At 72.6% G+C, this 55,671-nt stretch carries 51 protein-coding genes and 1 pseudogene (2 of these 52 only partly in view); 28 read left to right on the forward strand and 24 right to left on the reverse strand.

Going from position 1 to position 55,671, the window contains the following annotated elements; genetic code table 11:
- Nucleotides 1-699 carry the 3' portion of a Dyp-type peroxidase gene (locus tag ASC77_RS14820; protein WP_056154456.1) on the forward strand. Its footprint begins 228 nt before the window's first position, so the window shows 699 of its 927 coding nt (coding positions 229-927); the start codon falls outside the window, past its left edge; its stop codon occupies nt 697-699.
- Between the two features lie 84 nt (nt 700-783).
- On the opposite strand, the gene ASC77_RS14825 is transcribed toward ASC77_RS14820, so the two are convergent.
- Both ASC77_RS14825 and ASC77_RS14830 read right to left on the reverse strand, forming a co-directional pair.
- The gene (locus ASC77_RS14825; RefSeq protein ID WP_056154458.1) at nt 784-1,329 is read right to left on the reverse strand and encodes a cysteine dioxygenase; all 546 of its coding nucleotides are present in this window, start codon (nt 1,327-1,329) and stop codon (nt 784-786) included.
- The gene (locus ASC77_RS14830; RefSeq protein ID WP_156391113.1) at nt 1,326-2,261 is read right to left on the reverse strand and encodes an amidohydrolase family protein; all 936 of its coding nucleotides are present in this window, start codon (nt 2,259-2,261) and stop codon (nt 1,326-1,328) included. The genes ASC77_RS14825 and ASC77_RS14830 overlap by 4 nt, the downstream gene beginning before the upstream one ends.
- Before the next feature lie 106 nt (nt 2,262-2,367).
- On the opposite strand from ASC77_RS14830, the gene ASC77_RS14835 reads away from it, so the two are divergent.
- On the forward strand, nt 2,368-3,738 hold the full coding sequence (locus ASC77_RS14835) for an NAD(P)-binding protein (RefSeq protein ID WP_056156481.1): 1,371 nt from the start codon (nt 2,368-2,370) through the stop codon (nt 3,736-3,738).
- Nucleotides 3,739-3,741: 3 nt separating this feature from the next.
- Here ASC77_RS14835 and ASC77_RS14840 read toward each other — a convergent pair whose 3' ends face one another.
- Nucleotides 3,742-5,115, reverse strand: coding sequence for an FAD-binding oxidoreductase (locus ASC77_RS14840; protein WP_056154463.1), 1,374 nt, complete (start codon nt 5,113-5,115; stop codon nt 3,742-3,744).
- Between the two features lie 208 nt (nt 5,116-5,323).
- Here ASC77_RS14840 and ASC77_RS14845 point away from each other — a divergent pair, with 208 nt between their 5' ends.
- Nucleotides 5,324-6,001, forward strand: a complete 678-nt coding sequence (locus ASC77_RS14845) for a hypothetical protein (RefSeq protein WP_156391114.1) — start codon at nt 5,324-5,326, stop codon at nt 5,999-6,001.
- On the opposite strand, the gene lhgO is transcribed toward ASC77_RS14845, so the two are convergent.
- Entirely contained in the window at nt 5,933-7,132 is a 1,200-nt protein-coding gene (gene lhgO / locus ASC77_RS14850; RefSeq protein WP_056154470.1) for an L-2-hydroxyglutarate oxidase, read from the reverse strand. The two genes, ASC77_RS14845 and lhgO, sit on opposite strands and share 69 nt — an antisense overlap.
- 52 nt (nt 7,133-7,184) lie before the next feature.
- A complete protein-coding gene (locus ASC77_RS14855) occupies nt 7,185-8,822 on the reverse strand; it encodes an MFS transporter (RefSeq protein WP_056154471.1) in 1,638 nt (545 codons plus the stop codon).
- A gap of 205 nt (nt 8,823-9,027) precedes the next feature.
- Here ASC77_RS14855 and ASC77_RS14860 point away from each other — a divergent pair, with 205 nt between their 5' ends.
- The 4 genes from ASC77_RS14860 to ASC77_RS14875 are packed head-to-tail and all read left to right on the forward strand — an operon-like array spanning nt 9,028 to nt 12,325.
- Nucleotides 9,028-10,203 carry a cytochrome P450 gene (locus tag ASC77_RS14860; RefSeq protein ID WP_056154474.1) on the forward strand — a complete coding sequence of 392 codons (1,176 nt, stop codon included), beginning with the start codon at nt 9,028-9,030 and terminating at the stop codon, nt 10,201-10,203.
- Nucleotides 10,200-10,388 carry a ferredoxin gene (locus ASC77_RS14865; protein WP_056154477.1) on the forward strand — a complete coding sequence of 63 codons (189 nt, stop codon included), beginning with the start codon at nt 10,200-10,202 and terminating at the stop codon, nt 10,386-10,388. The genes ASC77_RS14860 and ASC77_RS14865 overlap by 4 nt, the downstream gene beginning before the upstream one ends.
- Nucleotides 10,385-11,407, forward strand: a complete 1,023-nt coding sequence (locus ASC77_RS14870) for an NAD(P)/FAD-dependent oxidoreductase (protein ID WP_056154480.1) — start codon at nt 10,385-10,387, stop codon at nt 11,405-11,407. Before ASC77_RS14865 ends, ASC77_RS14870 begins: the two co-directional genes overlap by 4 nt.
- 9 nt (nt 11,408-11,416) lie before the next feature.
- The gene (locus ASC77_RS14875; RefSeq protein ID WP_056154484.1) at nt 11,417-12,325 is read left to right on the forward strand and encodes a LysR family transcriptional regulator; all 909 of its coding nucleotides are present in this window, start codon (nt 11,417-11,419) and stop codon (nt 12,323-12,325) included.
- Between the two features lie 34 nt (nt 12,326-12,359).
- Here the strand turns inward: ASC77_RS14875 and ASC77_RS14880 are convergent, their stop codons facing one another.
- Nucleotides 12,360-13,472 carry a hypothetical protein gene (locus tag ASC77_RS14880; RefSeq protein WP_056154486.1) on the reverse strand — a complete coding sequence of 371 codons (1,113 nt, stop codon included), beginning with the start codon at nt 13,470-13,472 and terminating at the stop codon, nt 12,360-12,362.
- Between the two features lie 71 nt (nt 13,473-13,543).
- Here ASC77_RS14880 and ASC77_RS14885 point away from each other — a divergent pair, with 71 nt between their 5' ends.
- From ASC77_RS14885 to ASC77_RS14900, 4 genes are all read left to right on the forward strand, one after another.
- Nucleotides 13,544-15,034 carry an amino acid permease gene (locus ASC77_RS14885; protein WP_056154489.1) on the forward strand — a complete coding sequence of 497 codons (1,491 nt, stop codon included), beginning with the start codon at nt 13,544-13,546 and terminating at the stop codon, nt 15,032-15,034.
- 68 nt (nt 15,035-15,102) lie between these two features.
- Nucleotides 15,103-15,567 (forward strand): hypothetical protein, encoded by a 465-nt coding sequence (locus tag ASC77_RS14890; protein ID WP_056154491.1) that lies wholly within the window; start codon nt 15,103-15,105, stop codon nt 15,565-15,567.
- On the forward strand, nt 15,564-15,887 hold the full coding sequence (locus ASC77_RS14895) for a transcriptional regulator (RefSeq protein ID WP_056156482.1): 324 nt from the start codon (nt 15,564-15,566) through the stop codon (nt 15,885-15,887). Before ASC77_RS14890 ends, ASC77_RS14895 begins: the two co-directional genes overlap by 4 nt.
- Before the next feature lie 84 nt (nt 15,888-15,971).
- A complete protein-coding gene (locus tag ASC77_RS14900; RefSeq protein ID WP_056154493.1) occupies nt 15,972-18,101 on the forward strand; it encodes an MMPL family transporter in 2,130 nt (709 codons plus the stop codon).
- An 88-nt stretch (nt 18,102-18,189) separates the two neighbouring features.
- On the opposite strand, the gene ASC77_RS14905 is transcribed toward ASC77_RS14900, so the two are convergent.
- Nucleotides 18,190-18,783, reverse strand: a complete 594-nt coding sequence (locus tag ASC77_RS14905) for a TetR/AcrR family transcriptional regulator (RefSeq protein ID WP_056154496.1) — start codon at nt 18,781-18,783, stop codon at nt 18,190-18,192.
- A gap of 283 nt (nt 18,784-19,066) precedes the next feature.
- Here ASC77_RS14905 and ASC77_RS14910 point away from each other — a divergent pair, with 283 nt between their 5' ends.
- The 6 genes from ASC77_RS14910 to ASC77_RS14935 are packed head-to-tail and all read left to right on the forward strand — an operon-like array spanning nt 19,067 to nt 25,427.
- On the forward strand, nt 19,067-19,921 hold the full coding sequence (locus ASC77_RS14910; protein WP_056154499.1) for an aryldialkylphosphatase: 855 nt from the start codon (nt 19,067-19,069) through the stop codon (nt 19,919-19,921).
- Nucleotides 19,922-19,923: 2 nt separating this feature from the next.
- Nucleotides 19,924-20,889, forward strand: a complete 966-nt coding sequence (locus tag ASC77_RS14915; protein WP_056154502.1) for an aryldialkylphosphatase — start codon at nt 19,924-19,926, stop codon at nt 20,887-20,889.
- A gap of 10 nt (nt 20,890-20,899) precedes the next feature.
- A complete protein-coding gene (locus ASC77_RS14920) occupies nt 20,900-21,988 on the forward strand; it encodes an FAD-dependent monooxygenase (RefSeq protein ID WP_056154506.1) in 1,089 nt (362 codons plus the stop codon).
- A gap of 4 nt (nt 21,989-21,992) precedes the next feature.
- Nucleotides 21,993-22,811 carry an alpha/beta hydrolase gene (locus ASC77_RS14925; protein WP_235547699.1) on the forward strand — a complete coding sequence of 273 codons (819 nt, stop codon included), beginning with the start codon at nt 21,993-21,995 and terminating at the stop codon, nt 22,809-22,811.
- Nucleotides 22,808-23,716 carry an MBL fold metallo-hydrolase gene (locus ASC77_RS14930; protein ID WP_056154508.1) on the forward strand — a complete coding sequence of 303 codons (909 nt, stop codon included), beginning with the start codon at nt 22,808-22,810 and terminating at the stop codon, nt 23,714-23,716. The genes ASC77_RS14925 and ASC77_RS14930 overlap by 4 nt, the downstream gene beginning before the upstream one ends.
- Complete coding sequence (locus tag ASC77_RS14935) at nt 23,709-25,427, forward strand: CocE/NonD family hydrolase (protein ID WP_056154512.1); 1,719 nt, start codon at nt 23,709-23,711, stop codon at nt 25,425-25,427. The genes ASC77_RS14930 and ASC77_RS14935 overlap by 8 nt, the downstream gene beginning before the upstream one ends.
- On the opposite strand, the gene ASC77_RS14940 is transcribed toward ASC77_RS14935, so the two are convergent.
- Nucleotides 25,414-26,118, reverse strand: coding sequence for an IclR family transcriptional regulator (locus tag ASC77_RS14940; RefSeq protein WP_056154515.1), 705 nt, complete (start codon nt 26,116-26,118; stop codon nt 25,414-25,416). The two genes, ASC77_RS14935 and ASC77_RS14940, sit on opposite strands and share 14 nt — an antisense overlap.
- 55 nt (nt 26,119-26,173) lie before the next feature.
- Here ASC77_RS14940 and ASC77_RS14945 point away from each other — a divergent pair, with 55 nt between their 5' ends.
- Entirely contained in the window at nt 26,174-27,877 is a 1,704-nt protein-coding gene (locus tag ASC77_RS14945; protein ID WP_082574777.1) for an FAD-dependent monooxygenase, read from the forward strand.
- On the opposite strand, the gene ASC77_RS14950 is transcribed toward ASC77_RS14945, so the two are convergent.
- Entirely contained in the window at nt 27,814-30,555 is a 2,742-nt protein-coding gene (locus ASC77_RS14950) for an ATP-binding protein (protein WP_056154518.1), read from the reverse strand. The two genes, ASC77_RS14945 and ASC77_RS14950, sit on opposite strands and share 64 nt — an antisense overlap.
- 125 nt (nt 30,556-30,680) lie before the next feature.
- On the opposite strand from ASC77_RS14950, the gene ASC77_RS14955 reads away from it, so the two are divergent.
- Together ASC77_RS14955 and ASC77_RS14960 are read left to right on the forward strand one after the other, a co-directional pair.
- Nucleotides 30,681-31,766: a class I SAM-dependent methyltransferase gene (locus ASC77_RS14955; protein ID WP_056154521.1), complete on the forward strand. Its 1,086-nt coding sequence runs from the start codon at nt 30,681-30,683 to the stop codon at nt 31,764-31,766.
- The gene (locus ASC77_RS14960; RefSeq protein WP_082574779.1) at nt 31,763-33,937 is read left to right on the forward strand and encodes an alpha/beta hydrolase; all 2,175 of its coding nucleotides are present in this window, start codon (nt 31,763-31,765) and stop codon (nt 33,935-33,937) included. The genes ASC77_RS14955 and ASC77_RS14960 overlap by 4 nt, the downstream gene beginning before the upstream one ends.
- A 7-nt stretch (nt 33,938-33,944) precedes the next feature.
- Here ASC77_RS14960 and ASC77_RS27470 read toward each other — a convergent pair whose 3' ends face one another.
- From ASC77_RS27470 to ASC77_RS14975, 3 genes are all read right to left on the reverse strand, one after another.
- Nucleotides 33,945-36,686, reverse strand: a complete 2,742-nt coding sequence (locus ASC77_RS27470; RefSeq protein WP_056154523.1) for a LuxR C-terminal-related transcriptional regulator — start codon at nt 36,684-36,686, stop codon at nt 33,945-33,947.
- Between the two features lie 41 nt (nt 36,687-36,727).
- Nucleotides 36,728-37,012 (reverse strand): DUF4242 domain-containing protein, encoded by a 285-nt coding sequence (locus tag ASC77_RS14970; RefSeq protein WP_056154526.1) that lies wholly within the window; start codon nt 37,010-37,012, stop codon nt 36,728-36,730.
- 137 nt (nt 37,013-37,149) lie between these two features.
- A complete protein-coding gene (locus ASC77_RS14975; RefSeq protein WP_056154529.1) occupies nt 37,150-38,070 on the reverse strand; it encodes an NADP-dependent oxidoreductase in 921 nt (306 codons plus the stop codon).
- A 134-nt stretch (nt 38,071-38,204) separates the two neighbouring features.
- On the opposite strand from ASC77_RS14975, the gene ASC77_RS14980 reads away from it, so the two are divergent.
- Nucleotides 38,205-38,822, forward strand: coding sequence for a TetR/AcrR family transcriptional regulator (locus ASC77_RS14980; protein WP_056154532.1), 618 nt, complete (start codon nt 38,205-38,207; stop codon nt 38,820-38,822).
- Nucleotides 38,823-38,859: 37 nt separating this feature from the next.
- Here the strand turns inward: ASC77_RS14980 and ASC77_RS14985 are convergent, their stop codons facing one another.
- Genes ASC77_RS14985 through ASC77_RS14995 form a run of 3 tightly spaced genes read right to left on the reverse strand, consistent with a single transcriptional unit; the run spans nt 38,860 to nt 41,308 of the window.
- Nucleotides 38,860-39,492 carry a 3-oxoacid CoA-transferase subunit B gene (locus ASC77_RS14985; protein ID WP_056154536.1) on the reverse strand — a complete coding sequence of 211 codons (633 nt, stop codon included), beginning with the start codon at nt 39,490-39,492 and terminating at the stop codon, nt 38,860-38,862.
- A complete protein-coding gene (locus tag ASC77_RS14990) occupies nt 39,489-40,142 on the reverse strand; it encodes a 3-oxoacid CoA-transferase subunit A (RefSeq protein WP_056154540.1) in 654 nt (217 codons plus the stop codon). The genes ASC77_RS14985 and ASC77_RS14990 overlap by 4 nt, the downstream gene beginning before the upstream one ends.
- A complete protein-coding gene (locus ASC77_RS14995) occupies nt 40,139-41,308 on the reverse strand; it encodes a thiolase family protein (RefSeq protein ID WP_056156487.1) in 1,170 nt (389 codons plus the stop codon). Before ASC77_RS14995 ends, ASC77_RS14990 begins: the two co-directional genes overlap by 4 nt.
- A gap of 70 nt (nt 41,309-41,378) precedes the next feature.
- On the opposite strand from ASC77_RS14995, the gene ASC77_RS15000 reads away from it, so the two are divergent.
- The gene (locus tag ASC77_RS15000; protein ID WP_056154543.1) at nt 41,379-42,260 is read left to right on the forward strand and encodes a LysR substrate-binding domain-containing protein; all 882 of its coding nucleotides are present in this window, start codon (nt 41,379-41,381) and stop codon (nt 42,258-42,260) included.
- Here the strand turns inward: ASC77_RS15000 and pcaC are convergent, their stop codons facing one another.
- The 5 genes and pseudogenes from pcaC to pcaH form a co-directional block, all read right to left on the reverse strand.
- Complete coding sequence (gene pcaC, locus ASC77_RS27860) at nt 42,261-42,614, reverse strand: 4-carboxymuconolactone decarboxylase (protein ID WP_414813194.1); 354 nt, start codon at nt 42,612-42,614, stop codon at nt 42,261-42,263.
- A 99-nt stretch (nt 42,615-42,713) separates the two neighbouring features.
- Nucleotides 42,714-43,415, reverse strand: a pseudogene (locus ASC77_RS27865) (alpha/beta fold hydrolase); the annotation flags it as partial.
- 23 nt (nt 43,416-43,438) lie between these two features.
- Nucleotides 43,439-44,533: a lyase family protein gene (locus ASC77_RS15010; protein ID WP_056154547.1), complete on the reverse strand. Its 1,095-nt coding sequence runs from the start codon at nt 44,531-44,533 to the stop codon at nt 43,439-43,441.
- A 4-nt stretch (nt 44,534-44,537) separates the two neighbouring features.
- Nucleotides 44,538-45,041 carry a protocatechuate 3,4-dioxygenase subunit alpha gene (locus ASC77_RS15015; protein ID WP_056154550.1) on the reverse strand — a complete coding sequence of 168 codons (504 nt, stop codon included), beginning with the start codon at nt 45,039-45,041 and terminating at the stop codon, nt 44,538-44,540.
- Nucleotides 45,038-45,811, reverse strand: a complete 774-nt coding sequence (gene pcaH, locus ASC77_RS15020; protein ID WP_056154554.1) for a protocatechuate 3,4-dioxygenase subunit beta — start codon at nt 45,809-45,811, stop codon at nt 45,038-45,040. Before pcaH ends, ASC77_RS15015 begins: the two co-directional genes overlap by 4 nt.
- Before the next feature lie 71 nt (nt 45,812-45,882).
- Between pcaH and ASC77_RS15025 the strand changes: the two genes are divergently transcribed.
- The 5 genes from ASC77_RS15025 (at nt 45,883) to ASC77_RS15045 (ending at nt 50,934) form a co-directional block, all read left to right on the forward strand.
- The gene (locus tag ASC77_RS15025; RefSeq protein ID WP_056154557.1) at nt 45,883-46,626 is read left to right on the forward strand and encodes an IclR family transcriptional regulator; all 744 of its coding nucleotides are present in this window, start codon (nt 45,883-45,885) and stop codon (nt 46,624-46,626) included.
- Nucleotides 46,627-46,735: 109 nt separating this feature from the next.
- Nucleotides 46,736-47,908, forward strand: a complete 1,173-nt coding sequence (locus ASC77_RS15030; protein WP_056154561.1) for a 4-hydroxybenzoate 3-monooxygenase — start codon at nt 46,736-46,738, stop codon at nt 47,906-47,908.
- 74 nt (nt 47,909-47,982) lie between these two features.
- Nucleotides 47,983-49,326 (forward strand): S1C family serine protease, encoded by a 1,344-nt coding sequence (locus tag ASC77_RS15035; protein ID WP_156391116.1) that lies wholly within the window; start codon nt 47,983-47,985, stop codon nt 49,324-49,326.
- Nucleotides 49,327-49,451: 125 nt separating this feature from the next.
- A complete protein-coding gene (locus ASC77_RS26705) occupies nt 49,452-50,183 on the forward strand; it encodes a hypothetical protein (protein ID WP_056154566.1) in 732 nt (243 codons plus the stop codon).
- A 31-nt stretch (nt 50,184-50,214) separates the two neighbouring features.
- A complete protein-coding gene (locus ASC77_RS15045; RefSeq protein ID WP_056154569.1) occupies nt 50,215-50,934 on the forward strand; it encodes a CPBP family intramembrane glutamic endopeptidase in 720 nt (239 codons plus the stop codon).
- Here ASC77_RS15045 and ASC77_RS15050 read toward each other — a convergent pair.
- From ASC77_RS15050 to npdG, 4 genes are all read right to left on the reverse strand, one after another.
- A complete protein-coding gene (locus ASC77_RS15050) occupies nt 50,900-51,361 on the reverse strand; it encodes a PGPGW domain-containing protein (RefSeq protein WP_056154572.1) in 462 nt (153 codons plus the stop codon). The two genes, ASC77_RS15045 and ASC77_RS15050, sit on opposite strands and share 35 nt — an antisense overlap.
- Before the next feature lie 40 nt (nt 51,362-51,401).
- Nucleotides 51,402-52,064, reverse strand: a complete 663-nt coding sequence (locus ASC77_RS15055; RefSeq protein ID WP_056154575.1) for a PQ-loop repeat-containing protein — start codon at nt 52,062-52,064, stop codon at nt 51,402-51,404.
- 232 nt (nt 52,065-52,296) lie between these two features.
- Nucleotides 52,297-53,061, reverse strand: a complete 765-nt coding sequence (locus ASC77_RS15060; RefSeq protein ID WP_056154577.1) for a crotonase/enoyl-CoA hydratase family protein — start codon at nt 53,059-53,061, stop codon at nt 52,297-52,299.
- 101 nt (nt 53,062-53,162) lie between these two features.
- A complete protein-coding gene (gene npdG / locus ASC77_RS15065) occupies nt 53,163-53,840 on the reverse strand; it encodes an NADPH-dependent F420 reductase (RefSeq protein ID WP_056154579.1) in 678 nt (225 codons plus the stop codon).
- A 76-nt stretch (nt 53,841-53,916) separates the two neighbouring features.
- Between npdG and ASC77_RS15070 the strand changes: the two genes are divergently transcribed.
- Nucleotides 53,917-55,671 carry the 5' portion of an MDR family MFS transporter gene (locus ASC77_RS15070; protein WP_056154583.1) on the forward strand. It continues 294 nt past the right edge of the window, so only the first 1,755 of its 2,049 coding nucleotides appear in the window; its start codon is at nt 53,917-53,919; its stop codon lies off the right edge, out of view.

Below are 55,671 nucleotides of genomic sequence, written 5' to 3' on the forward strand. Positions count from 1 at the left end.
GAGCTGCGGCCCTTCAAGGAGCTCCGCGGGCCGCGGCACTCCGCGCCGGCGACACCCGGCGACCTGTTCTTCCACATCAAGGCCGAGCAGCTCGACCTGTGCTTCGAGCTGGCGTCACGGCTTACCCAGCGGCTGCGCGGCGCCGCGACCGTGGTCGACGAGGTGCACGGCTTCCGCTACTTCGACCGCCGCGACCTGCTCGGCTTCGTCGACGGCACGGAGAACCCGGTCGGCCGGGCCGTCGACGACGCGCTCCTGGTCGGCGACGAGGACCCGGCGTTCGCGGGCGGCAGCTACGTCGTGATCCAGAAGTACCTGCACGACCTCACCGCCTGGAACGCGATGAGCGTCGAGCAGCAGGAGGCCGCGGTCGGCCGGGAGAAGCTCTCCGACATCGAGCTGCCCGATGACCAGAAGGCCGCCGGCGCGCACACCGCGCTGACCAGCATCGAGGACGAGGACGGCACCGAGCTGCAGATCCTCCGCGACAACATGCCCTTCGGCAGCGTCGTGGGCGAGGGCGAGTACGGCACCTACTTCATCGGCTACACCCGCGACCCGGCCGTGATCGAGCGGATGCTGCGCAACATGTTCATCGGCGACCCGCCGGGCACCACCGACCGGCTGCTCGAGGTGTCGACGGCCGTGACCGGGTCGCTCTTCTACGTGCCCACCGTCGACCAGCTCGAGGGCGACTGAGCGCACCGTGCCGCACCGCGCTCGCCAGCGCCGTCGAATGACACACCAGGCACCGGTCCGAGCCGGATTCGGGTGCCGGGTGTGTCACTCGATCGGGCGCAGCTCCTCGGCGTACGACACCGACTGACGGCGCACCCGGCCGTCGGTGCCGACGGCGTACTGGCCCATCCGCCACAGCGGCGGGCTGTAGACGTGCACCGACACGGCGCCCTGGACGGCACCGGTCAGCCGGTGGATGTGGTCGGGGCCGAAGCTGAAGACCTGGCCGCCCTCGACGTAGGTCTCGATGGTGTCGTTGCCGACCGCGAGGTTGTGCTCGACGAGCGTCCCCTCGACGACCGCCACGGCGCCGGAGGAGACGTCGTGGTCGTGGAAGCCCGTGTCGTTCTCGGGGGTCCAGCAGAGGAGCCAGACATCGACGTGGGCGTCGCGGTGCAGGGACACGTAGACGCGGTTGTCGGAGTCGAAGGCCAGGTGGTGGCGCCACAGCTCCGGGTGGAGGGCGAGGTACGACGCAAGCGAGCACAGCTCGTCCTGCTCGAGGTCGCGACCCGGGAGGGTGCCGAGGGTGAGGTCGCCCTCGAGCGGCATCGCCGCGCGGGCCGGGACGTCGATGGCGGTGATGGTCATGCTGCCTGCTCCTTCACGGTGGTGCCGATGTGCTGCTCGCCGAGCACCCGTCGGGGGTTGTCGACCCGGATCGCCCGGGTCGCGGCCTCCCCGAAGAGGGCCGGCAGGGGGTCGGCGTACGGACGGTCGCTGCCGAGCACGACCGTGTCGATGCCGAGGACGCGGATCAGGGCGTCGACGCCCTGGGCGCCGTACGACGAGGTGTCGACGAAGACGTCCGGGTCGACGGTCCCGGGCTCGCCGCCGCGTGCGGAGAGCCGCTCGTGGTGCAGGGGCGCCAGCCCGGCGCCGGCGGCGAAGACGACGCGCAGCGACGGGAACTGCCCGCGTCCGCCCACCGCGTGCCAGGCCCACCAGGCGGCGTGCAGCTGGCCGACGTACCCGACGACGGGCGCCCACCAGCCGGGCCCGGACGCCCCCGCGTCGTCCGGACCCGGATGGACGAAGACCGGCTTGCCGAGCTGCTCGGCAACCCGGAGGACCTGCCCCAGCGCCTCCCACCCCAAGGGAGTGGCGACCTGGGTCGCCGCGACCTGGACGCCCACGAACCGGCCGGACAGCAGCCGGGTGAGCTCGTCGAGGTCGGGCTCGACGAGCGGCACCGAGGCCCACGCGGCGAAGTGGTCGGGGAGCGCGGCGGCGCCCGCGTGCCAGGCGTCGAGGGCGACGCCGGCCTCGTCGCGGGGCAGCGCCTCCAGGCCGAGCGGGGCCGAGAGGCTGACGCAGGCCAGGGTGGTCCCCGCCTCCCGGTCCTGGGAGACCCGGCGCTCGACGTCGTGGTCGACGGGGGCGACTGCGTACGCCGGCTCACCGGCGGTGTGCAGCGTCCAGCCCCGGAGGTACGGCGCCCGGGTGCGTCGCCGCAGCACCTCGAGCAGCGGCTCGGGCCACAGGTGCTGGTGCAGGTCGATGGCGCCCACGGTCTCCCTCATGTCCATAAGAGTACTAAGTCAGGAGACTTTATCCGATTAATCCGAGCCCGGGCGATTCGTCTCGAATCTCGTGGACGCGGCCGCCGGCTCGTGCTTCTCTGCACGGGTGACGACGACGGTCGACGTGGACTACCTGGTGGTGGGCGCCGGTGCCATGGGCATGGCGTTCGCGGACGCCCTCGTCGACCACGGCGACGCGCGCGTGGCGCTCGTGGACCGACGGCACGGGGTCGGCGGGCACTGGCTCGAGGCCTACCCGTTCGTCCGGCTGCACCAGTCCTCGACGTTCTACGGCGTCGCGTCGACGGTGCTCGGCGGCGGCCGCATCCAGAGCCACGGCCCCGAGGCCGGGCTGCACGAGCGCGCCGACAAGGCGAAGGTCGGCTCCTACTTCGCCGACGCCGCCGACCGGATGGTCGGGACCGGCCGGGTCGAGCTGTTCACCGGGTGCGAGCACGAGGGCGGGCGCTCGTTCGTCTCCCGCGTCTCGGGCCGCCGCTACGAGGTCCCCGAGCGCTGCCGCGTCGTCGACGCGCGCTACCTCTCCCCCGACATCCCCGCCGAGTCGCCGCCGCCCTTCGACGTCGCCGACGGCGCCCACGTCGTACCCGTCAACGAGCTGCCGAAGGTCGAGCACCCCCCGAGCCGGTACGTCGTGGTCGGGTCCGGCAAGACCGCGACCGACGCCTGCGTGTGGCTGCTCGGCCAGGGCGTCGACCCGGGCGCGATCACCTGGGTGCGTCCCCGCGACCCGTGGATGCTCGACCGGGCCAAGATCCAGCCGGACCCCGAGATCTATCTCGGCATGGTCGCCGACCTGCTCGAGGCGTGCGCGGAGGCGTCGTCGCTGCCCGGCCTCTTCCTGGACCTGGAGGAGCGCGGGATCATGCACCGCGTCGACCGCACCGTCGAGCCGACGATGGCGCGCGCCCCCACGCTCGGTGCCTGGGAGCTGGAGCTGCTGCGCAGCATCGAGGACGTCGTGCGGCTCGGCCACGTGACGGCCGTGCGCCCGGGCCGGCTCGAGCTCGAGCACGGCTCGGTGGAGCTGCCCCGCGACGCCCTGGTCGTCCACTGCGCGGCGTACGGGCTCAAGGTGCCACCGCGCCTCCCGATCTGGCAGCCCGACGTCATCACGCTGCAGCCGGTGCGGGCGGGCTTCCCCTGCTTCGGCGCGGCCCTGACCGGGTACGTCGAGGCGACCCGCGCCGACGACGACACCAAGAACGCGATCTGTCGGCCGTCCTCGCTCGGCAACACCCGGCGGGACTGGGCGGTCATGAACCTGCTCGGCTTCGAGAACGCCGCGGCGTTCAACGCCGAGCCGGACATCCGCGACTGGGCGCACACGGTGGCCCTCAACCCCGCGCGCGTCCCGCCCGGCCACCCGGGCTCCCCGGAACTCGACGACGCCACCGGCCGCATCCAGCAGCACGCCGGTCCCGGACTGGCCAGGCTGGCCGAGCTCAGCGGATGACCCTCAGGCCGGCACGATGTTCTGGTTGTGCCGGAAGAGGTTGTCCGGGTCGTACGTCGTCTTGATCGACTGCAGCCGGTCATAGCTGCCCTTGTAGTTGGCGCGGATCCGGTCCTGGTCGTCCTCGGCCATGAAGTTGATGTAGCCACCCTCCTCCGAGTGCGGTGCCGTCGCGTCGTAGTAGTCGCGGACCCACGCCGTGCCGTCCGCGTCGTCCAGCTCGTCCGGCGGCCACATGCCCGCGATCACGGTCGCGAAGGTGGCGTCGCGGTGGGCGAACGCCGTCGCGTCGGGCGCGACCCGGTGGCAGGCGCCGTTGATCGGGTAGATGTGCATCGTCGAGTTCACGACCGGAACCTTCGGCCCGTGCTCGAGGTGGGCGGCGATCGCGTCGTCGGTGAGCTCCTTGACGAAGCTGGCCTTCCAGTAGTGGTGCAGCCCGGGCGGGATCAGCGCGTCGAAGGCGCTGTTGAGCGCGGGATAGGGCATCGGCCCGACCATCTCGGCCACCCTCGGGGCCACGTCGCGGATCGGCTGCAGCGCCTTCTCCCCCGCGTCGAGGTCACCTGCCCAGCAGGCCACCATCGCGATGAACGGCTCGCCGTGGCGGTCCTCCGGGATGAACGGCAGCGGCGGCGCGATCTGGTACGCCGGGAAGCAGCCGAGCTCCTCGGGCGCGTCGACGATGAAGTCGCGGTAGAACCGGAGCACGTCGCCGGCGCGGTCGAGCTCGAAGAACATCGGCCCGCCGTAGATGTCCTTCACCGGGCTCAGCCGGAACTCGAAGGACGTGACGACGCCGAAGTTGCCGCCACCTCCCCGGATCGCCCAGAAGAGGTCCGCGTCCTCCTTCTCGCTCGCGACGTGGAAGGTGCCGTCGGCGGTGACCACGTCGGCCGCGAGCAGGTTGTCCACGGACAGGCCGAGGCCGCGCGACAGGTAGCCGATGCCGCCGCCGAGGGTGAGGCCACCGACCCCGGTGGTGGAGATGATGCCGCCGGTCGTGGCGAGGCCGAAGGGGTACGTCATGGCGTTCAGGTCGCCCCAGGTCGCACCGCCACCCACGCGGACCGTCTGCGTCAGCGGATCCACCCGCCCGCCTCGCATCGCCGAGAGGTCCACGACCACGGCACCATCGGCGGTCCCGAAGCCCGGCACGCTGTGCGCGCCGCCCCGCACCGCGACGGTCATCGCGTTGTCCGCGGCGAAGCGCACGGCGGTCATCACGTCGCCTGCGTTGGCCGCCTGGACGATGACGGCCGGCCGCTTGTCGATCATCCCGTTGCGGACCGTCCGCGCGTCGTCGTACCCGGGATCGTCCGGTCCGGTGACCGTCCCCCTGATCTGCTCCCGCAACGTGTCCAGCTGTGCACTCATCTGACCCTCCTGACGGTTCGGTCTTGCCGCGTCCGGGGAGCGGTGCGTCGAGGGGGCGTCGTCAGGCGTCGAGAGGGCGGCACGGCACGCGGCGGACCGCGGCAGGTCTGGTCTTCGGACGCTAGCGACGGATCGTGCACGTGTCATCGCCCAGGTGGGTCATACGAACCCTCTTGCGCCGGCCGCCACATCGGCGGATCGTGAGGGGATGAGGACAGACGGGATCCCGGACGGACTGCCGGTGCTCTCGCGGGGCAAGCACCGCAGCCCCCGGAAGGGCGCCTGCTTCATGGAGATGGCCTCGGTGCTCGCCGGCGAGCCGTGGAGCGACCGACCTCGGTGCACCCATCCGCTCCTCGCCCAGCTCGCCCGCCTGGTCAACGACCACACGAGCGACGGCGGCCGGGCCCGGCTGGTCCCGATGATCCCGGAGGTCATCGGCGTGCACGGCGAGGGCTTCGAGTGGGAGGTCGGCGTGGTCGCCGCCGTCGGCTGCCGAGCGGTGTACGACGCGCCGCAGGAGGCCCAGCACGCGCTGGCCGCCGGCCTGATCCGCTGCCAGGAGCTCTCGGACGACCCCGTCGACCAGGAGGCGATCGCCGAGGCGCTCGAGCTCGTCCCCGAGGCCGCGTTCTGGGCGCGCAGCTTCATCGACGGCGCCCCGCCCCTCAAGCCCCGCAGCTTCCAGCGCCACTCGGCGCCGGCCGTCCTGCTCAGCGCCGTCCGCGGCACGTCGCAAGCAGCCGTCGTCGACCCGGACGCGCACCTCTACGGACTGCTGCGCACCGGCCTCGACGCCGCGCACCGGGCCCGCGTCTCAGCGCCCTCGGTCGAGCCGGTCCACGACGTGCTCCGCGATCGCCATGCTGGAGGTCGCCGCCGGTGACGGGGCGTTCCGCACGCTGGTGATGCGGTCGTCCTGCTCGATGACGAAGTCGTCGACGAGCGACCCGTCGCGCCCGACTGCCTGCGCGCGCAGGCCCAGACCTCGCCGCCTCACGTCGGCGACGCCGATCGCCGGCACGTAGCGCTGCGCGGTCCGCATGTAGGCGCGCTTCGAGAGCACGCCGCTCAGCTCGGTCAGGCCGGTGCGCCAGTGCGCCCCCGCGAAACGCCAGAACCCGGGCCACGCCAGGGTTCTGGCCGCATCGCGAGGTGACACGGACAGGCGACCGTAGGCCTGGCGGCTGAGCGCGAGGAACGCGTTGGGCCCGACCTCGAGCGTGCCGTCGACCCGGCGGGTGAAGTGCACGCCCAGGAAGGGATAGCGCGGGTCCGGCACCGGGTAGATCATCCCGCGGACCAGCTCCTGCTTCGCCGCCGCGACGACCATGTACTCCCCGCGGAACGGCACGATCCGTGGCGTCGCGGGTGCACCCACGACCTCGGCGAGCCGGTCCGACTCGAGGCCGCCGCACACGACCAGCCGGTCGACAAGGTGGACGTCCTCGCCGCAGACGACGTCGATGCCGCCGGGGACCCGGCGGACGCCGGTGACCTCGGTCGACAGCAGGATCCGCCCGCCCGCCGTCTCGATGTCGGCGCCCATCCGCTCGGCGATCGCGACGTAGTCGGTGATCGCGGTGTGCGGCGAGTGCAGCGCGGCCACTCCCGAGGCGTGCGGCTCGATCTCCGCGATCGCCGCTCCGTCGACGCGGCGCAGGTCCGGCACGCCGTTGCGCCGCGCGGTCCCCTCGAGCGTCTCGAACCGAGCGAGCTCGTCGCGGTCGACCGCGACGACGAGCTTGCCGCACTCGTCGTAGGGCAGGTGGTGCTCGGCGCAGTAGTCCCGGACCAGCGCGCGTCCCCGCGTGCACAGCTCGGCCTTGAGGCTGCCGGGCTTGTAGTAGAGGCCGGCGTGGACGACGCCGGAGTTGTGGCCGGTCTGGTGCGCGGCCAGCCGGTCCTCCCTCTCGAGGACGACCACCCGGGTGCCGGGACGTCGCCGGGTCAGCTCGCGGGCGACGGCCAGGCCGACGATGCCGCCGCCGACGACGCCGATGGTCTCCTCGGTCATGCTCCGATCCTGCCGGATCCCGCGCCCGAGCGCAGGAACCGGCGGAGGACGGTCAGCCGAGGTCGACGGCGGGCAGCTCGTCGAGGTCGGGGTGGAGCGGGTCGACCAGCGACTCGGGCGCCGGTCGCGCCGTGCGTACGCCGTACATGCCGACCACCGTCACCACCGCGGCCACGGTCGCGGCGATCCCGCACACGAGGAGGGAGAGGCTGTAGCCGCTCCCGAGTGCGTCGAGCGCGACCTGGTGCGCGCCCGACCCGGGGACGCCGGGCGGCAGGCTGTTGACCGCGATCGGCCCGGCCTGCTGGCCGATCCCCATCGCCGGGCCCATCTCCTCGGGCGGCAGCCCGGCGCCGGGGAGGTTCGCCGCGAACTCGTCGCCCGCCTTGCTCAGCGCGAACGCGCCGACCAGCACCGGACCGAGCGCGAAGCCGAGGTCGCGCAGCATGTTGGTGGTCGCGCTCGCCATGCCGGCCAGGTGCAGCGGCACGGTGTTCATGGCGACGGCGGTGAACGACGAGACCGTCAGGGCGAAGCCGATGCCGGTCAGCAGCGCGGGCCACACGATCGGGGTCAGGCTGGTGTCGTTGACGTCCAGGCCGGTGAGCAGGAACGCGCCCACGGCCATGCTCGCGAACCCGACGGTGAGCAGCCAGGTCGGGCTGATCCGCTGCAGCAACCGCGACACCACGGGGATCAGCACGAACGCCGGACCCTGCAGGAAGAAGAAGACGATCGCGACACGCATCGCGCTCTGGTGCTGCACCGGGCCGATCCACATCGCCAGCGAGAAGCAGGTGCCGAGGAAGGCGAACATGCCGATCACGGTGACCGCCGAGGTGACGGCGAAGGCCCGGTTGCGGAAGAGGCCGAGGTTGAGGATCGGGGACGCGGCCTTGCGCTCGATCAGCAGGAACGCGAGCAGCACGACGGCGCCCACGACGAACGAGCCGACGACGTACCACTGGCTCCAGCCGTCCTCGGGGCCCTGGATGGCGCCGAACAGCAGGAGGAACATGCCGATCGCGAACGTGATCTGACCGGGTACGTCGAGGCCCCGGCCCTCCGGCGCGGTCGACTCGGCCGAGAGCACGAGCGTGGCGACGACGCTGAGCAGGGCGATGCCGGCCAACACCCAGTAGGACCCGCGCCACGAGCTGGCGTCCGCGAAGACGCCGCCGATGACCGGCGACACCGCGGCGCCCGCGGACAGGAAGCCCGCCCAGACCGCGATCGCGCGAGCGCGGTCGGCCGGGGAGTGGGTGACCGCGGCGAGCAGGGCGAGCGAGCCCGGGAAGAGCGCGCCGGCGCCGAGGCCGTTGATCGCGGCGCCGACCCACATGACGTGGACGTCCTGCGCCGTGGCCGACACGATCGCGCCCAGGACAAGGAGGACGCCGCCGATCGCGACCAGCCGCTTGCGGCCGAAGAGGTCACCGAGCACGCCGAAGGTGAACTCGAAGACGACCACGGTGACCATGAAGGCCGCCGTGATCCAGGTCAGCTGCGAGCCCTGGGTGCTGAACGTCGTCTGGAACTCCCCGAGGAGCGAGGCCGGCAGGGCGTTGGCGACCTGCGCGACGAAGACCGCGACGAACGCCGCGGCCAGCGTGCCCGCGTAGCCCGCGGGGCGGGCACCCCCCGCGGCAGGGGCAGTGGACGTCGGGGACGTCCGGTTGTCGATCGACATGGGGATTCTCCGTGGCTCGGGTGATGGTGACGGCGGTCACCCACTGGCTGTGAACGGTGTCACTCGCACAACAGTCCGTCAAGTGAAAGTTCAGAATGTCTTTCACGCGATCACGCTGTCCCGCGACGCGATTCGCCAGGTGCATGGGGATGCATGCTTTCTATGCGTTGGACCGATCACGGGGTGACGACCTTCACTTCTCGCCATGACCACACCCGCCACCGACGACCTCGACCTCTTCGCCGACGAGCTCCTGGTCGACCCCTACCCGGCGTACGCCCGGCTCCGCGAGCTCGGCGACGTCGTGCACCTGCCGACCAACGACGTCTACGCCCTGACCGGGTACGACGCCATCCGCTCCGCCCTCGGCGACTGGGAGACCTACTCCTCGGCCGGCGCCATCGGCTTCAACCCGATGGTCAACGAGGCGCTGACCGGCACCTCGCTCTCGTCCGACCCGCCGGTGCACACCCAGCTGCGGGCGACGCTGTCGGAGAACCTGTCGCCGCGCGCGCTGCGCGGCCTCAAGGACACGATCGAGACCAAGGCCGACGCGCTGGTCGCCGACCTGGTCGAGCGTGGGTCGTTCGAGGCGATCGACGAGCTCGCCCGCGAGCTCCCGCTCGAGGTGGTCGCCGACCTGATCGGCTTCACCGGCCACGTGCGCGCCAACATGCTGCGGTGGGGCCAGGCCGCGATGCAGGTCATCGGGCCGCTCAACCAGCGCACCGCGGAGAGCTTCCCGATCGCCGGCGAGCTCTACGGCTGGTGCTCCACCGTCACGGCCGTCGAGCTCGCGCCGGGGTCGGTGGGCCGCGGCATCTTCGACGCCGAGGTGCGCGGCGAGATCCCGCCGGGCTCGGCCGGCCACATCATCCACCAGTACCTCGGCGCCGGGATCGACACGACCATCGCGGCCCTCGGCAACGTGATCGCACTCTTCGCGGCGCACCCCGACCAGCTGGCGGCGGTCCGTTCGGACCCGGCCCTGGTGCCGGCCGCGTTCAACGAGGCGCTGCGCTTCTGGGCTCCCGTGCACGCCTGGGGCCGTCGTACGACGCGCGAGGTGACGATCGACGGCGCGGTGGTGCCCGAGGGCGCGCAGGTCGCGATCCTCTTCGGCGCCGGCAACCGGGACCCGCGCCACTACGACCGGCCCGACGAGTTCCTGGTCGAGCGCAACCCGGTCGACCACCTGTCCTTCGGCTACGGCCCGCACGGCTGCGCCGGCCAGGGGCTCGCGCGGCTCGAGGTGCACGCCGTCATCGCCTCGCTGGCGAAGCGGGTCTCGCGCTTGTCGGTCGGTGACGCCGTCCGGGTGCCGAGCAACATCACGCGCTCCATCGAGGAGCTCCCGGTCCTGGAGGTGGTGCCGGCATGAGGCTGGTGCTCGACCGACCGCGCTGCGAGGGCCACGGGCTCTGCGAGGAGGCCGCGCCGTCGCTCATGCACCTCGACGACGACGGCGAGCTCGTCCTCGACGTGCCCGAGGTCGCCGACGCCGACACGGCCGTGGCCCAGGCCGCGGTCCGTGTCTGCCCGGTCGCGGCGCTCCGACTCTCGTGAAGCGGCCACGACGGATCGTCGTCGTCGGCAACGGCATCGCCGGGCTGACCGCCGCGGACACGCTGCGCGCGGAGGGGCACGACGGATCGCTCGTCATCGTGGGCGACGAGCCGGCGTACTCCCGGCCCGCGCTCTCCAAGGCCCTGCTCCGCGACGACCCGACCGCCCACGGGCTGCCGCCCACCTCGCACGGCGCGACCGAGCTGCTCGGCGTGCGCGCGACCAGCCTCGACACGGGGCGACGGCTGGTCGCGCTGTCCGACGGGCAAGAGCTGGCGTACGACGGGCTGGTGGTCACCAGCGGCTGCCGGCCGCGGCGGCTGTCGGACGCCGACCTCACGCTGCGCTCGCTCGCGGACGCGACAGCGCTGCGGTCCGCGATCTCGTCGCGGCCCTCGGTGCTCGTCGTCGGCGGCGGACCGCTCGGCATGGAGGTCGCGTCGTCGTGCCTGGCCGTCGGCTGCGCGGTGACGGTCACGAACGTCGGGCCACCGCTGGTCGACCAGCTCGGCCCCCACCTGTCGTCGGTGCTGGTCGAGGCCGCCGTCGCGCAGGGCCTGCGGGTCCTGGACGCGTCGGAGCCCCGGCCGCCGGCCGACCTGGTCGTCACCGCCGTCGGCGACGTGCCCAACACCGAGTGGCTCGGGACCTCCGGCCCGCTCGGGGCCGACGCGCGCGGCCGGTGGCGTCCGGAGGTGGTCGCCGCCGGCGACGTCGCGGCGTACCCGTCCGGGCGCACGCCGCTGTGGACCAGCGCGATCGAGCAGGCGAAGGTCGCGGCGGTCGCGCTGCTGCGTGGTGACGAGGCGCCGGCGTACGTCCCTCGGCCGTACTTCTGGACCGAGCAGTTCGGGCTCTCGGTGAAGGCGGCCGGCACGCTGCCGCCGTACGGCGACCCGACGGTCGTCGAGCGCGACGGCACCTCGATGCTGCTGCAGTGGCCGGGGGCGGCCGTGGCGGTCAACTACCGGATCCCGGTGCCGCGGCTGCGCCGGCTGGCCGAGGCCGCAGCGGTCTAGGGTCGGCGCGTGGCCTCCGACCTCGACCGCCTGGCCGCGGTCGACCTCAACCTGCTGCCACCGCTGCTCGCGCTGCTGGAGGAGCGGTCGGTGACGCGGGCGGCCGCCCGCGTGGGCCTGTCGCAGCCGGCGATGAGCCATGCCCTGGCCCGGATCCGCCGTCTTGTCGACGACGACCTCCTGGTCCGGCAGGGCCGGACCATGGTCCTCACGCCGCACGCGACCGAGCTGGTCGGGCCGCTGCGCGCGGTGCTCGACCAGGCCGCGCGCGTGGTGCGCTTCCCGGCCTTCGACCCGGCGACCGACGCGCGCACCATCAACGTCACCTGCTCGACGTCGACGGCGTACGTCCTCGGCGGCCACCTCGCCCGCCTCGTCGCCGAGCGAGCGCCGCACGCCACGCTGCGGATGAGGACGCTGGCCGACGTCGACGACTCGGTCTTCACCGACCCCGGCACCGACGTCGTGCTCATCCCCGAGGGCGTGCCCGCGCCGTACCCGCGCGAGCGCCTGTACGACGACCGCTGGGTCGTCTTCGCGGCCCGCGACGCAGCGCCCGCCGACGCGACCGCGCTCGAGCTGCTGACGACGCTGCCGCACGCAGTCTTCGACACCGGGAGCCGACGGTCGCGGCCCTACGCGGTCCTCGACGAGGAGGGCGTGGAGTACGCCGTGCGCCAACGAGTTCCCGACCAGATGCTCCTGCCCGCCCTGGTCGCCCGCGTCGGTGGCGTCGCGGTGCACCGCCTGCGGGTCGTCAGCACCGAGCTCTTCGTCGACCGGCTGCGCATCGAGGAGTTCCCCTACCCGATCCCGACCCTCGGCATCGACCTGGTCTGGAACCCCCGGCTCGCCGACACCGCCTTCACCGACTGGCTCGGCGCCCTCCTGCACGAGGCCGCGGCCGCGATCGGCTGATCCCCGGACACCAGAGGGCGGAGGCCGGCTGCCGTCAGTGGCGGCCGAGCACCAGCCTGGCCACGCGACCGTTCGCCCCGGCGGCCCAGCACGAGCCGTCCTTGGTGCAGTCGAGCGCGTGGTAGCCGTCGGTGCTCAGGTGCCGCCAACTGCGTCCACCGTCGAAGCTGATGCTGGTGCCGCGGACGTCGCCGGACTCGCCGGTCACGAGCAGCGGGTGGCCGCGGGTCGGCAGGTACGCCGCATCCTCGGCCAGGTGCTGGAGGTCGCCGGCGTTGCGCCACGTCCGGCCGTCGCGGGTGACGGCCACGGCGTCCACGCCGTCGGTCGGCTCCGCGAAGTCACCGCCGACCGCGACCCCGTCCCGCGGCGAACGGAAGGCCAGGGCGAAGACGCCCGCGGCGTCGCCGGCCCGGATCGTCGAGTCGGTCGCGGTCCAGGTGTGGCCGTAGTCGTCGGAGCGGAAGACGCGCGAGGCGCCGCCGCCGGAGCCGAAGTACGCCGTGCGCCCGGTCGTCACCAGGCAATCACCGCTGGCGGCGAAGCCGGCCTCGGTGGGCGCCTCGGGCATCCCGTCGTTCGGCAGCACCTCCCACGAGCGGCCCGCGTCGTCGGTCGACAGGATCCGGAACTTTCCGTCGACCGGGTCGCTCAGCGCCAGGCCGCGCTTGCTGCCGGGGTAGAAGGCGAGGCAGTCGTAGAACGCCGCCGGGTCGTCGTTGACGAAGGCCGTCGTCCAGCTCGCGCCGGCGTCGGTGGTGCGGTAGATCCGCGACGCGTCGCCGGGGCCGATCGCCAGGATCACGGCCTCGCGGCCGCTGCGCGCCTCGACGTCGCGGAAGAGCAGGCCCTCGGTGTCGGGCGGGCTCACGTCCTGCCAGGTGCGACCGCCGTCGGCGGTGCGGAAGACGCGACCGGGCGCCCCCTCGGTGGCGCTGCCGCCGGTCACCCACGCCGTACGCCGGTCGACGGCGTCGAGGCCGCGGAAGCCCTGGTCGGCGTCGATGACCGTCTGCTGCCACGACCACGCCTTGTCGTGGCCGTGGCCATGCCCGCCGTGGTCGTGGCCGGACGCCTGGGCGGTGCCGCCCGTCATGGCGGCTCCGGCGAGCAGGCTGGACAGGACGAGGTACCCGAGACGTCGCATGTCAGCACCCTGCCCCCGCTCCACCGGTCTTGTCCACGACTGGGATCGCCGTTCAGTGGGTATCGACGGTCGTGGACCTGACCAAGACGAAGTCCGTCGACGACATCCTCGCCGTCAACGCGGAGCCCGACGAGACCGACGACCAGCAGGGAGAGGCCGGCGAGACCGGTCGGCTCAAGAAGAGCCTCGGCGCGCTCGACCTGATGGGCTTCGGCATCGGGATCGTGATCGGCACCGGCATCTTCACGCTCACCGGCGTCGCCGCGAAGGACTTCGCCGGCCCGGCCGTGATGCTGTCCTTCGCGCTCGCCGGGATCGTCAGCCTGCTGGCCGCCCTCTGCTACGCCGAACTGTCGTCGTCGGTGCCGACCGCCGGGTCGGCGTACACCTACGCCTACGCGACGATCGGCGAGGTCTTCGCCTGGATCATCGGGTGGGACCTGGTGCTCGAGTTCTCGCTCGGCGCGGCGGTCGTCGCGCGCGGCTGGTCCGGGTACGTCGCCAGCCTCTCGGACAAGGTCCCGACGAGCCTCTTCGGGGAGTCCGCGCCGATCAACGTCGGCGCCGTGATGATCGTGCTGGTGCTCGGCCTGGTGGCGTGGGTGGGCATCCGCGAGTCGAAGTGGGTCACCAACACGCTGGTGGTCATCAAGGTGCTCGTCTGCCTCTTCGTGATCTTCGTCGGCGCGTTCTACGTGAAGACCGCCAACTGGCACCCGTTCATCCCGCCGAGCGAGCCGGGCTCGGACTCCGGCGGCCTCACCCAGCCGCTCTGGCAGATGCTCACCGGCACCTCGCCGTCGATCTACGGCATGGCCGGCGTGCTGTCCGCGGCCGCGGTCGTCTTCTTCTCCTACACCGGCTTCGAGGCCGTCGCGAACCTCGGCGAGGAGACCAAGAAGCCCTCCCGCGACCTGCCGATCGGGCTGCTCGGCACGCTGCTCATCTGCACACTCCTGTACGTCGGCGTGGCCGGCGTACTCACCGGCATGGTCGACTTCCACGACCTCGACGAGGGCGCCCCGATCTCCGAGGCGTTCAAGACCGTCGGCCTCGGCTGGGCCGCCAACCTGATCAGCATCGCCGCCATCGCCGGCCTCACCTCGGTGATCCTGGTCGACATCGTGACGATGCCGCGGATCGGCTTCGCCATGGCCCGCGACCGGCTGCTGCCGCCGCGGCTCGCCAAGCTGCACCCGCGCTTCGGCACCCCGACCCTGATGACCGCCATCACGGTTGCCTTCGTCGCGGTCCTCGCCGCCCTCGTGCCGCTCGACAAGCTGGCCGAGATGGTCAGCATCGGCACCCTCTTCGCGTTCGCGATCGTCTCGCTCGCCGTCCCGATCCTGCGCCGCACCAGCCCCGACCTGAAGCGCCCCTTCCGCACCCCGCTCTCCCCGGTCCTGCCGATCGTCTCCGCGATCCTGTGCGTCGCCCTGATGGCCAACCTCGCGGTCGACACCTGGATCCGCTTCGGCGTCTGGCTCGCCCTCGGCCTGGTCATCTACTTCGCGTACGGCGTGCGCCGCTCGCGGGTGCAGCAGGAGGCCTCCGAGGGCTGACAACGGGCCTTGACTTTCCGACTGGGAAAGATGCATCCTTCTTTCCACTTAGGAAAGAAGGAATCGCCATGGAGCCCATCGCTCAGCACGAGGCCCGCGAGGCCCTGGAAGCCATCGAGCACGCCCGCCGCGGCGTGGCCGCCGAGGTGGGTCTGCCGCGCTGGTACTGGTGGCTGCTCGCCGCCGGCTGGGTCGTCCTGGGCGTCGTCGGGGACCTGTCCGCGGCGTGGTTCGCGACCGTCGCGACCGTCGCGTACGGCGCCGTGCACGCGACCGTGGCATCCCGCGTGCTGAGCGGCCGTCGTCGTACCGGCGGCGTGCAGGTCAGCGCCGAGACCGCGAGCCGGCGACTGCCCGTCGTGGTGATCGGCATGCTGGTCGCGCTGGTCGCCCTGACCATCGGCACCGCGCTCGTCCTCGACGCCGACGGCACCGAGCACGCGAGCATCTTCGCCGGGATCTTCGTCGCCGCCGTCGTCGGTTTCGGCGGCCCGGAGATCCTGGGCGTGCTCCGCCGATGGGCCCGAGCATGAGTGCGGCGAAGTTCGACGAGCTCATCCACCCCAGCACCCGCCTGACCCTGGTGGCGACCCTCGCGGCCGCCGACTGGGCCGAGTTCGCCTTCCTGAAGGACCGTCTCGCGCTCTCCGACTCAGCACTGTCCAAGCAGCTGGCGACGCTGGAGGAGGCGGGGTACGTCGCCACCGAGCGCTACCTCGTCGGCGGCCGCCGCAAGCTCCGCGCCCGGCTCACCAAAGCCGGACGCCAGGCGTACGACGGCCACGTGGCCGCTCTGCGCCTGGTGATCGACTCGGCGGGCGAGAGCGTCGCGGCGGAATCTGTCGAGGGGTAGCGCGCCCCGGGACGTCATCGACACTGAGGGCGAGCTGCGTCTGCGGCAACGTCAACACACCGATGGTCGGCGTAGCATCCGAGTGTGCGTGCTCTCGGCGAGTGGGTGTTGCGGCACCGCATGATGGTTGTGCTCGGCTGGTTGCTGATCACCGTCGTGGGCGCATCGATCACCAGCACGGTCAACAATCGGCTCACCGTCGACTTCTCGCTGCCCGGGCAACCCGGGACCGAGGCTGCTGCGCAGATCACGGAGGCGTTCGGCAACGGTGGCAACACGGTGCCGTTGCTGGTCACCGTCACGATGCCGGAGGGCCAGACCGTCACCGGCAACGAGCAGCAGATCGGCGACGCGTTCGCGACGGTGACACGCGCCGAGGTGCCGTTGCGCGTGCTCGACGAGGCGAACACCGGCGACGACGCTTTCCGCACCGAGGACGACCGGACGGCGTACGCGATGGTGTTCTACCCGTTCCCGGACAGCTTCTCGAGCGTGCTGCCGGTCGATGTGGTGCGTGGGGCGGTCAGTGCGCAGGCACCGGATGGGGCCACAGTTGGCGTGACCGGGATGGACGCGTTGGCCGTCGGCGACGACGAGGGCGGCAACAGCGTGCTCGTCGAGACGATGCTGGGAGGTCTGGGAGCTCTCGCCGTCCTGTTGTTCGTCTTCGCCTCCCTGCTGGCGTTCCTGCCCCTGGTGGTCGCGGCGGTCTCGATCCTGACCACCTTCGTCCTGCTGCTGCCGATCACCTACTTCACCGACGTCTCCTTCATCGTTGAGTTCCTGATCGCCCTGGTCGGGCTCGGCGTCGCCATCGACTACTCGCTGCTGTTCGTGACCCGCTGGCGTGAGGAGCGTGACCACGGTCGCGACAACCACGAGGCGGTCGTGACCGCCATGGAGACGGCAGGTCACGCCGTCCTGTTCAGCGGCATCACGGTGGCCATCGGACTGCTCGCACTGGTGGTGCTGCCGGTGCCCTTCCTGCGCAGCATCGGGTTCGCCGGCGCACTGATCCCGCTCGCGAGCGTGCTGGTCACCCTGAGCCTGACTCCGGCAATCCTCGGCAGCATCGGTCCGCGGGTGGATTGGCCCAAGATCCGTCACGAGGCCGAGTCGAGTCGTGGGTGGACCGGCTGGGCGAGGCTGGTCGTCCGTCACCGGTGGGTCGCTGCCGGTGCGGCGTTCCTGGTGCTCGGGCTCCTCACGGTCGCCTTCGCGGGCATCAAGATCGGTGCCGCTGACTCCGACTCGCTGGCCAAGAACGGTGCCGCGTTCGACACGCTGCAGGTCCTCAAGTCCGGTGGGGTCACGACGGGTGTGCTGACCCCTATCGAGGTGCTGGCCGAGACCGACAAGGCGGAGTCCGTCGCGAGCACCCTGGGCGAGGTCGAGGGCATCGACGCCACGTTCGTCCCGACCGGGGAGGGGTCGGACTCGGCGGGTCGCACGGTCGTCGTCCTGGTACCTGACGAGGAGACGGTGAACTCTCAGAGCGTCGATGTCGTCCGGACCGTGACTGCCGTCGCCGATGACACCGACGGGGTCATCGGCGTGGCCGGCCTGGGTGCCGACCAGGTCGACTTCCTGCACGCGGTCTACGGCAACCTGCCGCTGATGCTCGGCCTGATCTGCCTGCTCACCTACGTGCTGCTGGTCCGGGCGTTCCGCTCGCTCCTGTTGCCTCTCAAGGCCGTCGTGCTCAACCTCGCCTCGCTCATGGCGGTCTTCGGGACCATGGTCCTGTTCTGGCAGGAGGGCCACGGCTCCACGGCGATCTTCGGCATCGAGGCGACCGGCGCCGTGACGTTCTGGATCCCGATCATGGTCTTCGCCTTCCTCTACGGGCTGTCCATGGACTACGAGGTCTTCATCCTGAGCCGCGTACGCGAGGAGTACGACGCCGGCGCATCCACCGACGAGGCGGTCATCCGAGGCATCGGGCGCACCGGTCGACTGGTCACCAGCGCTGCCCTGATCCTGTTCCTCGCCTTCGCGGCCCTCGCCTCGGGGCCAGGCACCGACATCAAGGTCCTCGCGACCGGATTGGGAATCGGGATCCTGCTGGACGCCACCATCATCAGGTCCGTCCTGGTGCCATCGCTGGTCTCACTGTTCGGCACCTGGAACTGGAAGCTGCCCGACCGTGTCGCGCGGCTGCTGCGGGTAGCACCCTCGGTGGTGCACCCCGAAGATCCGCCGACCCGCAGCTGACGTCGCCGACGCGCGGGCGTGCCCCGGGACGTCATACGAATCGAGGCATGGAGACCACCATCCGTATGACGTCCCGGGCGTCCGAGGCTCACGTGACGAGCAGCGAGCACCAGCTGTCGACGATGGTGTCGAGGGCGACGTCGCGGGCGACCTTGTCGTCCCAGCCCTCCAGCATCCAGCGGCGGGAGAGGAACTCGACCTGGGCGAAGGCGAGGACGCCACGGACGTGGCGGGAGTCCTTGTCGAAGCGCTTGGCCTTGTCGAGGCCGCGGTGGATGTCGCCGATGGCGGACTCGAACCACTTCTCGACGGCGAGCTCGATCTCGGGGTCGGCGCCGGCGGCCTGGTTGGCGGCGCGGACCTTGGGCATCAGGTCGGGCCACTGGTCGAAGCGCTTGCTGATCCAGCCGCGGATGAGCTCGCGGTCGCCTGACTCGACGACCTGCTCGAGGGTCGGGTCGTCGGCGCCGACGAGAGACTCGTTGATCTCCACGATGAGGGCCTGCATCAGGGCCGGCTTCGACGGGAAGTGCAGGTAGAAGGTCGTCCGGGTCGTACCGGCGCCGGTGGCGATGTCGTCGATCGTCGCCGCGGCGTACCCCTTCTCCTGGAAGACCGTCAGGCCGGACTCGAGGAGGAGCCTCCGGGTCATCTGCTTCTGGGCGTCGCGGAGGCTGGGCATGGCGTCAGGTTAGCGGGCGTCGTGTCGTGCTTGGGGCTGCTTCTCGGCCCACTGGGTTTCGAGACGGCGCTGGCGCGCCTCCTCAACCACCGGGCGGCTCAGGTTTCGAGACGGCGCTGGCGCGCCTCCTCAACCACCGGGCGGCTCAGGTTTCGAGACGGCGCTGGCGCGCCTCCTCAACCAGCGCAGCCATACTACTTCGGTTTTCGTTCTGTGGTTTCACTTGACACACTGTCGTGTTAAGTGACACCGTTCACACCCAGTCGAGCGGAAGGGAGTCGTCATGGGGGTCGTCAACACCGTCCTCGGGCCGGTGCCGGCGGACGAGCTGGGAGTCGTCGCGGTGCACGAGGCCCTGCTGTCGGTGGTGCCGGGAGCGCAGTACGCGCACGACATCACCATCGATCGGGCCGAGGTCTTCGCGACGCTCGAGCGCGAGCTGCGGGCGTTTCACACCGCGGGTGGCGGCACCGTCGTCGACAGCACCGGGATGTTCCACGGCCGCGACGTGCGGCTGCTCGAGGCGCTGTCCCGTACGACGGGGGTGCACCTTGTCGCCTCCACCGGCATGGGGCCGGAGGCGCTGCTCGGCGGCTACTTCCTCACCCCGCAGACCAACCCGCCGACGCCGTGGCCGGCGGAGCGGTTCGCCGACCTCTTCGGCCGCGAGGTCGCCGAGGGCATGGTCGTGCCGCGCGTCGAGCGCCGCGGGGCGGCCGGCCTGGTCACCACCGCGACCACCCGCGGCGGCCGCACCGCCACCGACGAGAGCCTGCTGCAGGGCGTGGCTCGCGCGGCACTCGCGACCGGCGCCCCGGTCTCGCTGCGGATCGACGACGTCGACGACCTCGACGTCGTGCTCAAGGAGGGGCTGCCGGCCCGCCGCGTCGCGGTCGTCACCGACGACCCCGCGGCCGCGATCGATCGCGGCGCCTACGTCGTGGTCACCGACCCCGCCCTCGTCGGGACGCTCCCGGCCGAGCGCGTGCTGCTGGCCACCGGGGGCGTCGGCGTCTCGTTCGGCGAGGACGCCCCGGCCGCGTCGTACGCCGACCTGCCGACCGCCCTCGCCGGCGACGTCGCCCACCAGGTGCTCGTCGCCAACCCGCGCGACCTGCTCACGATCGAGGAGAGCTGACCATGTCCCACGTCAACACCGTCCTCGGCCTGGTGCCCGCCGCGGAGCTCGGCTTCGTCGCCGTCCACGAGCACATCGGCTACGGCATGCCCGGCTCCGAGCTCGACACCCAGTGGTGGAAGACGCCCGAGCAGCGCTACGAGGAGACCGTCCCCAAGCTGCGGCAGTTCCATCAGAACGCCCAGCCGTACGGCGCCGCGACGTTCGTCGACGCCACCGGCATCTGCAACGGCCGCGACGTCTCCTACTACCAGTCGCTGTCGGAGAAGACCGGAGTGCACATCGTCGCCTCGACCGGCTTCGTCGGCGGCGACACCGCCCTGCCGTTCTTCGAGCGCGCCAGCGTCGACTACCTCACCGAGCAGTTCCTGCACGAGATCACCGTCGGCATGGGGATGACCGGCGCGAAGGCCGGGATCATCAAGGTCGGCGTCAGCCGCGGGTTCCTGATGAAGGAGCTCGACCTGCGCATCTACCGGGCCGCGGCCCGGGCGGCACTCGCCACCGGCGTACCGATCTTCACCCACCTCGCCGTCAACGCCGAGCCCGCGATCGAGATCTTCGAGGATGAGGGCCTGCCGCTGGACCGGGTGCTCTTCGGGCACGCCGACGACGGCATCAGCCAGGGCAAGGTGCGCGACCGCTGGATCGCCGAGCAGGGCGGGCGGATCGGCTTCGACACCTTCGGCTACGACCTCGAGCTGCCCGACCCGCCGTTCTGGGGCCGGCCCCGCCAGGAGCGGCTCGACCACTTCCTCGGCTACCTGCGCGACGGCCTGGTCGACAGCGTGCTCGCCTCCGCCGACGCCAACTGCAGCCCGCTCGGCTGGCCCGGAGTGAAGGGCCACACCGTCAACTACCTCTTCGACGTGCTCATCCCCGCGCTCCACGACGCCGGGGTCGACGACGCCACGATCCGCAGGATCTTCGTCGAGCTGCCCGCCTCCTTCCTGTCCCTCCAGAGCTGAGAGAGAACCCATGGACATCACCGGACTCACCGTCGCCGTCGTCGGCGCCGGGTACGGCGGCGCCGCGGCCGCCCGCGCGCTCGCCAACCTCGGCGCGGACGTCACCGTCTACGAGCAGGCCACCGAGATCCGCGAGGTCGGCGCCGGCATCGGCCTGCGCCCCTCCTCGATGGGCCAGTTCAACCGCTGGGGCATCGGCGACGCGATCAAGGCGGCCAGCTCGCCCAGCGACGGCTTCGAGATCCTCACCGCCGACGACCACCGGATCGCCCGCGAGGAGTGGCCCGAGAAGTCGACGTACGGCGAGACCACGCAGCTGATCCACCGCGGCGACTTCATCGAGGCGCTCGTCGGGGTGCTGCCCCCGGGCATGGTCAGGCTCGGCCACCGGCTCGAGAAGGTCGTCGACGACGGGGGCGCGGCGACCCTGCACTTCGCCAACGGCGAGACCGTCACCGCCGACCTGGTCGTCGGCGCCGACGGCATCAAGTCGATCGTGCGCGAGCAGCTCTTCAGCGACGCGCAGCCGGTCTTCGCCGGCGAGCACGCCTACCGCGCCGTCATCGACATCGACGCCACGGCCGGCATGTGCGACGACGGCGACCTGCGGATGTACATCGGCCGTGGCACCAAGGTCTACCTGCTCCCGCTCCTGCACCGCGGCCAGGTCTCCTTCGACATCACCGCCCTGCACCCCGACGGCACCTGGGCCCCCGCCGTCAGCAAGGACGACATCGTCCGCACGGTCGCGGGCTTCGACGAGCGGATCGTGCGGATGACCGAGGGCCTCGACATGGAGACCGTCAACGCCCGCGCCGTCTACGACATCGACCCCGTCGACACCTGGCACTCCGACTCCGTCGTCCTCATCGGCGACGCCGCGCACGCCATGTGCCACCACCAGGGGCAGGGCGCCAACTCGGCGATCCTCGACGCCGGCGCCCTCGCCGACGCGCTCGCCGCCGCCGGCACGGTCGCCGAGGCCCTGGCCGCCTTCCAGGCGACCCGCAAGCCGGTCACCGACGAGCTGCAGCGGATCTCGCGCAACGGCTGGACCGCCGACGAGCTCGACGAGGTCTTCCCCGGGCAGAAGGGCTGAGGCGGTGCAGCTCGACCCCGTCGCGATGCGCGCCGCCGAGGAGGCGGCCGTGCTCCCGCTCGCCGACCGGCTGCCCCTGCACTCCGTCGAGGACACGACGTACGACGGCGTGCCGGTGCGGGTGTACGGCTCGACCACCGACGCCGTCATCGTCTACATCCACGGCGGCGCGTTCTTCCTCGGCAGCCTGGAGACCCACGACCACGTCGCGCGCGAGCTCGCCGTCGCCACCGGGCTGCGCGTGGTCGCGGTCGACTACCGGCGGGCGCCCGAGGCGGCGTACCCGGCCGGCCTCGACGACTGCTACGCCGTCGTCCGGTCCATCACCAAGGACGGCGGCTCCGTCGCTCTCGTCGGCGACAGCTCGGGCGGCAACTTCGCGGCCGCGGTCGCGGCGATGGCCCTCGACGACGGGCTCGCGGGCATCACCCATCAGGTGCTGCTCTATCCGTCGCTCGACCTCGACTTCGACGAGAGTCGCTACGGATCACTCGTCGAGAACGCCGTCGGCCACGGCCTCGAGACCGCCGGGCTGAAGCCCTTCAACGCCTTCTACGTCGACAGCGGCGCCGACCCGGCCCTCCCCTCCGTCTCGCCGATCAAGCGCACGGACCTGACCGGGCTGCCGCCGGCGCTGGTCGTCACCGCCGAGCACGACCCGCTGCGCGACGAGGGCGAGCTCTACGGCCGCCGCCTGCAGGAGGCCGGCGTCGACGCGACGGTCAGCAGGTACGCCGGCGCCGGGCACGGCTTCGTGCAGTTCCTCGGCTCGGACCCGCGCTTCCACCGGGTGTACGACGAGATCGCCACCTTCCTCTCATGAGCGTCGTCGTCCACCCGATCGCCGCGCCCTGGGGCCGCTTCGCGCTCTACAGCTTCCTCATCGACGGCCCCGAGCTCGCGATCGTCGACACCGGCGTCACGGCCTCGGCCGCCGGGATCCCCGCCGAGCTGGAGCGGCTCGGCCGGCGGATCGAGGACGTCCGCTGGATCCTGCTCACCCACGGCCACATCGACCACGTCGGCGGCGCCCACGCGCTCTGGGAGGCGACCGGCCGACGCGCCGAGGTCGTCATCTCCGCGACCGATGCGCCCTTCCTGCGCAGCCGTCGGGCCCACGTCGACGAGGCCCTCGCGCTGCGGGGCGCGTACGTCGACGCCGCCGCTCTCGAGGCCGCGAAGACGGCCGAGGCGCTCGACGCCATCTCCGGCGAGCTGGAGCCGACCCGGACCGTCGACGACGGCGACGTGCTCGACCTCGGCGGCATCGAGGTGCGCGTCGTGGCGGTGCCGGGCCACACGCAGGGCGCCGTCGCGTACGTCGTGGACGGGCACGTCTTCGTCGGCGACGCCGTCCAGGGCTACGGCGCGGCCAGCGGCTTCCCGGGCTACGAGGACCCCGACGCCTACCGGGCGTCGCTGGAGAAGGTGCTCGCCCTCGAGCCGCGACACCTCTACCTCGGGCACCCCTACCGCCGCGCGGACGGCACGCCCTTCCCCGTCGACCTCGACGAGGCCGGCGCCCGCGAGGCGCTGCAGACCAGCCTCGACCGCGAGGCGCAGGTCCGGACGGCGGTCACGGCCATCGCCCCGGCCGAGTCGGCCTCGGCGTACTCACCCTTCGAGCGGGTCGCCCACGAGCTCGGCTACGCCGGCGACCCGACCCTCGAGCCCTCGCCCTTCTTCACCACGCTGCACGGCTACACCCAGGAGGCACGCCATGTCTGACGTCCGCATCATCGAGGCCGGCACCCAGAAGATCGCCGTCCGCAAGGACCTCCGCGTGCCGATGCGCGACGGCGTCACCCTCGTCGCCGACGCCTACCACGGCACCGACGACAGGCCGCGCCCGGCGCTCGTCGCCCTGTCGCCGTACGGCAAGGAGCTCCAGGCGCTAGCACTGACGACGCCGCCGCAGCGGCGTCCGAGCCCGATGTGGGACGGCTGCATCGAGGCCGGCGACATCGCCCGCGTCGTGGCCGAGGACTACGTGCACGTGATCGGCGACCTGCGGGGGTCCGGTGGCTCCGAGGGGGAGCACGTCGGCAACTACAACGCCGGCGGCGTCTCGCTCGGCCAGGACGCCTACGACGTCATCGAGTGGGTCGCGGCGCAGCCGTGGTGCGACGGCAACGTCGGGATGATCGGCATCTCCTACTTCGGGTCGATGCAGGTGCTGGCCGCGGCCGAGCGGCCGCCGTCGCTCAAGGCGATCTTCGTCAGCGGCGGGCACTACGACTTCTACGAGACGACCTACCACGGCGGCGTCATGTGGTTCATGCCGCGCGCGGCGCGCGAGGGCCGCGGCGGCGACTCGGGCTGGGCGTTCACCGACGGCGTGAAGTCGCGGATGCTCGAGACGCACTCCCCGGAGAAGGTCCGGGCCCTGGTCGCCGAGCGCCTGCAGGACCCCGACGTCGCCGCGTGGCCCAACCTCGTGCACGTCCTGCACTACCCCAAGAACCACGAGGCGTGGTTCGACATCGTGATGAACGACCTCGATGGCGAGTGGTACGAGGAGCGCAACCCGATCACGCTCGCGCCGCAGATCGACATCCCCGTCTGGGTGCAGCTCGACCAGGGCCGCGGCTGGACCCTCGACGGCACCATCGAGCTCTTCCACGCCCTGAAGGGCCCGAAGAAGCTGTCGATCGGGCCCTACCCGCCCATGCAGTCGCGCCCCTTCATCGAGGAGCACGACCGGATGTTCCGCTGGTACGACCACTGGCTCAAGGGCATCGACACCGGCGTCATGGACGAGCCCGCCGTCGACGTGCACGTCGAGGGCTCGCGGCAGTACGTCGTGGGCGACACCTGGCCGCCGAAGCCGGTCGAGCACCGCGAGCTCTTCCTGCGCCCGCGCCGCAAGCTCTCCCCCGAGCCCGAGACGATGGGCACCGAGCACGCCGCGCCCGACGGGTTCTACCAAGCCCCGCTGACCGTGACCGACCAGGTCGAGATGCTCTCCTGGAGCACCGAGCCCTTCACGGAACCGGTCGAGATGATCGGCACCGGGGCGGCCCACCTCTTCGTCGAGATCGACCAGCCGGACACCAACCTCATCCTGCGCTTCTGGGACGAGGCGCCCGGTGGCAAACGTCAGCTCGTCACCACGGCGTACCTCAAGGCCTCGCACCGCGAGCTCGACGAGGAGCGCTCGTCGTACGGCGACCCCGTGCACCCGCACACGCGCGCGGTGCCGGTCGAGCTGGGCGTGATCGAGGAGTACGTGCTGCGGGTCTACCCCTTCGCGACGACGTTCCTGCCGGGCCACCGCCTGGTCGTCGAGCTCTCGAACGACGAGCCGCTCGCCGACGCGCACAACGCCCTGCTGCCCCCGGACGCCTTCCACCTGCCGGTCGGACGGCCCGTCACCCACAAGGTCTACCGCGACGCCACGCACCCGTCCCGGCTGGTACTGCCGTTCACCGTGGGCTGACGCCGAGGTCCGACTCGATCCCGCGGGCGGCGGCCTGGAGGGTGGCGACGAGACGGGGCAGCTCGGCCTTGTCGTAGCGCACGCTCGGCATCGAGACCGAGAGCCCGGCCAGGGCGGAGCCGTCGGCGTCCCGAACGGGTACACCGACGGCGACCACACCCTTCTCCGATCGACCCTGGTTGACGGCGAAGCCCTGCCGGCGGATCCGACTCAGCTCCCGGTCTCCGGCCGAGTCCACAGGATCCTCGGCGAGCAGCAGCATCCCGGCGGTCGTCTGCCCGACCGGGAAGACCATGCCCTCGCGCGACCCCACGCGCAGCGCCTGGTCGCACTCCACGCTGGCGATGAAGCGCGCGGTGTCGCCGGTGCGGATGCCGACGTTGGCGGACTCGCGGAGCAGGTCGACGAGGCGGGCCAGGTGAGGCAGCGCGGCCGCCCGCAGCTGCGCCGTACGTGACCCGGAGTGCGCCGCGAGCTCGAGGACCGGCCCGGCGCGGTAGACCCGGCGCTCGTCCTGCACGGCGAAGTCGCGGTAGACGAGCATCGCCAGCAGGCGGTGGGCGGTCGAGCGGGCGACGCCCAGCCGCTCGGCGACCTCGGCGACCGTCAGCTCGCCCTCGAGCTGGAGCATCGTCGCGATGCGCAGGGCATGGTCGACGCTGGTAACGGCGTACGGCGGCGGAGTCTTCATTCTGCACACCAGAATTACCTGTTCCGTCATGTGACGCAAGCCGCAGTCTGGAGGCATGCAGCAAACCGACGTCGACGTCCTCGTCGTGGGCACCGGCCCCGCGGGGCTCGTGCTCGCCGCCCAGCTGGCCCGCTTCCCGTCGATCCGCACCCGGGTCGTCGAGCGGCGCGACGGTCCGCTCGAGCTCGGCCAGGCCGACGGGGTCGCGTGCCGCACCCTCGAGATGCTGCGGGCCTTCGGGATCGCCGGCCGGGTCATGGAGGAGGCCTACTGGGTCAACGAGACCCGCTTCTGGCGCCCCGACGCCGGGCAGGACGGCGGCATCGTCCGGTCCGGTCGCGTGCAGGACGTCGCGGACGGCCTGAGCGAGATGCCGCACGTGATCCTCAACCAGGCCAGGGTCCACGACCACCTGCTCGACCAGATGCGGGCGTCGGGACTCGAGCCGACGTACGGTGCCGAGCTGGTCGACCTCGTGGTCCCCGACGGACCGGGACCCGTCACCGCCACCCTGCGCGACGTGCGCACGGGCGCGACCGAGAGCGTGCGCGCGTCGTACGTCGTGGGCTGCGACGGCGCGCGCAGCCGGGTGCGCGAGGCGATCGGTCGGCAACTGCACGGCGACCGCGCCGACCACGCGTGGGGCGTCCTGGACGTCTTCGTCGACACCGACTTCCCCGACATCCGGTTCAAGGCCGCCATCCAGTCGGCCGGCCACGGCAGCATCCTGCTGATCCCGCGGGAGGGCGGCCGGATGGTCCGCCTCTACGTCGACCTCGGCACGGTGACGCCCGACAACCGCGACGCCATCCGCACGATGACCCCCGACGACGTCGCCGCGGTCGCGCAACGGGTGCTGCAGCCCTACACGATCGAGGTACGCGAGACGGTGTGGTTCTCCGTCTACGAGGTCGCCCAGCGGATCGCCGACGGCTTCGACGACGGCGTCGGCCGCGGTCGGGCGCCACGCGTCTTCATCGCCGGCGACGCCTGCCACACCCACAGCGCCAAGGCCGGCCAGGGCATGAACGTCTCGATGCAGGACGCGTTCAACCTGGGCTGGAAGCTGGCGGCGGTCCTGGAGGGACGAGCCGACGCCGACCTGCTGACGACGTACGACGAGGAGCGCCGCCCGGTCGCCCAGGAGCTCATCGACTTCGACCGCGAGTGGCAGGCGATGCTCGCCAGCCCGCCGAGCGAGCAGGTAGCCGACTACTTCGTCCGTCAGGGCCGCTACACGGCCGGCGTCGCCACCCACTATCCCGCCGGGCGGCTCGTCGGCACGGACGAGCACCAGCACCTCGCTGCGGGCTTCGTCGTCGGGACCCGCTTCCACTCGGCGCCCGTCACCCGGATCGCCGACGGGCGGCGCGTGGAGCTCGGGCACGCCGCCACCGCCGACGGTCGCTGGCGTCTCTACGCGTTCGCCGGCGCAGACCTGGACCGGTGGCGGTCGGCGATCGGTCGGTTGGACGGCGGGTCGCTCGACGTGATCGGCGTCGTCCCCGGCGACAGCCACACCACCGAGGACCTCGGCCTTCCGGTCGCCCGCGACCACGCGTACGCCGCCACCACCGGCGGCCGCGTCGGCGAGGAGGACATCTTCGACCTGCGCGGCGTCGACCCGGAGCGCGGCGCACTGGTGCTGGTGCGTCCCGACCAGTACGTCGCCCAGGTGCTGCCCCTCGACGGCAGTCAGCCGACGTCGCGCATCCGCTCGGCCAGCTCGGCGCGGGAGCCGATGCCCAGCTTCGTGTAGACGTGGCGCAGGTGGTACTCCACCGTCTTCGGGCTGAGGAAGAGCGCGGCCGCGGCCTCGCGCGTCGTCTGCCCGTCGGCGAGGAGCAGGGCGATCTGCAGCTCGCGGGCCGTCAGGTCGACGACCGGGCCGGTCTCCCGGCGCTGGAGCGTCAGCCCGCTGGCGTCCAGCTCCGCGAGGGCGACGTCGGACCAGCGCCGCGCGCCCAGCCGCTCGAAGTCGTCGAGCGCCGCGCGCAGGTGCTCGCGGCAGTCGGTGCGCCGCCGCATCCGCCGCAGGCGCTCGCCGTACAGCAGGCGCGTGCGCGCGGTCTCGAAGCGGTCCGGGGTGAGCGCGTGCAGCGCCAGCGCGGCGGCGAAGGCCTCGTCGACGTCGTCGTCCGCGGCAAGCAGCGCCCGGACCCGGGCGGCACGGGCGAGCGACCACGGGCTGCCCTTGCGGTCGGCGCGCGCGAGGTAATCGTCGACGACGGCGTCCGTGCCGTCCAGGTTCCCGAGGCGGCGCCGTGCCTCCACCAGCTCCGGCACGGGCGACAGGTCCGGGTCGCCCACGTCGCGCTCCGCCAGCAGGGCGACCAGCCCCTCGAACCCGGCGACGGCCTCGGACACCAGCCCCAGCGACAGGTCCAGCTCGGCGGTCCCGAAGCCCACCCACGCACGGGCCAGGTGCACGTCGTGGGCGTCGCCGATCGCGCGCGCCTCGGCGCCGGCGGCGCGGCAGGCCTCGACGCGACCCTGGCGGGCGTGCAGCCAGCACAGCCCGGCGAGGTTGGTCGCGAGCTCGGTGACCTGACCTGACTCGCGGGCGAGAGCGACGGCCTCGCCGTACGCCGCCTCCGCGCGCGGCCAGCGCTCGCCCGTGGCGTCGTCGCGCGCGAGGTGGAAGAGCAGGTGCGGCAGCTCGCCGATCGCGCCCGCCTCGCGGCGCTCGGTCACGGCGCGCTGGACGAGCTCGCGCCCGGCGTCCGACTCGCGGAGGTAGAGCGGACCGAGCAGCTCGAAGGCCGAGCGGGTCCGGTGGTCGGCGAGCGGGAGGCCGGCGAAGATCCGGACGCCGCGACGCAGGTGCTCGGCGCCCGAGGTGCCCTCGAGGGTGCGGGCCATGCCGGCGGCGATCGATGCGATCGCCTCGGCCCGCGCGCCGGCCCGCGCACAGACGTCCGGGTCCGCCAGCAGTCGCTCGAGCCGCTGCCCGACGACGCTGCCGGCCGGGACGTCGAGCAGGTAGCAGCACACGTCGACCACCTCGGCGTAGAGCACCATCGACTCGGCGATCGCCTCCTCCCCGGCCTGGTCGGCGGCCCGCAGGAGCTCGACGTACGCCTGCCCCAGCCGGCCGGAGCGGGCCGCCGCGAGACCGGTCACGGCGCGCACCCGGGCGCGCAGCGCGGGCTCGGTGACGTGGCGCAGCGCCTCGTCGAGGACGAGGGCGGCGCGCGGGTCGTCGCCGGACAGCCAGGCGGCCTCACCGGCCGCGAGCAGCCGGCGGCCGGCGTCGTCCGAGGAGACCGACAGCCGCGCCGCCCGCTCGCTGGCCGACGCCGCCACGGCGTGCGCGCCACGCGCCGCCGCCCGGCGCGCGACCGCGTCGAGCTCGTCGGCGACCCCGTTGTCGGGACCCAGCGCCGCCGCGCTCAGGTGCCAGGCCCGCCGGTCCAGGTCGCCCGGCGGCAGGACCTCGGCGACCAGCGCGTGCAGCCGCCGGCGTACGCCGGCCGGAGCCGTGGCATAGACCGCGGCCCGGGCCAGGGGGTGCACGAAGGCCACCGAGTCCGGGCCGGTCGTCACCAGCCCCGACTCCTCGGCCGAGGCCAGACCGTCGACGGGGACGCCGGCGAGGGCGGCCGCCCGCCCGACGACCGCGAGGTCCTCGCCCGCGACGGCGGCGACCCGGACGGCGTCGAGGGCGGACGGCTCGAGGCGTTCGATGCGCATCCCGTAGGCCGCGGTCGCCACCTCCGACAGCCCGGGAGCCGTCTCGAGGCCGGCCGGCAGGCCGACGAGGGAGTCGGGACGGTCGGCCAGCGTGCGCAGGACCAACGGGTTGCCGTCGGCCAGCTGCACGATCCGGGCCGCCTGCTCCTCGGTCAGGGCCTGGCCGGAGCCGCGCACGACCTCCCGGGCGGCCTGGAGGTCCAGGCGCGCCAGGTCGAGCACCGGCAGCCCGTCCCAGGCGTCGGTCTCGTCCGGGCGCAGGGCGACCAGCACCAGCAGGGCATCGGCGACCAGACGGCGCGACACGAAGGCCAGCGCCTCGGCCGACGGGCGGTCGAGGAGGTGCGCGTCGTCGACGACCACGACGGTCGGCCGCTCCTCGCTCGCCCGGGTCAGGAGGGTCAGCACCCCGGCGGAGATCGCGAACCGATCCACCACCCCGTCCTCGCGCAGCGCGAGCGCCGTGCCGAGGGCCTCGGCCTGCGGCGTCGGCAGGGTCTCGACGAGGTCGACGAGCGGGCGCACGAGCGCGGCCAGGCCCGCGAACGGGAGCTCCCGCTCGACCTCCGCCCCCCGGGCGCGCAGCACCTGCAGACCGTCCGCCCGCGCCACGGCGTCCTCGAGCAGCGCGCTCTTGCCGATCCCGGGCTCGCCGCGCACCACCAGGACGCCGCTCTGGCCGAGGCGGGCTCCGGAGAGCAACGCCTCGAGGTCGCGCTGGGCCTGCTGGCGCCCGACCAACATGCCCCGAGTCTAGGGACGACCTCGAGACCAGGGGGGTCACCGGATGCGGCACCGGGACGCCGGGGCCGAAGGTCGGAGGACAGGTTCCGGCACCGGCCGGACCGTCCCGATCCAAGGAGCACCACATGACCGCCCAGACCACCACCCCGCCCGCCGAGCTCGACGAGGCCGCCCTGATGGCCTTCGTCTTCCGCGCCGTCGACGAGGTGGGCGCCTCGCTCAACTGCGCCCTCGTCGTCATGGGTGACCGCCTCGGCTACTACCGCGCCCTCGCCGACCGCGGGCCGCTGACCGCCCCGCAGCTCGCTCAGGCGACCGGGACCGGCGAGCGGTACGCGACCGAGTGGCTCAACGCTCAGGCCGCCGGCGACTTCGTCCGCTACGACCCGGCCTCGGGCCGCTACACCCTGCCCGCGGAGCACGTCGTCGCCCTGACGGACCCGACCAGCCCGGCGTACCTGCCCGGCTTCTTCCAGATCGCGTTCGGCACGATCAGCGACGCCGCGCAGATCTTCGACCGCGCCCGCGAGGGCGACGGCCTCGGCTGGGGCGAGCACAACCACGACGTCCACGAGGGCTGCGAGCGGTTCTTCCGCCCCAGCTACGCCGCCAACCTGGTGCCGAGCTGGCTGCCGTCCCTCGACGGGGTCGTCGACAAGCTGGGGCGCGGTGCGCGGGTCCACGACCTCGGCTGCGGCCACGGGTCCTCGACCGTCCTGCTCGCGCAGGCCTACCCGCAGTCCACCTTCGTCGGGTCGGACGCGCACGCCGGCTCCATCGACGTGGCCCGGCAGCGCGCAGCCGAGGGCGGCGTCGGCGACCGCGTGGAGTTCGAGACGGCCACCTCGACGACCGTCACCGGGTCGGGCTACGACCTGGTCACCGTGTTCGACGCCCTGCACGACATGGGCGACCCGGTCGGCTGCGCCCGCCGGGTCTACGACCTGCTCGCCGACGACGGCACCTGGATGATCGTCGAGCCGGCCGCCGGCGACCGGATCCAGGACAACCTCAACCCCGTCGGGCGCGCCTACTATGGGTTCTCCACCCTGCTGTGCACGCCCGCGTCGCTCTCCCAGGACGTCGGTCTCGCGATCGGGACCCAGGCCGGTCCGGCCCGGATCCGCGACATCGTCACCGCCGCCGGATTCACCCAGTTCCGGATCGCCGCCCAGACGCCGTTCAACAACGTGCTGGAGGTCCGGAAGTGACCCAGCCACCAGCCGCGCACGGCGACGCCGACGCACCCGCCAGCCGGGCCCTGCTGCCCGACCGGACCGGCGTCGCCGTGCGCGACGGCGTACCGCTCGCCTGGTCGTCGTACGGCGCCGGCGACGTCACGCTGCTGCTGATGCCGACCTGGTCGATCGTGCCGTCGCGGATGTGGAAGGCGCAGGTCCCGTACCTCGCCCGGCACTTCCGCGTCGTCACCTTCGACGGGCGCGGGTCCGGCGCCTCGGGCCGGCCGACGGGGGCGGCGGCGTACACCGACGTGGAGTACGCCGCCGACACGGTCGCCGTGATGGACGACGCGGAGGTCGACCGCGCCGTGCTCGTCTCGCTCTCGTGCGGCGGGACCTGGTCGGTCCACGTCGCCGCGGGTCACCCCGAGCGCGTGCTCGGCCTCTTCTCGATCGCGCCGGCCTGCGGGCTCTCGGTCCACGACCCGGTGCGCGAGGAGTTCCTCTGGTCCGAGCGCTACCCGCACGCCGACGGCTGGGCGAAGTACAACAAGCACCACTGGCTGGAGGGCGGGTACGACGACTTCCTCGAGTTCTTCTTCGGCCAGATGTTCACCGAGCCGCACTCGACCAAGCAGATCGAGGACTGCATCGCCTGGGGGCAGGACGTCGGACCGCAGACGCTGGTGGACACCACGGCGGGGCGGCTCGGCTGCGACGGCGCGACCTGCACGTCGGTCGAGCCGCTGTGCCCCCAGGTGACCTGCCCGGTCCTGGTCGTGCACGGCACCGACGACCGGATCCGCGGCCACCAGATCGGCGAGCGGCTGGCCGAGCTGACGGGCGGCGAGCTCGTCCTGGTGGAGGACGCCGGCCACGGCCTGCCCTTCCGGGAGCCGGTCTGGGTCAACCACGAGGTGCGCCGGTTCGCCGAGCGCTTCGCGCCTGCTCCGACCAAGGCGCCGCCGCGGCGCTGGCGGCGGGCCGCGGCGAGGCCGCCCCGCGCGCTCTACCTCTCCTCCCCCATCGGGCTCGGCCACGCCCGCCGCGACCTCGCCGTCGCCGGCGCCCTGCGCGAGCTCCGGCCGGACCTGCAGGTCGACTGGCTCGCCCAGGACCCGGTGACCCGGCTGCTCGCCCACCACGGCGAGCGGGCGCACCCGGCCTCCGCACACCTCGCGAACGAGTCCGGCCACATCGAGGCCGAGTGCGGGGAGCACGACCTGCACGCCTTCCGCGCGGTCCGGCGGATGGACGAGATCATGGTCAACAACTTCATGGTCTTCGACCAGCTGCTCGACGAGGAGCCCTACGACCTCGTCATCGGCGACGAGGCCTGGGAGGTCGACTACTTCCTGCACGAGAACCCGGAGCTGAAGCGCTCGTCGTACGCCTGGCTGACCGACTTCGTCGGCTGGCTGCCGATGCCGGACGGGGGCGCCGAGGAGGCCGCGCTGACGGCCGACCTGAACGCCGAGATGATCGAGCACCGCGCCCGCTTCCACCGGCTCCGGGACCGGTCGGTCTTCGTCGGCAACCCCGGTGACGTCGTACCCGACAGCTTCGGCGACGGGCTGCCGGCGATCCGCGAGTGGACCGAGGACAACTTCGACTTCGCCGGCTACGTGACCGGCTTCGACCCCTCGAGCCTCGGCGACCCGGCCGAGCTGCGGGCCCGCCTCGGCTACCGCCCCGACGAGACCGTCTGCGTCGTCAGCGTCGGCGGGTCGGGGGTCGGTGCGCCGCTCCTGCGCCGGGTCCTCGACGCGGTCCCCGAGGCTCGGCGGCTGCGCCCCGACCTGCGCTTCGAGATCGTCGCGGGACCGCGGATCGACCCGCGGTCGCTCCCCGAGCGGGACGGCGCCCGGGTGCACGGCTTCGTCCCCGACCTCACCGCCTGGCTCGCCGCCTGCGACGTCGCCGTGGTGCAGGGCGGCCTCACGACCTGCATGGAGCTCGCCGCGCTGCGCAAGCCCTTCCTCTTCCTCCCGCTGCGGCACCACTTCGAGCAGAGCTTCCACGTCCGGCACCGCCTCGAGCAGTACGCCGCGGGCACCTGCCTCGACTACGAGCTCACCCGCGACCCGGACGCGCTCGCCGCCGCGATCGTGGCCGAGGCGGCCCGCGACACCTCGTCGTACCGCCCCGTCGAGCGCGACGGTGCTGCGCGGGTGGCGCAGCTGCTCGCCGACCTGTTCTGAGCGGGCCCTACTCAGCGCCGAGGCCGAGGCGGCCCGCGAGGGCTGCGGCCTCGGCCCGGTTGGCGACGCCGAGCTTGGTCAGGATGTGCGAGACGTGGTGCTCGGCGGTCTTGCGGCTGATGAAGAGCGAGCTCGCGATCTCGGGGTTGCTGGCGCCGGTGGCGACCAGCGCCAGCACCTCACGCTCGCGCTCGCTGAGGGCGGCGAGCGCCTCGGGGCCGGACGGCACCGGCGCCAGGCCGGCGAGCTCGCGGCTCCGCGCGGCCTGGTAGGGGCAGCTGAGCTCGTGGAAGCGGGCCGTCAGGGCGGCCACACCGGCCCTGTCCCCGCTCGCCAGCAGCCGGGCCCGCTCGACCATGAGGGACGCGACGACGTTGTCGCGGGTGCTCGTGGCGGCGCGGGCGAGCCGGTCCTCCACGTCAGGCACACCCGCGAGCATCCCTGCCTCGGCCCAGGCGGCGGAGTGCCAGGCGAGCCAGAGCCGCTGGTGCCAGCCGCAGCCGCCGGGGACGTCGTCGGGCGCGAACGAGAGCACCTCGAGCGCGCGCTCCGGCTCACCGCGGTGCAGGTGGTGGAGCCCGTCGAGGGTGGCCGGCCAGATGAGCGTGGGGTCGTCGCAGGCGCCGGGGTCGCGGGCGATCCGGCGCGTCACCGCCGTCCAGTCCGCGCGCCCGTCGTCGTCGCCGAGGATCCCGAGCACCATCGCCACGGCGTACGTCGCGGGTGCGAAGTTGTTCACGACCGGCCGGTCGGCACGCTCCCACGACGCCCGGAACGCCTCGGCGTCGGCGAGCACGTCGTCGAAGGTGCCGGCGAGCGAGCCGAGCTCGAGCTGGCGTGCGATGCCGATCTGCGGCTCCTCGCGCAGGAACGGCAGCGCAGCCAGGGCGTCCGCGTGTCGTCGGCCCTCGGCGAGCAGTCCCGAGGCGAGGCAGAGGTGGGCGGCCATCAGGTTGACGTCGGCGTGGTCCATCCCGGTGGCGACGTCGACCGGCACCCGCGCCATCCCGGTCAGCCGGGCCCGGACGGTGGTCAGCGCGGCGGCCAGGTCGTCGGCCTCCAGCTCGGCGGCGCAGACCTCGTCGAGGGCCGTGTCGACGATCAGCGGGTCGCCGAGCGCGCGGGCCCGCTCCACGACGGCGAGGCAGTCCGCGACGACTCGCGGCCGGTCCGACCGCGCCACGGTCGCCATGGCGATCGCGGTCTCCACCGCCTCGTGACCGGCGCCGAGCTCACGGGCCCGCGCGAGGGCGGCGTCCGTGGCGGCGGTCGAGACCGGGTGGCCCATCGTCCCCTCGTGGCGGTGCCACCAGGTCGCGATGTGGCACAGGTAGAGGGCGGCCGTCACCTGGTCACCCGCCTCGACCGCGGCGTCCACCGCGCGCTGGCAGATCTCGACCGCCTCGTCGCCGGCGTAGCGGGCGAGCGCGGCCCGGGACGCGAGGAAGAGCGCCAGGTGCCGGCGTGCCGGGTCGTCGGTCAGCTCGGCGACCTGGAGGTGACGGCGCTCCGCCTCGGCCGGCCGGCCGCGCTCGAAGACCGCCACCGCGAGCAGGTCCGCGAGCTCGGCCGACGCCTGCCTGTCCGACGCGCTCCAGCCCAGGGCTGCCCGGGCGTCGTCGAGGACCCGGTCGAGCTCGGCGCACCACGCGGCGTCGCCCGGCATCCGCGCGATCAGCTCGCGCAGCGTGGACTCGCACCACACCCGGTGCCGCACCCGGATCGCCTCGAGCTCGTCCAGCTCGACCGACCGCTCCACGGCGTACTGCCGGATCGTCTCGAGCAGCCGGTAGCGGGTCGGCCGGCCCGGGCGCAGGGCGACCAGGTTCCAGTCGACGAGCCGACCGAGGAGGTCGAGGAGCTCCGTCGGCGGCCGGTCCACGACGTACGCCGCGGCCTCGAGGTCGAACGGCGAGGCGAAGAGGGCAACGGAGCGGAGCACGGCCTGCTCGTCCTCGCCGAGCAGGTGGTAGCTCCAGTCGACGGCGGCGCGCAGCGACCCGTGGCGGTCGTCGGCGGGGTGGCCGTAGCTGAGCACGTCGTGGCCCTGGCCGAGCGCCAGCCACAGCCCGTCGAGGCCGAAGCTCGGTGCGCGCGCGGCCGCGAGCTCGATCGCGAGCGCCATGCCGTCGAGCAGGCGGCAGATCTCGCGGACGGTGACGAGGTCGTCGACCGTCAGCGGCGTGACCGCGCCGCTCTCGGCCATCCGGGCCTCGAACAGCGCGACGGCGTCGTCGTCGACCGAGAGGCCGGGCACCGCGAAGACCGTCTCACCGGCCAGGTGCAGCCGGATCCGGCTGGTCGCCAGGACCCGCAGCGCCGGGCAGCCGGAGAGCAGGGCCGTGACCGCCGCCCGGGCACCGGTGAGCAGGTGCTCGCAGTTGTCGACGACGACGAGGACCCGCCGCTCTCGCAGGGTGGCGGTGAGCGCGTCGAGCCGGGTCGCGCCGGACCGCTCCGGCACGCCCGCGGCCTCGGCGATCGCGGCGACCACCATGGCGTCGTCGGTGACGGCGACCAGGTCGACGAAGACGACCCCGTCGACGAACTCGTCCGCGAGGTCCTCGGCGACCACGAGCCCGAGGCGGGTCTTGCCCACGCCACCGGGTCCGGTGGCGGTGACGAGCCGGTGGCCGCCCCGGGACGGACGGAGCGCGTCGGCGAGTGCCGCGCGCTCCGCGATCCGGCCGATGAACGGGGTCAGCGCCGTCGGCAGCGCGGCCAGCGCGAGCCTGTCCTCGACGCCCATGGCGCCGATTCTGGCACGCGGTCGCCACTCGCGGACGACGCTCAGGCGCTCGCCCCGGCCGCCGAGTGAGGGCCGAACTCGTTGGCCACGACCGACACGGTGTTGGCGGGGAAGCCGCCCCGGCGGGCGTGCTCGAGGATCGTCTCGACCTCGTCGGTCTCGTGGACGCAGTAGATCTTGTCGCCCGCGACGTAGCTGTTGACCCACGTGTACGGGACCTCCAGCCCCGCGACGACGTCGTTGGACGCCTGCGCGATGTCTGCCAGCTCGGCCTCCGACAGGTTGCTCGCGCCCGGGATCTCCCGCTCGATGATGAACCGCTTCATGGTGCTCCTCCTGGTGGACGCCGCCGGCACGGTGCCGGCGGCGTGCTCACCTTCCGCGGAGTCGGAGGTCCGGCGCAGCGGGGAGGTCCCCTATTCGCCTCCCCTATCCGGGGGCCGGTCCGCGGGTCAGATCTCGCCTATTGCGGGCGCACCGCGACGATCGTCTTTCCCTGGGACCGCTCATCAGAGGTGAACGTCGCGGTGGCTCCGTCGAGGGTCGCGACGGTTCCGATGTTGGGCCGCAGTCGTCCGTCGGCGACACGAGTGACGATCTCGGTCAGCTCGGCTCGGTCGGCCTCGACGACGAAGTCGAGGGCACGGATACGATCCGGCACTGCCTCGACCGGACCGACGATCGACACCAGGGTGCCGCCGTCCCTCAGCAGCTTCATCGAACGGTCCTGGATGGCGCCGCCGATGACGTCGAAGACCAGGTCGACGGGGCCGACGCTCTCCAGCTCGGAGCCCTCGAGGTCGACGAACTCCTGGGCTCCCAGAGCCAGCACCTTGTCGCGGTCCGCGCCCCGGCCGGTCCCGACGACGTAGGCACCGGCCTGGGCGGCGAGCTGGGTGACCATCGCACCGACGGCGCCGGCCGCACCGTGGGCGAGGATCCGTTGGCCTGCCGTCAGTCGCCCGTGCTGGAAGAGGCCCTGCCACGCGGTGAGTCCCGAGATCGGAAGCGAGGCGGCGACGGTGAAGTCGACCTGATCGGGCAGAGGCGCGAGGTTGCGCGCTTCCATCGCGACGAGCTCTGCGAGAGCGCCGTCGCGGTGCCAGTCCGCAAGTCCGAAGACTCTCTGGCCCACCGCCAACCCGGTCGTCCCGTATCCGAGCCGGGTGACGACACCCGCCACCTCGTGCCCCGGGATGGAGGGCGTCCTGTCGCGGTTCGTCCGGTCGACCCAGGTGGAAGGCCACTCGAGCTCGCTCGCGACCCAGCCGGCGGCATGCACCTCGACGACGACGTCGTTGATCGCTGGCGCTGGCTCGGGTCGCTCGACCAGGCTCATTCCGGCGGCGCCGGCCGCCTCATCTGTCACCACGATCGCTCTCATCTCCGCGCCCTTCGCCGATATCGCCTCGGATCGAACCAGTTACGTTACAGTCACGGTACGTAACCTAACGGGTTAGCGCAAGAGGGTGTAACGAAACCGGTATGGTGCCGCGTATCCGCGAGCAAGGAGCACGCATGGGACGACCGAGCGTGACGAAGGACGGCGCCACCGCGAACGCTGGCGGCCGGCCTCGCGATCCAGCTCTCGACGAAGCGATCATCGTGGCGACCCGCTCACGACTCGTCCGGGATGGCTATTCACGAATGACGCTCGGCGATGTCGCCGCGGACGCCGGCGTGAGTCGTCCGACCCTCTACCGGCGTTGGGCGACCAAGCTGCAGCTCGTCACGGATGCCTTGGACTACGGCTGGCGAAAGCAGGCCGAGCTGTACGTCATCGACCTCAGTCTCCTCGAGCCTCGCGAGGCATTCGTCGAGGCGGTACGCCGGCTGGATCCGGCCTACTTCAACCCGGACGGCATGGTGCTGATGGGCAACTTCGCCGGAGAGGTCATCCACACTCCCGAGCTGCTCGAGATGGTGCGCACCCATGCCGTCGAGCCGCGCGTCACACTGCTCGAGAACGTCTTGAGCGAGCTCCAGGAGCAGGGTGCCGTCTCGCGTGGAATCGACACCCACACCATCGCCACGATGTGCTTCGGCAGCTATTTCGGCGCGTTCTACCGTGGCGATGCACGCGAGCAGATCGCCGAGAACGTATCCGCCGTCATCTGGCCGCTCATCGCGTCGTGACGCGGCGCCGGGTCACCGTCCCCGAGTAGTGCTGCACCTATGCGCGGGACAACGGGACGTCGAGGCGCTCGGCGAGCTCGTCGTACGACGTGCCGAAGGTGTCGAGGACGACGACGCCGTCGGGGGTGATCTCGAAGGTCGCGACGTCGGTGTAGACGCGGTCCACGCAGCCGACGCCGGTGAGCGGGTAGGTGCACGACGGCACCAGCTTGGAGCTGCCGTCCTTGGCGAAGAGCGTCATCATCACGAAGACGCTCTTGGCGCCGATGGCGAGGTCCATCGCCCCGCCGACGGCAGGGATCGCGTCGGGGGCGCCGGTGTGCCAGTTGGCGATGTCGCCGCCTGCTGAGACCTGGAAGGCGCCGAGCACGCACACGTCGAGGTGGCCGCCCCGCATCATCGCGAACGACGTCGCCGAGTCGAAGTACGACGACCCGGGCAGCTCGGTCACCGGCTGCTTGCCGGCGTTGGTGAGGTCGGGGTCGACCTCCTCGTCGCTCGGCCGCGGGCCCATGTTGAGCAGGCCGTTCTCGGTGTGCAGCACGACGCCGGAGCCGTCCGGGAGGTGGTCGGCGACCAGCGTGGGCTGACCGATGCCGAGGTTCACGTAAGCGCCGGCAGGGATGTCGCGCGCGACGGCGGCCGCCATTTCGTCCTTGCTCAGGCTCATACCGCGACCACCCTGTCCACGTAGATGCTCGGCGTCACGATCGCCTCCGGGTCGAGCTCGCCGGTCTCCACGACCTCGCGGACCTGGACGATCGTCGTGGTCGCGGCCGTGGCCATCACCGGCCCGAAGTTGCGCGCGGTCTTGCGGTAGACGAGGTTGCCCATCCGGTCGGCGAGGTGGGCGCCGATGAGGGCGACGTCGCCCTTGATCGGGAGCTCGAGGACGTAGGTGCGCCCGTCGATCTCGCGGGTCTCCTTGCCCTCCGCGAGCGGCGTGCCGACCCCGGTCGGCGAGAAGAAGGCGCCGATGCCGGCGCCGGCGGCGCGCATCCGCTCGGCGAGGTTGCCCTGCGGCACCAGCTCGAGCTCGACCTTGCCGTCGCGGTAGAGGCCGTCGAAGACCCACGAGTCGGCCTGGCGCGGGAACGAGCAGACGACCTTGCGCACCCGGCCCTTGGCCAGCAGCGCCGCGAGGCCGGTGTCGCCGTTGCCCGCGTTGTTGGACACCACGGTCAGGTCGGTGGCGCCCTGGTCGATCAGCGCGTCGATGAGCTGGACGGGCATGCCGGCCATGCCGAACCCGCCGACCAGGACGGTCGAGCCGTCCTCGATCCCGTCGACCGCCTCGGCGGCCGTGTCGCACACCCTCACGAGACGTTCTCCAGCACCACGGCGAGGGCCTGGCCGACGCCGATGCAGATCGCGGCGACGCCGTACCGGCCGCCGGACTCCTGGAGCCGGGCCGCGAGGGTGCCGAGGATCCGGCCGCCCGAGGCGCCGAGCGGGTGGCCGATCGCGATCGCCCCGCCCTTGGCGTTGACGATCTCCGGGTCCACCTTCCAGGCATCGACGCAGGCGAGGGACTGGACCGCGAACGCCTCGTTGAGCTCGACGGCGGACACGTCGGCCCAGGTGATGCCGGCCCGGGCGAGCGCGCGGTCGGCGGCCTCGACGGGCGCGAAGCCGAAGAGCTGCGGCTCGAGGGCGGAGACGCCGCGGCCGGCGATCCGGGCGATCGGGTCGATCCCGATGGCGGCGCCCTCGGAGCCGAGGAGGACGGCGGACGCCCCGTCGTTGAGAGGGGAGGCGTTGCCGGGGGTGATGGTGCCGTCCTTGCGGAAGGACGGCTTGAGCCCGGCCAGCTTCTGGGCGGTCGAGCCGGGTCGGATGCCCTCGTCGCGGGTGAGGTCGGCGACCGGGACGACCAGGTCGTCGTAGAAGCCGGCCTCCCAGGCGTCGTGGGCCAGGTTGTGCGAGCGGGCCGCGAACTCGTCCTGGCGCTCGCGCGAGATGCCGTACTTCTCCTGGAGCTGCTCGTTGGCCTCCCCGAGCGAGACCGTCCACTCGGCCGGCATCCGGTCGTTGACGAGCCGCCAGCCCAGCGTCGTCGACACCGCGGTGACGTTGCCGGCCGGGAATCCCTTGCTGGGCTTGGGCAGCACCCACGGGGCGCGGGTCATCGACTCGACCCCGCCGGTGAGCACGACGTCCGCATCGCCGGACTCGATGGTGCGCGACCCGATGATCGCGGCGTCGAGCGACGAGCCGCAGAGCCGGTTGACGGTCGTGGCCGGGACGGAGACGGGCAGGCCCGCGAGCAGCACGCCCATCCGGCCGACGTTGCGGTTGTCCTCGCCCGCCTGGTTGGCGCAGCCCCAGACCGTGTCGCCGATCGCGGCCGGATCGAGGTCCGGCGCCTTCGCGAGGACTCCCTCGATCGCGGCGGCGGCGAGGTCGTCGGGGCGGACCTCCGCGAGGGCGCCACCGAAGCGACCGAACGGCGTACGGGCTGCGGCGTACAGGAAGGCTGCGGTCATGCCTCCACCGTAGGCCTGGACCATTGATGGATTCCAATACTGGTTTCGATCCCATTGATAATCTGCCCTTATGGATCTGCGTCACCTCCGGTCCTTCCAGGCGCTCGCCGAGGAGCGCCACTTCGGTCGCGCCGCCGCGCGGCTGCACCTCGCGCAGCCGGCGCTCTCCCAGCAGGTCAAGCAGCTCGAGCGGGAGCTCGGGGTCACCCTCTTCACGCGCACCACGCGACGGGTCGAGCTGACCGAGGCGGGCCTGAGGTTCGGCGAGCACGCGCGCACGGTCCTCGGCGACGTAGCCCGGGCGGAGGACGACATGGCGCTGCTGGCGTCGGGCGCCTCGGGCCGCGTGTCGGTCGGGTTCATCGGCACCGCGACGTACGACGTGCTGCCCCGGGTCGCCCGCGAGGTCCGCGCCGCACTGCCCGACATCGAGCTCGAGCTGCGCGGCGAGCTGCTGTCGCCCCAGCTGGTCGCCGGGCTCGCGGACCGCACCTTCGACATCGCCCTGGTGCGCCCGGATCCCCAGTCAGACAGGGATCTGAGCATCACGCCGCTGCGCACCGAGCGGCTCGTCGCGGTGCTGCCCGCCGCGCACCCGCTCGCCGGGCGGCGCCGGATCCCCCTGTCGGCGCTGGCGGGATCGCCGTTCGTGATGCACCCGTCAGGACACCGCTCGTCGATGCACGCACGGGTCCTCGCGGCCTGCGAGGCGGCCGGCTTCACGCCGCCGTCGATGATCGAGGTCGGCGAGACCGCGACCCTCGTCGTCTTCGTCGCGGCCGGACTCGGCGTCGCGCTCGTCCCTGAGCCGGTCCGGTCGCTCGGCCTCGACGGTGTCTCCTACGTAGCCCTCAGCAACGCCCCCACGATCGACCTCGCGATCGCGACCCGCGCCGACGACGACTCCCCCGCCGTACGCCGGGTGGCGACCATCATCGGGGCGTCGGTCTGATCAGAGGAGCCCTTCCTCCCGCAGCACCCCGGACGCGATCCGGAACGCGGTGTTGGCGTCCGGGACGCCGCAGTAGATCGCCGACTGGAGGATGACCTCCTTGATCTCGTCCACGGTGAGCCCGTTGCGCAGCGCCGCGCGCACGTGCATCGCGAGCTCCTCGTGGTGGCCGCGGGCGATCAGGGCGGTCAGCGTGATCATCGAGCGGCTGCGGCGGTCCAGGCCGGGGCGGGTCCAGATCTCACCCCAGGCGTACGCCGTGATCAGCTCCTGGAAGTCCCGCGTGAAGTCGGTGGTGCCGGCGACGGCCCGGTCGACGTGCGCGTCACCGAGCACCTCGCGGCGGACGGTCATGCCGGGCGACTCCTCACGCGGCGGCTCCTCCCCGAGGAAGTGCTGACGCAGCAGGCGCGCCACCTCCTCGGGCGCCTCGGCGGGCGCGAGGTGGGCGACCCCGTCGAGCTCGACGTACGTCCCGTCCTGCACGCCGTCGGCGATCTCGCGGAGCTTGTCGGGCGGGGTCGCGACGTCGGCGCTGCCGGCGACCGCGAGGACGGGTGCCGCGACCCGCGACAGCTGGTCGCGCACGTCGTACGCCGCGAGCGCGCCGCAGACCTGGACGTAGCCCTCGTCGACGGCGTCGGACAGCGCGTGCAGCAGGGCCGAGGCGCGCGCGGGCTCGCGCTCGGCGAAGCCCGGGCCGAACCAGCGCTCGGCCGAGGCGCTCACCATCACCGGGGTGCCGGACGCGGAGACCTTGCCGATCCGCTCGGTCCAGGAGTCGGGCGTCGCGATCTGGGCGCCGGTGCACAGCAGCCCGGCCGCGACCACCCGGTCGGGAGCGTCGAGCATCAGCTGCAGCCCGACCGCCCCGCCCACGGAGTCGCCGGCGTAGAAGAACGGCCCGCGCGGCTGGCCGCGCTGGGTGAGCACGTCGTCGACGACGCGCAGCACGCCGGCCGCGAGCTCGCCCATCGTGAACGGCTCCTCGGGCACCGACCGGTTGTGACCGTGGCCCGGCAGGTCCCACGCGACGACGTCGAAGACGTCGGTGAGTCCGGCGGCGCTCGCGGTCCAGAGCGTGGCGGCCGACGTGCCGAGCGACGGGCCGAGCACCAGCAGCGGCAGCTCGGCCCGGTCCCGGGCGCCGGTCATCCGGACGATCGTGATGCTCGGGATCACTGGCCCTCCTCCAGGGTGGCGTGGGCGCGGGCGACCACGGCGTCGACGTACGTGAGCGCGTCGCCGAGGTACGTCGGCGCCGGGTCGTGACCGGCGGCCTGCGCCATGCTGCGCTGCTCGGCCAGCACGGCGTCGCCGGCGGCGGTCAGGGTGGCGGCCATCCGCCCGGTGTCGACCTCCAGGCCGGCGAGGAGCTCGTCGGTCTGCGATGCGGCGACCAGCGTGCGGCGCACGAGGTCGCGCAGGGTCGCCCACTCGGCGTGCCAGCCGCCGTCGGCGCGGTCGTCGACCTGCTGGGCGGCCGCCAGGTGCAGGGTCGCGCCGAGCTGGGGGGTCGTGAGGGCGGCGCGCCGGACCAGCACCGAGAGGACCGGGTTGGCCTTGTTGGGCATCGTCGACGAGCCGCCGCCGCTGCCCTCCGCGAGCTCGCCGATCTCGGGGCGCGACATCGTCAGCACGTCGTTGGCGATCCGCGCGCAGGCGTCGGTGCAGCCGACCAGCGCGTCGCCGAGCCGGGTGACCGGCGCCCGGGTGGTGTGCCAGCGCGGGATGCCGGGCGGCAGCTCCCGCCCGAGCTCGACGATGGCCGCGCGGGTGCCGGCGGCGCCGCCGACCTGGTCGGGGAAGTCCAGGTCGGCCAGCAGCTCCTCCGCGTCCAGGACAGCCGTCAGCCAGGCGGCCACCCGGAAGCCGAAGGTCGTCGGCACGGCGTGCTGGGTCAGCGTCCGGGCCACCATCGGCGTGTCCCGGTGCTCGGCCGCGAGTGCCGCGAGACGGGCGATGACCGAGTGCAGGTCCTGGCGCAGCGACTCGACGGCCGCCTCCGCCATCCGCATCAGGGCGGAGTCCACGACGTCCTGGCTGGTGAGGCCGCGGTGGACGTCCTCGTCCTGCTCGCGCAGCAGCTTCACCAGGGCGATCACGGGGTTGCCGCCGCCTTCAGCCTCTGCGCCGATCTGCTCCAGGTGGTCGGGCACCTCGAGCGGGCGGCCGAGCCAGTCCGCCTCGACGTCGACCATCGCCCACAGGAACGACTCGGACGTGAAGTGGTCGCCGGCCCGGTCGTCGCCCGGCCAGAAGAGGTCCGCCATGGGGTCAGTCTTGCGCGTACGTCAGGAAGACGGTCTCGTCCTCGCCCTGGAGCCGGATGTCGAACACGAACCCCCGGTCGTCGGCCTGAGCCGCCGGTCCCGGCCAGGCCGCCGGCGCGGCGCCCGGCAGGTAGGCGCGGGTGAAGAGCCGGTCGGTCAGCCCGCGGGCGAAGACCGTCAGCGCGAAGTACGGCGACGCTCCGCCCGGCCGCAGGGTCGTGAACTGGTAGCGCCCGGTGCGGTCGGTCGCCGCCCGGCCCCAGCCGGTGAAGGTGTAGCCGTCGCGGTGCAGCGACCCCGGCTCCTGCGGGACGGACCCGTCGGGCGCGGCCTGCCACACCTCGACCAGCGCGTCGGGCACCGGGTCGCCGGCACCGTCGTACACGCGGCCGTGCAGGCGGATCGCGTCGGGACGGGTGTGCGGCACGAGCTCGCCGCCGCCGTCGTACGGCAGGGCGAAGCCGAAGAACGGGCCGACCGTTTGGCCGGGCGTCGGGGTGAGGCTCACTGCTCGTCCTCCTCGAACACGGTGCGGTGCGACCCTGTGAGCACGATGTCCCAGCGGTAGCCGGTGGCCCACTCGTGGCGGGTGACGTCGTGGTCGTACGTCGCGACCAGCCGCTGCCGGGCCGCGGGGTCGACGATCGACTGGTAGATCGGGTCGAGCGCGAAGAGCGGGTCGCCGGGGAAGTACATCTGGGTGATCAGCCGCTGGGTGAACTCGGTGCCGAAGAGCGAGAAGTGGATGTGCGCCGGGCGCCAGGCGTTGTGGTGGTTGCGCCACGGGTAGGGCCCGGGCTTGATGGTCGTGAACTCGTAGCTGCCGTCCGCGTCCGTGAGGCAGCGACCCATGCCGGTGAAGTTGGGGTCGATCGCGGCCGGGTGCTGGTCGCGCTGGTGGATGTAGCGGCCGCCGGCGTTGGCCTGCCAGATCTCGACGAGCTGGTGCCGGATCGGCCGGCCCTCGCCGTCGGTGACGCGCCCGGTCACGACCATCCGCTCGCCGACCGGCTCACCGCGGTGCTGGATCGTCAGGTCGGCCTCGAGCGGGTCGACGTCGCGCTGCCCGAAGACCGGCGCCACCAGCTCGATGCCCTCGGGATCGACCTGGTGCAGCGCCTTCGTGGGGTGGCGCAGGATGCTGGAGCGGTACGGCGCGTAGTCGAGGCGGACGTTGTCCTCGACAACGCCGGCCGCGTCGTACTCCTTCGAGATCGCCTCGATCTCGGCCGTGATGTCGGCCTGGCTCGCCACGTCGGAGGGGGTCGGGGTGGTCACGACGCCGAACGTAGGGACTCGCAGGAGCGCCTGGCGACGACGCGCTTCCGTTCAGTGGAAGACTGGGGCCCATGGCCGGCAACTCCTCGACGCCCGGGGCCACCGTCACCTCGCGCGCCCTCGCGCTGCTCGGTGCGTTCGACGAGCACCACCGACGGCTCACGCTCACCGAGCTCGCCGACCGGGCTGGCCTGCCGATGCCGACCGCGCACCGGCTCGTCGGCGAGCTCGTCGCGTGGGGCGCCCTGGCCCGCAACACCTCCGGTGAGTACGCCGTCGGGTGGCGGCTCTGGGACATCGGGCTGCTCGCCCCGGTGCAGACCGGCCTGCGTGAGGTCGCCTCGCCGTACCTGCACGACCTCTACGGCGCGACGCTCGCGACCGTGCACCTGGCGGTGCGCGACGGGACGGACGTGCTGTACGTCGACCGGCTCGCCGGCCACGCGTCCGTGCCGGTCGTCAGCAGCGTCGGCTCCCGGCTGCCGATGCACGCGACCGGCGTCGGCAAGGTGCTGCTCGCGCACGCCCCGCTCGAGGTCCAGCACGCCGTGCTCGCCGACCTGTCGCGGATCACGCCGTACACGATCACCCAGCCGGGCCTGCTGCGCCGCCAGCTCGCGAAGGTGCTGCGCGACGGCTACGCCAGCACCACCGAGGAGATGAGCCTCGGCGCCTGCTCGCTCGCCGTCCCGATCCGTCGCGGCCCCGACGTGGTCGCCGCCCTCGGCATGGTGCTGCCGTCCCTCAAGGACCGCGCCCGCCTCGTCGGCGCCCTCCAGGTCGCCGCCCGCGGCATCGGCCGCTCCCTCGGCTGAGCGCCCACTGAGGTGGTTGAGGTGCGAGCGGAGCGAGCCTCGCAACCACCTTCCACCCAGCGGAAGACCGCGATGGGCGACGACGACCACGCGCGCCCAGACTCACGCCATGCGCACCCAGGTCGCCATCATCGGCGCGGGCCCGTCCGGGCTGCTCCTGTCCCACCTGCTCGCGGCCGACGGCGTCGAGTCGGTGGTCGTCGAGACCCGCACCGAGGAGTACGTCGCCGGGCGGATCCGCGCCGGCATCCTCGAGCAGTCCACGGTCGACCTGCTGCGCGAGGTCGGGCTCGGCGACCGGCTCGACCGCGAGGGCGACCCGCACCGGGGCATCTACCTCCAGTGGCCCGAGGAGCGGCACCACCTCGACTTCGTCGACCTCACCGGCCGCTCGGTCTTCGTCTACGGCCAGACCGAGGTGCAGAAGGACCTGGTCGCGGCCCGCACCGCCGCCGGGCAGGAGGTCCACTACGGCGTCAGCGACACCGCCCTCCACGACCTCGACACCGATCGGCCGTCGGTCACGTTCACCGACGAGCACGGCGTCCAGCAACGCCTCGAGGCCGACGTCGTGGTCGGCTGCGACGGCTCGTTCGGCCCGTCGCGCGAGGCGGTCCCGGCCGCGCTGCGTCGTACGTGGGAGAAGACGTATCCCTACTCCTGGTTGGGGATCCTCGCCGACGTCGCTCCCTCGACGGACGAGCTGATCTACGCGTGGCACCCCGATGGCTTCGCGATGCACTCGATGCGCTCGGCGACGGTGTCGCGGCTCTACCTCCAGGTCCCGAACGACACGAAGATCGACGACTGGTCCGACGACCGGATCTGGGACGCGCTCGCGACCCGGCTCGGCCACGGGCAGGACGGCTGGCAGCTCACCCCCGGACCGGTCACCGACAAGAGCGTGCTGCCGATGCGGTCGTTCGTGCAGCAGCCGATGCGGCACGGCCGCCTGTTCCTGGCGGGCGACGCCGCGCACATCGTGCCGCCGACCGGCGCCAAGGGCCTCAACCTCGCGGTCGCCGACGTCGCGCTGCTCGCGCCGGCGCTCACGGCGCTGCTCAAGGGCGACGCCGCCCTCGCCGACTCCTACTCCGACGCCGCCCTGCGCCGGGTCTGGCGCTGCACCCACTTCTCCTGGTGGATGACGACGATGCTGCACGCGAGCGGCGACCCGTTCGACGAGCAGCTCCAGCTCGCCCAGCTGCGGTGGGTCACGTCGAGCGAGGCCGGCGCGACCGGGCTCGCCGAGAACTACGCGGGCCTCCCCATCGGCTTCTGAACTCGTCCGGACTCACAGGCTGCGTACAGGAACTCCTCGGCCTAACAGCAGGATCCTCCGTTGAACTTGTGACCATGAGCGACGAGTCCAACAACTTCGACGAGACGCGCCCGATCGAGCGCAGTCCGCAGCCCCCCGCCTACGACCCCTACGGCAACCCCTACCAGGACCCGTACGGCGGCCCCTTCCAGCAGGCAGCCCCGCACCCTGCCCCCGTCCGAGCAGCCCGCAGCGGGTGGAGCTGGCGCTCCTCGCTCGCCGGCGCCGTCGCCGGTGGCGTCATCGCCGCGTCGGTCGCGGTCCCGGTCAGCTGGGCCCTCGCCAGCGGCGGCGGCCAGAGCACCGTCGCCGACGCCCCGGCCACCGCTCCCCAGCAGCTGCCGGAGCCCGGCGACTCCGGCAGCTCCGGCCAGGCACCCGACACGGGCCAGCAGGGCGGCACCGACCCGTTCGGGTACGGCGCCCCGGGCGGCCAGCTCGGCGGCAGCACCAGCAACCAGACCGGCGACCAGACCGACGCGAGCGCCGACCAGTCGCAGGGCGTCGTGCTGATCGACACCGAGACGACCGCGGGCGAGGCCGCCGGCACCGGCCTGGTGCTCGACTCCTCCGGCATCGTGCTCACCAACTACCACGTCGTCGAGGGCTCGACCTCGGTCAAGGTCACCATCGCCACGACCGGCGCGACGTACGACGCCAAGGTCCTCGGTCACGACCAGGAGGCCGACGTCGCCCTGCTCCAGCTCGACGGCGCCAGCGGCCTCGCGACCGTGAAACTCGACGACGACGGCGACCCGGCGGTCTCCGACGAGGTCACCGCGGTCGGCAACGCGCAGGGCCAGGGCTACCTCTCGGCCTCGACCGGCTCCGTCGTCGACCTCGACCAGTCGATCGACACCCAGTCCGAGGGCACCGTCGAGGGCGAGCACCTCACCGGGCTGATCGAGACCAACGCGTACGTCGTCGGCGGCTACTCCGGCGGCGCCCTCCTCGACAGCGAGGGCGAGGTCGTCGGCATCACGACGGCAGCGTCCAGCGGCGGCGTCGCGCAGAGCTACGCCGTGCCGATCGAGGACGCCCTCCAGGTCGTCCAGAAGATCGAGGACGGGTCCGAGACGGACGGCGTGCAGGTCGGCGCCTCGCCGTACCTCGGCATCGCGATCAGCCAGGACGCCACCGGGACCTCCGGCGGCGTCGAGGTCGGGCAGGTCCAGAGCGGCGGCGCCGCGGCCCAGGCCGGCATCGAGGCCGGGGCCACCATCACCGGGATCGACGGCACCGCCATCACGTCGTACGACGTGCTCAAGTCGACCCTCGCGACCTACCAGCCCGGCGACTCGGTGACGCTGCGCTGGGCCGACACCTCGGGCGCCACGCACAGCGCCCAGGTGACCCTCGGTGAGTCGCCGGTCAACTAGCCCGGATCTGACACTGGTCCAGACCGGGTGACGCCAGTCACAACCTTTCGGTTCTCCCCTCGTTGCTCGTGGGTACGAGTCGCTCGTCCGCCTTCCGCGGGCAGCGGAAGACGAGGGGAGAACCCATGTTCAGGCACCTGATGAAGGCCCTGCTCGCGCTGTGTGTGGTGGCGTCGATATCGTTCGTCGGCACCACGGCCGCGAGCGCGGCCGGCCACGGCGCGGACCGGGCCGCGAGCGCGGAGCGGGCCGCCGGCTCGTGCGCCAAGCAGAAGAACCGAGCGGTCAAGGCCAAGAAGGCCTCGCACCGCGCGGACAAGCGCGTCAAGAAGGCCAAGAAGACCCAGAAGCGCGCGGACACCAGCAAGCAGCGGCATGCCGCGAGCAAGAAGCTGAAGAAGGCCAAGAAGCACCAGCGCGCAGCCCACCGGCACCTGAAGCAGGCCAAGAAGGCGTACGCCAAGTGCCGCAAGGCCCACAGCGGCGGTGGCGGCGGTGGCGGTGGCGGCGGCGGGGCCAGCGCCCTGCAGCCCGCGTGCGACGCCGGCCTCCCGCAGGCGATCTGCGACGCGTTCGCCCAGCTGCCGAACCCGGGCGGCGACGGCGGGGCCTCCCCGATCCAGCCGCTCTGCGACGCCGGCGCGCCCCAGGCGATCTGCGACGCCGCGAGCGGAGCGCCCGGCCCCGGCGGTGCCTCGCCGATCCAGCCGCTCTGCGACGCCGGCCTCCCGCAGCAGTTCTGCGATGCCGGCAGCGGTGGCACCCCGGACCCGTCCACGATCTGCACCGTGCTGCCGATCCCCGGCCTGTGCCCCAGCGGACTGCTCCGACAGGGAGTTCGCGCCCGCGCAGCCTGAGCAGCCCGTAGGCGTGCCCTAGGGTCGCGCCGTGGACGCGATCCTTGCTGCGGTCGTGGTCGTCACGCTCGTCGTGACGGCCACGACTGCTGTCCGGGCCAAGCGGTCCGGGCATCCCCTCGGCGCCGGCATCCGCGGCGTCGGCGCGGCTCGGAGCATCGGCACCGGCCTGGCCATCGCGACGGCCGGGATGCTGACGACCACCGGCCTGATGGCGCTCGCCGGTGTCGCGCACGTCGACGGGGTCGACTTCGACCCTCTCCTGCTGCTCCTCGGTCTGCTGGTGTTCTCGCTCTCCGGGTACGCCGAGGAGCTGCTGTTCCGGGTGCTCATGCTCGGCGGCCTGGTTCGCCTGACCGGCCGCCCCTGGCTCGCGCTGGGTCTGATGGCCGCGATGGTCGGCGCCTTCCACCTCGCGACCACCGCCCACACCACCGCCCTGTCGGTCGCGAGCAGCACCCTCGGCGGCGTCATGTACGGCGTCGCGTTCCTCCGCACCGGCACCCTCTGGCTCGGCCTGGGCATCCACGTCGGCTGGAACTGGATCCAGGGCACGGTGCTGGGCTTCACCGTCAGTGGCACCGACGACTACAGCGGCGCGCTGCTCCAGGTGCACACCTCGGGAGCCGACTGGCTCGGCGGCGGCAGCTACGGGCCGGAGGGCAGCGTCCTGTCGCTGGTCGGCAGGCTGGTGATCATCGGACTGATCGTCCTCGTCACCCGTCCCGCTCCGGGACCGGGTCGCCCTTGATCCGGTACTTCCAGTAGCTGTAGGCCAGCAGCCCCAGGGCGATGAAGCCGGAGAGCACGAGCGTCACCCCGGTCGCCGGGCCGCCGACGAGCCACCACGACTCGCGCACCGGCCACCAGCCGGGCGCGGCCGGGTCGACGATCCAGAGGACCCCGAAGGCCAGGATGGCCAGGCCGCCGAGCGCCGACAGCGCGACCCGCCACCAGGTCTCGACGCCCTCGGAGGCGGCGCGCTTCGCCATCCGCTCGACCGGCGCCACGCGACGCTCGGCCCACTCGTACTGCTGGGAGAGCACGACCAGACCGGCGAAGAGCATCAGCAGCCCGGGGCCGGGCAGCACCAGCGCCGCGATGCCCGCGAGCACGAGGGTCCAGCCGACGATCTCGAGGAGGATGCGCTTCGCGTGGCGGCCGCCGGGGAACCCCATGCCGGAAGCCTGCCAGACGTCGTCAAGCAGGCGACGTGGCTCAGGCGGCCAGGCTCAGGTCGTCGCGAGCCACGTCCGGGTCGATGCCGTCGGGCAGGCGCACCAGCCGCGCGTGCACGTGCGGGGGTACGGCGAGCCGGGTCAGGATCAGCACCGCGCCGCTGGTGGCGACCAGGGCGTAGATGAGGTTGGCGTCGATGTCGGCGAGGAGTCCGTACGCGCCGGCGAGGGCGGCGTCGACGATCAGCATCGACCACGCAGAGGCCGCGATCGCGGACACGTCGTGGGAGCGCCAGGCCGTCACTGCGGCCGGACCGACCATCAGCGTGATCGAGCAGCCGAGCGCGACGATGATCGGGCGCGAGCCGAGCACCGGCACCAGCGCGGTGAGCGTCGCGATCGTGAGCGCCCAGACGAGGGGCAGCCACAGCCGCGTCCGGTCGCCGCCGCGACGCCACGCCAGGACCATCGCGCCCGCCGTACCGGGCAGGGCGAGGAGTGCCGGGAGGACGACCCAGACCTCGTGCTCGACGACGCCGAAGATCGTCCAGGCGATGCCGCTGACCGTCGAGTTCGCGAGCGCGGCGACGCTCACGCCGGCGGCGCTGCCGGTGCGCGCGAGCTTGCGCATCTGGGGGACGGTGTAGGCGAACGCGAGGAGCGTGCCGGCGAGGCCGACGAGGGTCGCGAGCGAGAGGTGCACGGGCTTCTTCTTCTGGACACAGACGACGGCCGCCGTGTGCTGGCCACTCTCGTGGGCACACGACGACCGTCGTCGGGCTGACTTGGGGATCGTTGGTCGGCGGCGTCACGCCTGCCGACCGGGCAATCCTACGTCGCTTTCGGACCAGAAACGACCAAAAGTAAGCACCGTCAGGGTGACGTCACCCACAGATCGTCCCGAATATTCATCTGCGGGCAGGAAATAGTTCGGCCTAGCGACCCTTCCACACAGGAGGTCGCTTCTCCGCGAACGCCGTCGCACCTTCCGTCGCGTCCTCCGACACGAAGACCGGCATCATCACCTCGCCCTGCCGGGCCCACATCTCGTCGGCGGACCAGTCGGCGGAGGAGCGGGCGATCTGCTTGGTCACGGCGACCGCGAGCGGGCCGTTGGCCGCGACGGCGGCGGCCAGCTCGAGGGCGCCGTCGAGCGCGCCACCCTCGGCGGTGACCCGGTTGACCAGCCCGAGCTCGGCGGCCCGGCCGGCCGTGATCGGGTCCCCGGTCAGCAGCATCTCCATCGCGATGGTCTGCGGGATCCGCCGCGGCAGCAGCATCGCCGCACCGGCGCCCGCGACCAGCGCGCGCTTGACCTCCGGTACGCCGAACCTCGCGCTCTCGGCGGCGACGACCAGGTCGCACGCCAGGAGCAGCTCGAACCCGCCCGCGACGGCCCAGCCCTCGACCGCGCCGATCAGCGGCTTGCGGGGCGGCCGCTCGGTGATGCCACCGAGCCCGCGCCCCTCGATGCTCGGCACCTCGCCGCGCAGGAACGCCTTGAGGTCCATGCCCGCGCTGAACGTCTCGCCGGCGCCCGTCAGCACCCCGACCCAGAGGTCGTCGCTGGCGTCGAGCTCGTCGACGGCCGCGGCGATCCCCGCCGCGACGGCGCCATTGATCGCGTTCTTCGCCTCGGGCCGGTTGATCGTGATGACCTGGACGCCGTCACGCCGTTCGACCAGTACCTCGTCGGCCATGGGTGGTGCTCCCCTCAGAGTCGTCCGGATAGTCCCTGACGTTTTCGCCCCGATCCTGTCGGACGAGGGGCCGAATCGTCAGGGACTACCCCGCCGCGCGGTCAGACGTCCGTGACCCGGATGCCGGCGTGCGCCTTGTAGCGGCGGTTGACGGAGATCAGGTTGGCGGTGAGGGCCTCGACCTGGTGGGCGTTGCGGAGGCGACCGCCGTACACGCCGCGGACGCCGGGGATCGTGGTGCAGAGGTCCTGGACCAGGTCGGTGGCCTCGCGGACGTCGCCGAGGACGAGGACGTCGGTGTCGACGGAGGCGACCTCGGGGTCCTCGAGGAGTACGGCGGAGACGTTGTGGAAGGCACCCACGACGGTCGAGTCGGCGAGGATCCCCTGCGCCTGCTGGGCGGCCGAGCCCTCCTCGACGGGCAGCGCGTACGCGCCCTGCTTGTCGAAGCCGAGCGGGTTCACGCAGTCGACGACGACCTTGCCGGCCAGCTCGGACCGCAGCGACTCGAGGAGCTCGCCGTGCCCGTCCCACGGTACGGCGACCACGACGATGTCGCCGGCCGCAGCGGCGCCTGCGTTGTCCGCGCCAGTGACGGTGCCGCCGACGGCCTCGGCCAGCGTGGCCGCCGCCTCCTCGGCGCGGTCCGCGCTGCGGCTCCCGATCACCACGGGCACTCCGGCCGCGGCGAAGCGGCGGGCCAGGCCGCGGCCCTGGGGTCCGGTGCCGCCCAGCACCGCGACGGTCTTGCCGGTCAGAGATTCAGGCAGGTTGCTCATGCCGACACTCTGTCAGCCTGGCGACCAGCCGAGGGGGTGAGGCAAGGTGGTGCACCTCACACCCCTCGGAGGTTCGATGAGCGCGACCGCCACGGCACCCGTGGACCCGGCACCCGCAGGCCCGATCACCCTCGAGGGGCGAGCCAGGATCCTGGCCTTCTCGACCATCGGCCTCGGCATGCTGCTGGCGGCCCTCGACGGCACCATCGTCTCCACCGCGCTGCCGACGATCGTCGGCGACCTCGGCGGCGGCAACCACGTCTCGTGGGTGGTGACGTCGTACCTGCTGGCCCAGACGGCCGTCACCGTCGTCGTCGGCAAGGTCGGCGACCAGTTCGGCCGCAAGCAGGTCTTCCAGGTCAGCGTCACCGTCTTCATCATCGGCTCGATGCTCTGCGGTCTCGCGCAGGGGATGGCCTGGCTGATCGCGTCGCGCGCCCTGCAGGGGATCGGGGCCGGCGGCCTGACGGTGACCGCGACCGCGCTGATCGCCGACATCATCCCGCTGCGCGAGCGCGGCAAGTTCCAGGGCGCGCTGGGCGCCGTCTTCGGCGTCGCGACCGTGATCGGCCCGCTGCTCGGCGGCCTGCTGACGGACCACGCCAGCTGGCGCTGGTGCTTCTACATCAACGTGCCACTCGCTGCGATCGTCATCGTGGCGACGCAGGTCTGGATCCCGAAGGTCCCGCCGGGCGGCAAGCCGCGCATCGACTACCTCGGCATGGCGACGGTCGCGGTCGGCGCCTCGATGCTCGTCCTCGCGACCAGCTTCGGCGGGACGACGTACGACTGGGGCTCCTGGCAGATCATCGGCCTCCTGGTCGGCGGCGTCGCGGTGCTCGGCCTCTTCGTGCTCGTCGAGCTGCGCGCCGCCGAGCCGATCCTCCCGATGCGCCTCTTCCGGTCCAAGGTCTTCGCCGACTGCTGCGCCCTCAGCTTCATCGTCGGCTTCACGATGCTCGGGGCGATGACGTTCCTGCCGACGTTCTTCCAGTACGTCGAGGGCGTCACCGCGACCCAGTCCGGCTTCCGGATGCTGCCGATGGTCCTCGGCCTGCTGATCACCGCGACCACCAGCGGCAACATCGTCAGCAAGACCGGCCGCTACAAGGTCTTCCCGGTGGCCGGGGGCCTGGTGATGGCGTTCGGACTCTTCCTGCTCTCGACCATGGACCCGTCGACGTCGACCTGGGTCTCGGCGCTCTACCTCTTCGTGTTCGGCGCCGGCATCGGCCTGTCGATGCAGGTGCTGACGATCATCGTGCAGAGCTCCGTGGCCTACTCCGACCTCGGCGTCGGCACGTCCGGGGTCACCTTCTTCCGCACCATGGGCAGCGCGTTCGGCGCCGCGATCTTCGGCTCGCTCTACGGCAACTTCCTCGGCGACCGGCTGCCGGCCGCCATCGCGGCGAGCCCGGACGTGAGCCCGGCCGACCTGGCCACCCCGAGCGCCCTGCACCTGCTCGACGACGCGGTGATCGCGCCCATCGTCAACGCCTACTCGGAGTCGCTGACCCAGGTCTTCCTGTACGCCGTACCGGTTGCCCTCATCGCCTTCGTGCTCGCCCTGCTGCTGCCGCAGGTGCAGCTCGGCAACAGCACCGCACCGTCGGCCAGCGACCTCGGCGGCGGCTTCGGCGCGCCCGAGTCGCTGACCAACGACGAGGTGCTCGGCCGCAAGATCGCCAACCTGCTCTACGGCCAGCGCCGCGACCTCGTGCTCGACCTGCTGAGCGACGAGACCGACGGCATGGACGCCGCGCGCATCTGGGCCCTCGTCCAGGTGCACGGCCTGACGGTCGCGGACCGCACGGCCGACGTCACCCAGATC

The organism is Nocardioides sp. Root1257 (genome assembly GCF_001425175.1).
Classification (GTDB): Bacteria; Actinomycetota; Actinomycetes; order Propionibacteriales; family Nocardioidaceae; genus Nocardioides.

What these genes read in the sequence shown, in the direction of transcription:
- ASC77_RS14995 (WP_056156487.1), bottom strand. Translation starts at nt 41,308, where the DNA reads ATGACCGCAGCCTTCCTGTACGCCGCAGCCCGTACGCCGTTCGGTCGC.
- ASC77_RS14860 (WP_056154474.1), top strand. Translation starts at nt 9,028, where the DNA reads ATGACCACACCCGCCACCGACGACCTCGACCTCTTCGCCGACGAGCTC.
- ASC77_RS14950 (WP_056154518.1), bottom strand. Translation starts at nt 30,555, where the DNA reads ATGTTGGTCGGGCGCCAGCAGGCCCAGCGCGACCTCGAGGCGTTGCTC.
- ASC77_RS15000 (WP_056154543.1), top strand. Translation starts at nt 41,379, where the DNA reads ATGGATCTGCGTCACCTCCGGTCCTTCCAGGCGCTCGCCGAGGAGCGC.
- npdG (WP_056154579.1), bottom strand. Translation starts at nt 53,840, where the DNA reads ATGAGCAACCTGCCTGAATCTCTGACCGGCAAGACCGTCGCGGTGCTG.
- ASC77_RS15035 (WP_156391116.1), top strand. Translation starts at nt 47,983, where the DNA reads ATGAGCGACGAGTCCAACAACTTCGACGAGACGCGCCCGATCGAGCGC.
- ASC77_RS14985 (WP_056154536.1), bottom strand. Translation starts at nt 39,492, where the DNA reads ATGAGCCTGAGCAAGGACGAAATGGCGGCCGCCGTCGCGCGCGACATC.
- ASC77_RS26705 (WP_056154566.1), top strand. Translation starts at nt 49,452, where the DNA reads ATGTTCAGGCACCTGATGAAGGCCCTGCTCGCGCTGTGTGTGGTGGCG.
- lhgO (WP_056154470.1), bottom strand. Translation starts at nt 7,132, where the DNA reads ATGACCGAGGAGACCATCGGCGTCGTCGGCGGCGGCATCGTCGGCCTG.
- ASC77_RS15030 (WP_056154561.1), top strand. Translation starts at nt 46,736, where the DNA reads ATGCGCACCCAGGTCGCCATCATCGGCGCGGGCCCGTCCGGGCTGCTC.
- ASC77_RS15010 (WP_056154547.1), bottom strand. Translation starts at nt 44,533, where the DNA reads ATGGCGGACCTCTTCTGGCCGGGCGACGACCGGGCCGGCGACCACTTC.
- ASC77_RS14970 (WP_056154526.1), bottom strand. Translation starts at nt 37,012, where the DNA reads ATGAAGCGGTTCATCATCGAGCGGGAGATCCCGGGCGCGAGCAACCTG.
- ASC77_RS14840 (WP_056154463.1), bottom strand. Translation starts at nt 5,115, where the DNA reads ATGAGTGCACAGCTGGACACGTTGCGGGAGCAGATCAGGGGGACGGTC.
- ASC77_RS14930 (WP_056154508.1), top strand. Translation starts at nt 22,808, where the DNA reads ATGAGCGTCGTCGTCCACCCGATCGCCGCGCCCTGGGGCCGCTTCGCG.
- ASC77_RS14915 (WP_056154502.1), top strand. Translation starts at nt 19,924, where the DNA reads ATGTCCCACGTCAACACCGTCCTCGGCCTGGTGCCCGCCGCGGAGCTC.
- ASC77_RS14935 (WP_056154512.1), top strand. Translation starts at nt 23,709, where the DNA reads ATGTCTGACGTCCGCATCATCGAGGCCGGCACCCAGAAGATCGCCGTC.
- ASC77_RS14855 (WP_056154471.1), bottom strand. Translation starts at nt 8,822, where the DNA reads ATGTCGATCGACAACCGGACGTCCCCGACGTCCACTGCCCCTGCCGCG.
- ASC77_RS15050 (WP_056154572.1), bottom strand. Translation starts at nt 51,361, where the DNA reads ATGGGGTTCCCCGGCGGCCGCCACGCGAAGCGCATCCTCCTCGAGATC.
- ASC77_RS14830 (WP_156391113.1), bottom strand. Translation starts at nt 2,261, where the DNA reads ATGAGGGAGACCGTGGGCGCCATCGACCTGCACCAGCACCTGTGGCCC.
- ASC77_RS14975 (WP_056154529.1), bottom strand. Translation starts at nt 38,070, where the DNA reads ATGAGAGCGATCGTGGTGACAGATGAGGCGGCCGGCGCCGCCGGAATG.
- ASC77_RS14895 (WP_056156482.1), top strand. Translation starts at nt 15,564, where the DNA reads ATGAGTGCGGCGAAGTTCGACGAGCTCATCCACCCCAGCACCCGCCTG.
- ASC77_RS15025 (WP_056154557.1), top strand. Translation starts at nt 45,883, where the DNA reads ATGGCCGGCAACTCCTCGACGCCCGGGGCCACCGTCACCTCGCGCGCC.
- ASC77_RS14940 (WP_056154515.1), bottom strand. Translation starts at nt 26,118, where the DNA reads ATGAAGACTCCGCCGCCGTACGCCGTTACCAGCGTCGACCATGCCCTG.
- ASC77_RS15060 (WP_056154577.1), bottom strand. Translation starts at nt 53,061, where the DNA reads ATGGCCGACGAGGTACTGGTCGAACGGCGTGACGGCGTCCAGGTCATC.
- ASC77_RS14945 (WP_082574777.1), top strand. Translation starts at nt 26,174, where the DNA reads ATGCAGCAAACCGACGTCGACGTCCTCGTCGTGGGCACCGGCCCCGCG.
- ASC77_RS14825 (WP_056154458.1), bottom strand. Translation starts at nt 1,329, where the DNA reads ATGACCATCACCGCCATCGACGTCCCGGCCCGCGCGGCGATGCCGCTC.
- ASC77_RS27470 (WP_056154523.1), bottom strand. Translation starts at nt 36,686, where the DNA reads ATGGGCGTCGAGGACAGGCTCGCGCTGGCCGCGCTGCCGACGGCGCTG.
- ASC77_RS14890 (WP_056154491.1), top strand. Translation starts at nt 15,103, where the DNA reads ATGGAGCCCATCGCTCAGCACGAGGCCCGCGAGGCCCTGGAAGCCATC.
- ASC77_RS14920 (WP_056154506.1), top strand. Translation starts at nt 20,900, where the DNA reads ATGGACATCACCGGACTCACCGTCGCCGTCGTCGGCGCCGGGTACGGC.
- ASC77_RS14905 (WP_056154496.1), bottom strand. Translation starts at nt 18,783, where the DNA reads ATGCCCAGCCTCCGCGACGCCCAGAAGCAGATGACCCGGAGGCTCCTC.
- pcaC (WP_414813194.1), bottom strand. Translation starts at nt 42,614, where the DNA reads ATGACCGTCCGCCGCGAGGTGCTCGGTGACGCGCACGTCGACCGGGCC.
- ASC77_RS14880 (WP_056154486.1), bottom strand. Translation starts at nt 13,472, where the DNA reads ATGCGACGTCTCGGGTACCTCGTCCTGTCCAGCCTGCTCGCCGGAGCC.
- ASC77_RS14845 (WP_156391114.1), top strand. Translation starts at nt 5,324, where the DNA reads ATGAGGACAGACGGGATCCCGGACGGACTGCCGGTGCTCTCGCGGGGC.
- ASC77_RS14865 (WP_056154477.1), top strand. Translation starts at nt 10,200, where the DNA reads ATGAGGCTGGTGCTCGACCGACCGCGCTGCGAGGGCCACGGGCTCTGC.
- ASC77_RS14910 (WP_056154499.1), top strand. Translation starts at nt 19,067, where the DNA reads ATGGGGGTCGTCAACACCGTCCTCGGGCCGGTGCCGGCGGACGAGCTG.
- ASC77_RS14955 (WP_056154521.1), top strand. Translation starts at nt 30,681, where the DNA reads ATGACCGCCCAGACCACCACCCCGCCCGCCGAGCTCGACGAGGCCGCC.
- ASC77_RS14980 (WP_056154532.1), top strand. Translation starts at nt 38,205, where the DNA reads ATGGGACGACCGAGCGTGACGAAGGACGGCGCCACCGCGAACGCTGGC.